The sequence below is a fragment of the Nostoc sp. KVJ20 genome, assembly GCF_001712795.1.
In the GTDB taxonomy this organism is placed as follows: domain Bacteria; phylum Cyanobacteriota; class Cyanobacteriia; order Cyanobacteriales; family Nostocaceae; genus Nostoc.
The window spans coordinates 1-57,671 of the sequence record NZ_KV757620.1 but is presented as its reverse complement, the minus strand read 5'-3'; the positions used below and the strand labels follow the sequence as shown (position 1 = coordinate 57,671).

Annotated in this window: 55 protein-coding genes; 33 read left to right on the top strand and 22 right to left on the bottom strand. The window is 41.4% G+C overall.

Annotated features, from left to right (window positions below):
• Positions 1-353 precede the first annotated feature (353 nt).
• The 5 genes from rsfS to A4S05_RS15590 all read left to right on the top strand — a co-directional run bounded on the left by rsfS (position 354) and on the right by A4S05_RS15590 (position 4,772).
• Positions 354-812: a ribosome silencing factor gene (gene rsfS / locus A4S05_RS15610; protein ID WP_069070740.1), complete on the top strand. Its 459-nt coding sequence runs from the start codon at positions 354-356 to the stop codon at positions 810-812.
• Complete coding sequence (locus tag A4S05_RS15605; RefSeq protein WP_069070739.1) at positions 809-1,309, top strand: CGLD27 family protein; 501 nt, start codon at positions 809-811, stop codon at positions 1,307-1,309. The genes rsfS and A4S05_RS15605 overlap by 4 nt, the downstream gene beginning before the upstream one ends.
• A gap of 88 nt (positions 1,310-1,397) precedes the next feature.
• The gene (locus A4S05_RS15600) at positions 1,398-2,351 is read left to right on the top strand and encodes an asparaginase (RefSeq protein ID WP_069070795.1); all 954 of its coding nucleotides are present in this window, start codon (positions 1,398-1,400) and stop codon (positions 2,349-2,351) included.
• A gap of 438 nt (positions 2,352-2,789) precedes the next feature.
• Entirely contained in the window at positions 2,790-3,272 is a 483-nt protein-coding gene (locus A4S05_RS15595) for a group I intron-associated PD-(D/E)XK endonuclease (protein WP_069070738.1), read from the top strand.
• A 42-nt stretch (positions 3,273-3,314) separates the two neighbouring features.
• Positions 3,315-4,772, top strand: a complete 1,458-nt coding sequence (locus A4S05_RS15590; RefSeq protein ID WP_069070737.1) for a YcjF family protein — start codon at positions 3,315-3,317, stop codon at positions 4,770-4,772.
• Between the two features lie 299 nt (positions 4,773-5,071).
• Here the strand turns inward: A4S05_RS15590 and A4S05_RS15585 are convergent, their stop codons facing one another.
• Positions 5,072-6,121 carry a sugar transferase gene (locus A4S05_RS15585; RefSeq protein WP_069070736.1) on the bottom strand — a complete coding sequence of 350 codons (1,050 nt, stop codon included), beginning with the start codon at positions 6,119-6,121 and terminating at the stop codon, positions 5,072-5,074.
• A 198-nt stretch (positions 6,122-6,319) separates the two neighbouring features.
• Here A4S05_RS15585 and A4S05_RS15580 point away from each other — a divergent pair, with 198 nt between their 5' ends.
• Positions 6,320-7,117 (top strand): 7-carboxy-7-deazaguanine synthase QueE, encoded by a 798-nt coding sequence (locus A4S05_RS15580; protein ID WP_069070735.1) that lies wholly within the window; start codon positions 6,320-6,322, stop codon positions 7,115-7,117.
• 315 nt (positions 7,118-7,432) lie between these two features.
• Here the strand turns inward: A4S05_RS15580 and lpxD are convergent, their stop codons facing one another.
• The 5 genes from lpxD to A4S05_RS15555 all read right to left on the bottom strand — a co-directional run bounded on the left by lpxD (position 7,433) and on the right by A4S05_RS15555 (position 11,798).
• Entirely contained in the window at positions 7,433-8,485 is a 1,053-nt protein-coding gene (gene lpxD / locus A4S05_RS15575) for a UDP-3-O-(3-hydroxymyristoyl)glucosamine N-acyltransferase (RefSeq protein ID WP_069070734.1), read from the bottom strand.
• A gap of 133 nt (positions 8,486-8,618) precedes the next feature.
• Complete coding sequence (locus A4S05_RS15570) at positions 8,619-9,692, bottom strand: hypothetical protein (RefSeq protein ID WP_069070733.1); 1,074 nt, start codon at positions 9,690-9,692, stop codon at positions 8,619-8,621.
• Between the two features lie 392 nt (positions 9,693-10,084).
• Positions 10,085-11,323 (bottom strand): BaiN/RdsA family NAD(P)/FAD-dependent oxidoreductase, encoded by a 1,239-nt coding sequence (locus A4S05_RS15565; protein WP_069070732.1) that lies wholly within the window; start codon positions 11,321-11,323, stop codon positions 10,085-10,087.
• A 49-nt stretch (positions 11,324-11,372) separates the two neighbouring features.
• Positions 11,373-11,537 carry a rubredoxin gene (gene rd, locus A4S05_RS15560; RefSeq protein WP_069070731.1) on the bottom strand — a complete coding sequence of 55 codons (165 nt, stop codon included), beginning with the start codon at positions 11,535-11,537 and terminating at the stop codon, positions 11,373-11,375.
• 66 nt (positions 11,538-11,603) lie between these two features.
• Positions 11,604-11,798, bottom strand: coding sequence for a hypothetical protein (locus A4S05_RS15555; protein ID WP_069070730.1), 195 nt, complete (start codon positions 11,796-11,798; stop codon positions 11,604-11,606).
• 422 nt (positions 11,799-12,220) lie between these two features.
• On the opposite strand from A4S05_RS15555, the gene A4S05_RS15550 reads away from it, so the two are divergent.
• Positions 12,221-12,775: an SRPBCC family protein gene (locus A4S05_RS15550; protein ID WP_069070729.1), complete on the top strand. Its 555-nt coding sequence runs from the start codon at positions 12,221-12,223 to the stop codon at positions 12,773-12,775.
• 245 nt (positions 12,776-13,020) lie between these two features.
• Here the strand turns inward: A4S05_RS15550 and clpB are convergent, their stop codons facing one another.
• Entirely contained in the window at positions 13,021-15,639 is a 2,619-nt protein-coding gene (gene clpB, locus A4S05_RS15545) for an ATP-dependent chaperone ClpB (protein ID WP_069070728.1), read from the bottom strand.
• A gap of 478 nt (positions 15,640-16,117) precedes the next feature.
• Here clpB and A4S05_RS15540 point away from each other — a divergent pair, with 478 nt between their 5' ends.
• Positions 16,118-16,369 (top strand): hypothetical protein, encoded by a 252-nt coding sequence (locus A4S05_RS15540; RefSeq protein ID WP_069070727.1) that lies wholly within the window; start codon positions 16,118-16,120, stop codon positions 16,367-16,369.
• A 28-nt stretch (positions 16,370-16,397) separates the two neighbouring features.
• On the opposite strand, the gene A4S05_RS15535 is transcribed toward A4S05_RS15540, so the two are convergent.
• A complete protein-coding gene (locus A4S05_RS15535; RefSeq protein ID WP_069070726.1) occupies positions 16,398-17,240 on the bottom strand; it encodes a GAF domain-containing protein in 843 nt (280 codons plus the stop codon).
• Positions 17,241-17,426: 186 nt separating this feature from the next.
• Between A4S05_RS15535 and A4S05_RS15530 the strand changes: the two genes are divergently transcribed.
• The 6 genes from A4S05_RS15530 (at position 17,427) to A4S05_RS15505 (ending at position 23,347) form a co-directional block, all read left to right on the top strand.
• Positions 17,427-17,804: a hypothetical protein gene (locus tag A4S05_RS15530; RefSeq protein ID WP_256090991.1), complete on the top strand. Its 378-nt coding sequence runs from the start codon at positions 17,427-17,429 to the stop codon at positions 17,802-17,804.
• A 45-nt stretch (positions 17,805-17,849) separates the two neighbouring features.
• Positions 17,850-18,104 carry a TIGR02450 family Trp-rich protein gene (locus A4S05_RS15525; RefSeq protein WP_069070724.1) on the top strand — a complete coding sequence of 85 codons (255 nt, stop codon included), beginning with the start codon at positions 17,850-17,852 and terminating at the stop codon, positions 18,102-18,104.
• A 693-nt stretch (positions 18,105-18,797) separates the two neighbouring features.
• Positions 18,798-19,664 carry a ferredoxin:protochlorophyllide reductase (ATP-dependent) iron-sulfur ATP-binding protein gene (gene bchL / locus A4S05_RS15520; protein ID WP_069070723.1) on the top strand — a complete coding sequence of 289 codons (867 nt, stop codon included), beginning with the start codon at positions 18,798-18,800 and terminating at the stop codon, positions 19,662-19,664.
• 32 nt (positions 19,665-19,696) lie between these two features.
• Positions 19,697-20,485 (top strand): DUF5331 domain-containing protein, encoded by a 789-nt coding sequence (locus A4S05_RS15515; protein ID WP_069070722.1) that lies wholly within the window; start codon positions 19,697-19,699, stop codon positions 20,483-20,485.
• 176 nt (positions 20,486-20,661) lie between these two features.
• Positions 20,662-22,065 carry a ferredoxin:protochlorophyllide reductase (ATP-dependent) subunit N gene (locus A4S05_RS15510; RefSeq protein ID WP_069070721.1) on the top strand — a complete coding sequence of 468 codons (1,404 nt, stop codon included), beginning with the start codon at positions 20,662-20,664 and terminating at the stop codon, positions 22,063-22,065.
• A gap of 166 nt (positions 22,066-22,231) precedes the next feature.
• Complete coding sequence (locus tag A4S05_RS15505) at positions 22,232-23,347, top strand: hypothetical protein (RefSeq protein ID WP_141699726.1); 1,116 nt, start codon at positions 22,232-22,234, stop codon at positions 23,345-23,347.
• Positions 23,348-23,432: 85 nt separating this feature from the next.
• On the opposite strand, the gene A4S05_RS15500 is transcribed toward A4S05_RS15505, so the two are convergent.
• A complete protein-coding gene (locus tag A4S05_RS15500; RefSeq protein ID WP_069070719.1) occupies positions 23,433-24,617 on the bottom strand; it encodes a hypothetical protein in 1,185 nt (394 codons plus the stop codon).
• Between the two features lie 238 nt (positions 24,618-24,855).
• Here A4S05_RS15500 and A4S05_RS15495 point away from each other — a divergent pair, with 238 nt between their 5' ends.
• The 4 genes from A4S05_RS15495 to A4S05_RS15480 all read left to right on the top strand — a co-directional run bounded on the left by A4S05_RS15495 (position 24,856) and on the right by A4S05_RS15480 (position 26,261).
• Complete coding sequence (locus tag A4S05_RS15495; RefSeq protein WP_069070718.1) at positions 24,856-25,107, top strand: hypothetical protein; 252 nt, start codon at positions 24,856-24,858, stop codon at positions 25,105-25,107.
• Positions 25,088-25,351: a Txe/YoeB family addiction module toxin gene (locus A4S05_RS15490; protein ID WP_069070717.1), complete on the top strand. Its 264-nt coding sequence runs from the start codon at positions 25,088-25,090 to the stop codon at positions 25,349-25,351. The genes A4S05_RS15495 and A4S05_RS15490 overlap by 20 nt, the downstream gene beginning before the upstream one ends.
• Before the next feature lie 110 nt (positions 25,352-25,461).
• A complete protein-coding gene (locus tag A4S05_RS15485; protein WP_069070716.1) occupies positions 25,462-25,824 on the top strand; it encodes a hypothetical protein in 363 nt (120 codons plus the stop codon).
• Positions 25,825-25,829: 5 nt separating this feature from the next.
• Positions 25,830-26,261 (top strand): HNH endonuclease, encoded by a 432-nt coding sequence (locus tag A4S05_RS15480; protein WP_069070715.1) that lies wholly within the window; start codon positions 25,830-25,832, stop codon positions 26,259-26,261.
• Between the two features lie 36 nt (positions 26,262-26,297).
• On the opposite strand, the gene A4S05_RS15475 is transcribed toward A4S05_RS15480, so the two are convergent.
• The 4 genes from A4S05_RS15475 to A4S05_RS15460 all read right to left on the bottom strand — a co-directional run bounded on the left by A4S05_RS15475 (position 26,298) and on the right by A4S05_RS15460 (position 30,489).
• A complete protein-coding gene (locus A4S05_RS15475) occupies positions 26,298-27,038 on the bottom strand; it encodes an amino acid ABC transporter ATP-binding protein (protein WP_069070714.1) in 741 nt (246 codons plus the stop codon).
• 83 nt (positions 27,039-27,121) lie between these two features.
• Positions 27,122-28,297: an amino acid ABC transporter permease gene (locus A4S05_RS15470; RefSeq protein ID WP_084227126.1), complete on the bottom strand. Its 1,176-nt coding sequence runs from the start codon at positions 28,295-28,297 to the stop codon at positions 27,122-27,124.
• A 141-nt stretch (positions 28,298-28,438) separates the two neighbouring features.
• On the bottom strand, positions 28,439-29,365 hold the full coding sequence (locus A4S05_RS15465) for an amino acid ABC transporter permease (protein ID WP_069070713.1): 927 nt from the start codon (positions 29,363-29,365) through the stop codon (positions 28,439-28,441).
• Positions 29,366-29,409: 44 nt separating this feature from the next.
• Positions 29,410-30,489 carry an amino acid ABC transporter substrate-binding protein gene (locus A4S05_RS15460; RefSeq protein ID WP_069070793.1) on the bottom strand — a complete coding sequence of 360 codons (1,080 nt, stop codon included), beginning with the start codon at positions 30,487-30,489 and terminating at the stop codon, positions 29,410-29,412.
• Between the two features lie 571 nt (positions 30,490-31,060).
• Between A4S05_RS15460 and A4S05_RS15455 the strand changes: the two genes are divergently transcribed.
• The gene (locus A4S05_RS15455; protein WP_069070712.1) at positions 31,061-31,618 is read left to right on the top strand and encodes a hypothetical protein; all 558 of its coding nucleotides are present in this window, start codon (positions 31,061-31,063) and stop codon (positions 31,616-31,618) included.
• Between the two features lie 77 nt (positions 31,619-31,695).
• A complete protein-coding gene (locus A4S05_RS15450; protein WP_069070711.1) occupies positions 31,696-32,340 on the top strand; it encodes a DUF3318 domain-containing protein in 645 nt (214 codons plus the stop codon).
• A 422-nt stretch (positions 32,341-32,762) separates the two neighbouring features.
• On the opposite strand, the gene A4S05_RS15445 is transcribed toward A4S05_RS15450, so the two are convergent.
• Positions 32,763-33,668, bottom strand: coding sequence for a CoB--CoM heterodisulfide reductase iron-sulfur subunit B family protein (locus tag A4S05_RS15445; RefSeq protein WP_069070710.1), 906 nt, complete (start codon positions 33,666-33,668; stop codon positions 32,763-32,765).
• Positions 33,669-34,086: 418 nt separating this feature from the next.
• Between A4S05_RS15445 and acpP the strand changes: the two genes are divergently transcribed.
• The 5 genes from acpP to A4S05_RS15420 all read left to right on the top strand — a co-directional run bounded on the left by acpP (position 34,087) and on the right by A4S05_RS15420 (position 39,526).
• The gene (acpP, locus tag A4S05_RS15440) at positions 34,087-34,341 is read left to right on the top strand and encodes an acyl carrier protein (protein ID WP_069070709.1); all 255 of its coding nucleotides are present in this window, start codon (positions 34,087-34,089) and stop codon (positions 34,339-34,341) included.
• Between the two features lie 265 nt (positions 34,342-34,606).
• Positions 34,607-35,857, top strand: coding sequence for a beta-ketoacyl-ACP synthase II (fabF, locus tag A4S05_RS15435; RefSeq protein WP_069070708.1), 1,251 nt, complete (start codon positions 34,607-34,609; stop codon positions 35,855-35,857).
• A gap of 355 nt (positions 35,858-36,212) precedes the next feature.
• Positions 36,213-38,240 carry a transketolase gene (tkt, locus tag A4S05_RS15430; RefSeq protein WP_069070707.1) on the top strand — a complete coding sequence of 676 codons (2,028 nt, stop codon included), beginning with the start codon at positions 36,213-36,215 and terminating at the stop codon, positions 38,238-38,240.
• A gap of 142 nt (positions 38,241-38,382) precedes the next feature.
• Entirely contained in the window at positions 38,383-38,676 is a 294-nt protein-coding gene (locus A4S05_RS15425) for a hypothetical protein (protein WP_069070706.1), read from the top strand.
• Between the two features lie 445 nt (positions 38,677-39,121).
• Positions 39,122-39,526: a hypothetical protein gene (locus A4S05_RS15420; protein WP_069070705.1), complete on the top strand. Its 405-nt coding sequence runs from the start codon at positions 39,122-39,124 to the stop codon at positions 39,524-39,526.
• A 487-nt stretch (positions 39,527-40,013) separates the two neighbouring features.
• On the opposite strand, the gene A4S05_RS15415 is transcribed toward A4S05_RS15420, so the two are convergent.
• The 3 genes from A4S05_RS15415 to A4S05_RS15405 all read right to left on the bottom strand — a co-directional run bounded on the left by A4S05_RS15415 (position 40,014) and on the right by A4S05_RS15405 (position 42,824).
• A complete protein-coding gene (locus A4S05_RS15415; RefSeq protein ID WP_069070704.1) occupies positions 40,014-40,205 on the bottom strand; it encodes a hypothetical protein in 192 nt (63 codons plus the stop codon).
• 218 nt (positions 40,206-40,423) lie between these two features.
• On the bottom strand, positions 40,424-42,160 hold the full coding sequence (locus A4S05_RS15410) for a hypothetical protein (protein ID WP_069070703.1): 1,737 nt from the start codon (positions 42,158-42,160) through the stop codon (positions 40,424-40,426).
• A 52-nt stretch (positions 42,161-42,212) separates the two neighbouring features.
• The gene (locus A4S05_RS15405; protein ID WP_069070702.1) at positions 42,213-42,824 is read right to left on the bottom strand and encodes a DUF3318 domain-containing protein; all 612 of its coding nucleotides are present in this window, start codon (positions 42,822-42,824) and stop codon (positions 42,213-42,215) included.
• Positions 42,825-43,054: 230 nt separating this feature from the next.
• Here A4S05_RS15405 and A4S05_RS38920 point away from each other — a divergent pair, with 230 nt between their 5' ends.
• Complete coding sequence (locus tag A4S05_RS38920) at positions 43,055-43,306, top strand: hypothetical protein (RefSeq protein ID WP_084227125.1); 252 nt, start codon at positions 43,055-43,057, stop codon at positions 43,304-43,306.
• Positions 43,307-43,382: 76 nt separating this feature from the next.
• Here the strand turns inward: A4S05_RS38920 and A4S05_RS15400 are convergent, their stop codons facing one another.
• From A4S05_RS15400 to A4S05_RS15385, 4 genes are all read right to left on the bottom strand, one after another.
• Positions 43,383-45,002 carry an iron uptake porin gene (locus A4S05_RS15400; protein WP_069070701.1) on the bottom strand — a complete coding sequence of 540 codons (1,620 nt, stop codon included), beginning with the start codon at positions 45,000-45,002 and terminating at the stop codon, positions 43,383-43,385.
• Between the two features lie 623 nt (positions 45,003-45,625).
• Entirely contained in the window at positions 45,626-46,294 is a 669-nt protein-coding gene (phoU, locus tag A4S05_RS15395; RefSeq protein WP_069070700.1) for a phosphate signaling complex protein PhoU, read from the bottom strand.
• Positions 46,295-46,322: 28 nt separating this feature from the next.
• Positions 46,323-47,648: a sensor histidine kinase gene (locus A4S05_RS15390; RefSeq protein WP_069070699.1), complete on the bottom strand. Its 1,326-nt coding sequence runs from the start codon at positions 47,646-47,648 to the stop codon at positions 46,323-46,325.
• Between the two features lie 53 nt (positions 47,649-47,701).
• Complete coding sequence (locus tag A4S05_RS15385; protein WP_069070698.1) at positions 47,702-48,454, bottom strand: winged helix-turn-helix domain-containing protein; 753 nt, start codon at positions 48,452-48,454, stop codon at positions 47,702-47,704.
• A gap of 538 nt (positions 48,455-48,992) precedes the next feature.
• Here A4S05_RS15385 and A4S05_RS15380 point away from each other — a divergent pair.
• From A4S05_RS15380 to A4S05_RS15355, 6 genes are all read left to right on the top strand, one after another.
• Positions 48,993-49,976, top strand: a complete 984-nt coding sequence (locus tag A4S05_RS15380; protein WP_069070697.1) for a coiled-coil domain-containing protein — start codon at positions 48,993-48,995, stop codon at positions 49,974-49,976.
• Between the two features lie 53 nt (positions 49,977-50,029).
• Positions 50,030-51,109, top strand: a complete 1,080-nt coding sequence (locus A4S05_RS15375) for a coiled-coil domain-containing protein (protein WP_069070696.1) — start codon at positions 50,030-50,032, stop codon at positions 51,107-51,109.
• A gap of 694 nt (positions 51,110-51,803) precedes the next feature.
• Positions 51,804-52,436 carry a bifunctional 4-hydroxy-2-oxoglutarate aldolase/2-dehydro-3-deoxy-phosphogluconate aldolase gene (locus A4S05_RS15370; RefSeq protein WP_069070695.1) on the top strand — a complete coding sequence of 211 codons (633 nt, stop codon included), beginning with the start codon at positions 51,804-51,806 and terminating at the stop codon, positions 52,434-52,436.
• 113 nt (positions 52,437-52,549) lie between these two features.
• The gene (locus A4S05_RS15365) at positions 52,550-53,065 is read left to right on the top strand and encodes a L,D-transpeptidase (RefSeq protein WP_069070694.1); all 516 of its coding nucleotides are present in this window, start codon (positions 52,550-52,552) and stop codon (positions 53,063-53,065) included.
• A gap of 506 nt (positions 53,066-53,571) precedes the next feature.
• Entirely contained in the window at positions 53,572-54,111 is a 540-nt protein-coding gene (locus A4S05_RS15360; protein ID WP_069070693.1) for a L,D-transpeptidase, read from the top strand.
• A gap of 170 nt (positions 54,112-54,281) precedes the next feature.
• The gene (locus tag A4S05_RS15355) at positions 54,282-54,845 is read left to right on the top strand and encodes a Uma2 family endonuclease (protein ID WP_069070692.1); all 564 of its coding nucleotides are present in this window, start codon (positions 54,282-54,284) and stop codon (positions 54,843-54,845) included.
• Between the two features lie 23 nt (positions 54,846-54,868).
• Here A4S05_RS15355 and A4S05_RS15350 read toward each other — a convergent pair whose 3' ends face one another.
• On the bottom strand, positions 54,869-56,467 hold the full coding sequence (locus A4S05_RS15350; RefSeq protein WP_069070691.1) for an Hsp70 family protein: 1,599 nt from the start codon (positions 56,465-56,467) through the stop codon (positions 54,869-54,871).
• 534 nt (positions 56,468-57,001) lie between these two features.
• On the opposite strand from A4S05_RS15350, the gene A4S05_RS15345 reads away from it, so the two are divergent.
• Positions 57,002-57,671 (top strand): hypothetical protein (locus A4S05_RS15345; protein ID WP_218107954.1); only part of this gene is annotated, 670 nt, incomplete at its 3' end.

Below are 57,671 nucleotides of genomic sequence, written 5' to 3'. Positions count from 1 at the left end.
TAGACCAGTTATGAGTATGCTGTGTTGTGTCGTAATTTTTAGCAGATAGTCTAAAAGCTAGATGTGGCCTTATCTGCGAATTACTAGCTTTCCATTACAGATTATGCTGTTTGATGAATCTGCGATTATTTTCGCTGGAAATTAGTTCTGGAAAGCTATTGGTTGATTTCTCGCTGCATAATAACCATCCGCAACTGCATCTAAACAGCCAATTATCAAACTAGCCCCATAGACACCTGTTTTTTTGTTAGTATTCAAAAAAACCTATTGACACATTTGGTCAGATCAATTGTTTGTTGTTTGTAAGTAAATGTAAACAATTGTTTCAAAAGGAAGAAAGCACCTGAGGTTTAATGACTGATTATTTCCAAGGAAATTTCCCATTGCAATCTGTCCCACTGACAAAGAGTGCGGTAATAAGCCACGGCCAAACCGAAGAGGCGAGTGAAAAATTAGCTGCAACGATCGCTGTTGCGGCATCAGACCGCAAAGCAGGTGAGATTTTATTGCTGAAAGTAGCAGAGGTGTCTTACCTGGCTGATTACTTTGTGATGATGACTGGCTATTCTAAAGTACAGGTCAGGGCGATCGCTCAAGCAATTGAAGGAAAAGTCGAAACTGAGTTGCAACGCCGTCCCTTAAGGACGGAAGGAAAAGTTGAGGGGAGTTGGGTACTACAAGACTATGGTGATGTGATCGTTCACATCATGATGCCCAAGGAACGGGAGTTTTATAATTTAGAAGCGTTCTGGATTCATGCAGAGCGTATTTCCCTTCCAGAATCTGATGAGGGTGAGGATAAACCAACATGATTAGGTCTTCGGTTTCTAATTGCCCAGTTCCTACAGACCAACAACCGCTTAATGAATACGAAGAGTTAAAAACTTCCTGGCTGTTTCGTGATACTACTCTAGATTGGCGCGAGTATATCACGAAACTTGTTTGGATTTGGGGTTTATCTTGGCTTTTCGCAGGGCCTATAGCTGCGGCAAGTTTTGCACCTCACAAGTATATTGCACATTTTATTCTCTGTGGTGCAGCAGGAGCGAGTGTCGGGTTAGTGCTTATACTGGTAAGGTTGTACTTAGGCTGGTTCTACGTGTGCGATCGCCTTTGTAGTCCCACAGTCTTTTATGAAGAGTCCGGCTGGTACGACGGCCAAACTTGGATAAAACCACAGGAAGTCCTCAACCGCGATCGCTTAATTGTTGCATACGAAATCAAACCCATTCTGCGGCGGTTACAATTTACCTTTGCTGGCTTGGCGGGAATGTACGTTATTGGTACTATAGTTTGGCATTTGTTTTAAAAAGTCATTGGTCATTAGTCATTAGCTAAGGACTAATGACCAATGACCAATGACTAAATTAATTAAAAAAGGTAATAAATATAAACCCATGACAATGGGAAAACGAACTCAAGCCACAGCACTGGAAGTCCGGTTGCTGCGGGAAGGTATTATTGAATCCAGGCATATAGTCCAAGCTGTTGTCTGCGACGAACGAGGACGGGTTTTAACCGTTGCTGGAAATTCTGAAACTGCTGCATTTATCCGTTCAGCCCTCAAACCATTTCAGGCACTCGCAGTCACCACCACAGGTACACTGGAACGCTATCAACTCAGCGATCGCGACTTAGCAATTATTACAAGTTCCCATAAAGGCAGAATAGATCAAGTCCGACAGGTATTTAATATTCTTTGGCGGGCTGATCTTGACCCGACTATACTCCAGTGTCCAATTCCTGAAGGTAAGCGGAGTCCTTTAGAATACAATTGCTCTGGAAAACACGCAGGAATGTTAGCTGTTTGTCAGCAACGCCGTTGGCCCTTGAATAACTATTTGGATCGCAAGCACCCAATACAGCAGTTGATTTTGGGCAAAGTAGCAGAATTGCTGCGAATGCCAGCGGAAGAGTTTATCAGCGCTCATGATGACTGCGGCGCACCAACTTATCTGATGCAACTAGGTCACATGGCCTCTTTGTATGCCCTGTTAGCTTCTAGTACTAACTTGGATATGGAGCGTATTGTCCGTGCGATGACTCATCACCCCGCTTTGGTAGCAGGAGATGGAGAATTTGATACGGAACTGATGCGCTTAACTCCAGGGGAACTAGTCAGTAAAGCTGGAGCCGAAGGAGTGCAGTGCATTGGTAGACTCGGTGAAGGCATGGGATTGGCAATTAAAGTTATGGATGGGGCAAAGCGGGCAAAACACGCCGTTGCTATTCACTTACTCCAACAAATGGGTTGGATTAGTCCCAGCGCCGCACAAAGCCTCTCAGAGAAGTTTGTCACCTTAGGAAAATACAAGCGTTTAGAAGTAATTGGAGAATTATCATTTTTGTAGTTGCCAAACTCTTGACTATAGGTTATTATAAATAAGTCGAGAGCAACGCGGGATAGAGCAGCCTGGTAGCTCGTCGGGCTCAACGGGCAAAGTTAACTAGACGCTTATTAGTTAAGTTTGCTATGGGCGGCACATAAAGAAACTTATGTGCGTTTATCTGTCAAACTCGGGGAAGCCAATAGCGCGGTAATCCCGAACCAAGCTCCAGAAATGGAGAAGGTGTAGAGACTGGAAGGCAGACACCCTAACGCTAACGGCGAGGGTGAAGGGACAGTCCAGACCACAAACCAGTATATCTGGGCAACGAAAGTTGTAGTTGGTAAGCATAACCCGAAGGTCAGTGGTTCAAATCCACTTCCCGCCACCAAATTAAAATAAAACCCTGGAATTTGAAAAGATTCCGGGGTTTTATTTTATTTAATTATTTTTATTTTGCAGATGGACACAAAGCTTAGAGGAGACATAGCTGAACAAGCTGCTGTTATTCATGCCTTAAAGCGTGGTTGGGGAGTTTTGAAACCTGTTGGTGATAGACTACCTTATGATTTAGTATTTGATGTTGAGGGAACTCTAGTTAAAATTCAAGTCAAATATGCTTGGTTTGATAAACCTTCTGGCAATTATGTTGTAGATAATCGCCGCACTAAAACCAATCGGCGACAAATGCTTCGAGAAGCGTATACTCTAGCAGACTTTAATTTTGCTTTAGTTTATATAGAAAATCTTGACCTGTTTTATATCTTCCCAATAGACATATTTATTGGCTACGGTAGCGAAATACACCTTGTTGAAGCTGAGAAAAGACAGCGTAAACCGCGTTCTGCACAATATAGGAATGCTTGGGAGCTAATTTCAGCAAAATCTCTAAGTCAAGAAAGTTGTGGCTGTTCGGCTGTTGAACTTGAAAAAGCAGGTTTTTGATCTATTCTGGAAGAAATAGCCATCAAAAAGGCGCGGAGAATCATGGTTGTGAAGTTGCAGCGACCAATTTTAGTGGGAGGATTGGGACTGTCCTTTTCCCTGTGGATGTTGGACAGTTGGCACGATTCTATAGTGCAGGTGAGTGAGTTTGGTTTGTTGAGTGCTTTAGCTGTAGGCGGCGGTTTGTGGTTATTCCAACAAAATCGCCCGAAAGACAGTTTAGAGCAGCTAAATGGTATGGTTGTGGATCGGGCGACTGTGGAAAGTGCGATCGCTAAGACTGAGACTGTAATTAACCAATTAGCACAAGAATCAGAAAACCATCCGGCATTACAAACACTCAGAGAACAAGTTGCCCAATTGTTGCTGGAATTAGATAGACAAAAAATTAAAGTGGCTGTGACTGGCGGGAAATCCGTAGGTAAAAGCACTTTAATTAAAGTGCTAAAGCAAAATCTAGAGACACAAAATTTGGTGTCTTTAGAAGAAACAGCACCTTTATTTAGAGAAGTCGGTGAAAATTCAGATGCGGCTATTTTGGCAGAAGTAGCAAAATCTGATTTTGTTCTGTTCCTGACAAACGGTGATTTGACAGACTCAGAATTTCAAACCTTACAGCAGCTAAAGGCAGCAAATCAATCCACAATCCTGGTTTTCAACAAACAAGATCAGTATTTAACTGATGAAAGCGCCAGCATCTTTAGTCAATTGAAACAACGGATGCAGGGAAATGTAGTTGCAACTGCGGCCTCTCCTATAGCCATCAAAGTCCGAAAGCATGAGGCTGATGGTTCTGTGCAAGAGTGGATGGAACAACCAGCAGCAGATATCCAGCAGTTGACGCAGCAGTTGGGTGAAGCTTTGGTACAGCAAGGACAACGCCTGGTTTGGGTGACAACCATGAGAAAAGCTGGGTTGTTGAAAGCTGAGGCGAAAAACTGGCTGAATGGAACCAGACGCGATCGCGCCACTCCAATTATTGAACAATATCAATGGATAGCTGCTGCTGCTGCCTTTGCTAACCCAGTCCCAGCCCTTGATATTCTGGCGACTGCGGCAATTAATGCTCAAATGGTAATGGATTTGGGTAATATCTATCAGCAGAAATTTTCCCTTGAACAAGCACAAACCGTAGCTGGAGCAATGGGAAGTTTAATGCTGAAACTGGGTTTAGTTGAACTTTCTACAAAGGCTATTAGTACTGTTCTGAAAAGTAATGCCGTTACCTTTGTTGCTGGTGGCGTAGTTCAGGGAGTCAGTGCAGCTTATTTGACCAGAGTCGCAGGGTTAAGTCTAGTTGAGTATTTCCAACACCAGGAAATAGCAATAGATTCTGGGACTGGTTTGAATTTGGAGAATTTACGGCAAACATTGCAAAAGGTGTTTCAGCAAAATCAGCAGATTGGTTTTTTGCAGGGGTTTGTTAAGCAAGGCGTAAAGCGTTTGTTGCCAGAGGTGCAGCAGGTTGAAGTAGTTGGTGTTCAGAAGGCGGTAGGATAAATTGATGCAGAAAATTACCATATTTTGGATTTTGGATTTTGGATTGGATGATTCAAAATTCAAAATCCAAACTTGGTTTCAATCACTCGATTTTAATTTGGGATCAAAAATAAACATCTTTATTTCAAGAAAGATATTTGTTTATCCATCTCCATCTGGTTAATCCAAAATTGGCTGACACTTAGCTGGTGCTGTAGATGAACCTAAAATTTACCCAAGCCTATGTTTAGGCTTGGGTGTATCTAACAATTATTGTGAGAATTGAAAGTTAGAAAAAAATTGTGAATAAGGGTAATTAGCTAAACAGCACCACTGTTTCTATTAAACAGAATAGCTATAGTTTTGAAAATTAGCTTTAAATCGTACACCAAACTCCAATTTTTTTGATACTGCAAATCCAGACGAATTACATCTTCAAAACTACGGACTGTAGAACGTCCATTTACCTGCCATTCGCCAGTCATACCAGGTTTAACATCTAAACGTTGCCACTCTGGTACTTCGTAGCGTTCGACTTCATCAGGTGTAGGTGGTCGAGTACCGACTAAACTCATTTGTCCTTTGAGGACGTTCCAAAATTGTGGCAGTTCATCAAGACTAGTTCGCCGTAAAAAACGCCCTACTTTGGTAATTCTGGGATCATTATCATTCTTGAAAAAAGCACCTTGCACTTGGTTTTTGACTTGGGATTTCTTCGCTTCCGCATCCACACACATGGAGCGGAATTTCCAAATCTGAAACCGCTTACCCATCCAGCCACAGCGGGTTTGACTAAAGAAAATTGGGCCGGGATCATTAATTTGAATAGCGATCGCAATCGGAATAAACAAAACTCCTGTAATTAATAAACCGACCACAGATCCCACAATGTCTAATAACCGTTTCATCCAAGATGCCACAGAAGGATGAGTAGTGGGTAACTGCTCTACTTTACGGGAAGTTGTCTTCCGATTATCTACTAAGTCTTCTTGTTTGATTAACGACCCATCACCCACAAGCTCTAGGGGAAAAACTTGATCCAATCCGGTGAGTTTTAAGACTGCCATTACCTGAGGTGTTACATTCCGCAGTGTTAATGTAATCCCTTTGGTCTGGGCGTATTTAAAATTACTGACCAGGGCCCCTAAACCACTGCTATCCATAAAAGTAGTTTGGTGAAAATCAATAATGATTTGCTTGGGATGTGAATTGGGCTGGATTAAGCCTTGGCAGGTTTGCTTAAACCCTAAAGCCTCCAGCACGCTCAACCGTGCGGGCACCTGCACTATAGCCGTGTCGTTTAGGGAATTAACTGGAAAATCGACCTCTGTCGGTTGGCTAGTCATGAAGCTTTGCACTTTCGTTGCCATGTATAATGTAATCTGCCAAACATTATTTTGTCCTACAAAATTACCTAACCTAATATTGGAATCAGTAGTAGTAAGGACTAATTGCTATTTACCGGGGCTGAGATTGGAGATCGCTAGCGACGATTCACAATAGAACAAGAAGCCAAAAAACATCCTTGCTGTTGTGCCGACGCAGCGCGATCGCGTTGCTCTCATCAAATGATTGCTAAAAATACGGTTACACCTACCGCACGCCTGGTTGAGGTCTTTTCTGCCATTCAAGGGGAAGGACTGAATGTAGGGACGCGTCAGATATTTATTCGTTTTGCTTTGTGTGATTTGCGCTGTCACTTTTGTGATAGTGCCCACACTTGGAATGCACCTGCAACTTGTCGGATAGAGCGATCGCCTGGATTGCGCGACTTTGAAATCCACTCTAACCCTGTCCCATTACCCATCTTAATCAAATGGGTGGAACAGCAAAATTTACCTTGTCTACACGATAGCATTAGCTTAACTGGAGGCGAACCACTTCTTCATGCCTCATTTCTAACGCAGTTTCTACCCCAAGTGCGAGCCATAACTGGTCTACCTGTATACTTAGAAACTGGCGGACATCGCCCAGAACAACTAGCAATGATTCTCCCCTACTTAGACTCTGTAGGTATGGATTTCAAATTGCCCAGTGTTAGCGGCGAAAGTCATTGGCAAGAACATAGTAAATTTCTCCAGTTATGTTATGACTCATATTTAAATGTTTTTGTCAAGATAATTGTGTCTCAAAACACAGATCCCGCCGAGTTAGAACGTTCAGCTTCCTTGGTGGCAGAGGTTAGTCCAGATATCTCAGTATTTTTACAACCTGTTACGCCTTTGGCAGTATCTGAACAATTTTCCCCAATACCTATGCTTGCGCCTTCGAGCGATCAAGTTTTGACGTGGCAAGCTTTGATGAAGGGCTTTGTCAGGCACGTGCGTGTAATACCCCAGACGCATAAAATGCTGAACCAACTGTAAAATTTGAGTTTGATGAAGATGTAATCAAGAAAAAAGTAAGATTTTATGAAATGGTTAGGGCGGCTTTGCAATTCGCAATTCGCAATTCGCACTCTTGCTAACGCCCCGCTTCGCTAACGCAATTACGTTTTGTGTTAGCGTTCGCGTAGCGTCTCGTGGAGAAGCGTTAGCGAGTCTGCGTTCGCTTTTAGCGTCTCGTAGAGAGCGTCCGGGGATTTAGCTTAGGCTTCAATTCGCACTGCCCTTCAAAGGCTAGGACTTAAACCCCCAAAGTTCCTTAAAAAGTCAGGGGTTTAAATCCATTACAGAAGTAGCTTAATCATTGCTATTTTTGAATTTACGTTGCAACTGTTTTAGCGATTGATACATATCTGGCAGGCGACCATAAACAGCAGATACCTTGAGATATAGTTTGTAAGGAAGGGCTGGAGTTCCGCAGACAATTTCTCCTGGTGCAACATCGTTGTGAATTCCAGTTTGAGCAGATGTCATCGACCCATCTCCCATCTTCACTTGATTGACTATTCCTGTTTGTCCAGCCAAAATAACGCGATTTCCGAGTTTAACGCCTCCCGCCATGCCAACTTGACCTGCGATCGCACAACCAGAACCGATTTGGCAACCATGACCTATTTGCACTAAGTTATCAATCACTGTATTGCGACCTACTCGTGTTTCTCCCACTGCTGGGCGGTCAATGCCAGTGTTACAGCCAACTTCTACACCATCTTCTAAGACTGTACAGCCTGATTGTTCCATTTTGAACCAACCAGTCCGGGTAGGAACAAAACCAAAGCCTTCTGCACCAATAACAGCACCACTGTGAATGACGCAATCTGCACCGATGCGGGTGCGTTCGTGGATGGTACAGTTGGCGTGTAAGGTGGTGCGATCGCCTATTTTGACATCTGGATAAATCACTACATTGGGATGAATGATTGCGCCATTGCCAATTTCTACCCCTTGTTGAATCACAGCATGGGGGCCAATATAAACATCACTACCAACTTTTGCGGTGGAGTGAATCACAGCTGTGGGATGAATTTCTGGGGTAGGGCGATATGGTTGGTAAAAAAGTGCGATCGCTTTGGCAAACAATAATCGCGGATCTGGGGTTGCTAGCCAAACAATACCTCTCTCTTGTGCAAGCGCCTGTAATTTTTCATCCTGGGGCAAAATTAAAGCACTAGCATTGGTATTACCGACAAAAGATTTAAATTTTGCACCTTCTACGTAACAGAGAGTACCGACGCTAGCTTCATCAATGGCTGCTACCCCTGTAATTTCTGGGTCTTGGTCTGGGTTGCTAGTCAGGCTATTATTGGTGGCCGCGTCACCAAATTGACGGAGGATTTCGCTGAATTTCATTGTTGGGTGTGTTCAAAATTGATCTATGATGGCAAAATAATTTTCCCTCTTTATGTTCCAATACAATAATTTTGTAGACGCGTAGCAGTAAGCTAATCAGATTTTTCCTAACTTCGCTTCAGGTTGGAATACTTTACCGACATTCTTCTTTTGATGGCTCTCGTTGTAAAGATGAGCCTATCAGTAGTGTCTTGAGGCGTTGATTATCTTCGGCTGCGATCGTTTCACCATAGTGATGAAGTTGAAAAAGCTGGCAATAACGGTTTTGTTTGGCGCAAATCAAGCAGCCATAGGCATGATTGCCATTAGTACCGCACAGCCGATGTCCCATCACTGGGCCTAGAGAAATACTTTGTTCACTAGCAACTGTGCTGAGAATTGAGCGCAGTTTTGACTCGAATTCCAATGACAAGTATTGCTTACGTCCTGGTTGTGTACGATCCCATTCTGGAACGATTAACTCTTGTTTTAACAGACTCGCTTCAATCTCCTCAGACATGACAAGCCCAGACAAAATAACGTGACGGGAAACATGAGGTAACAGTGTGCGTGCTAATTGCCACATTAAAGCTTCATCAAACCACTCTTCAACCAGTGGACGCAGATACCAACAACACGGAATGCCAAGTTTTACTAAATCTTGTAGCAACTGTACCCGACTCTGAATTGAGGCTTGCTCATAGCCTGGTTTCAAGGGTGGTAGACTGACAAACACAGTGACTCGAAGTGAATTAGGTCGCTCTAGAGTTGTTTTGAGGCGCTCTAGAAAAGATTGACCAGGATGGACTTTGGTGGTGATATAGACTATGTTGGCGGCTTTGCGGTCAATCAGTGCATCCAGAATTGAGAGTACACGTTCTCGATGGGCTGGAATAAAGGGATCAGAGTAGTCGCATAGTGAAATCGGAAAACCCTTTTGTCCTTCCTCTGTAGCAAAAATGCAGTTTAGCAAAATATCAAGCAAGTCAACCGGAGATGAGACATCCTGAAAGTTTTGTGGATAATGATGCCAGTCACGGTCTTGATGACAGACACAATAGGCACATTCAATTGGACAACGATTCTGGGCATTTGGCAGAAATGGATTGAGACTGAAGTATTTAACAGCACGCTCCTCATCAGGAACACCAAGTACTGGAAAACCATGCAGCATATACTGGCTAGCGTGTAACGTAATTTCAGACGCAGTATTTTTATCAGTGATCATATATTTTTCATGAAAAAAGTAATACACCCGGAAAAATTTGCCTTCTCTAGGGTGGCTGGTGTGAATGTGGAGTGGCAAGGTGGGAAATGCTAAATAATTAGTATGAATTTTTATAAGTAAATATAGCTAAGTAGCGATCGCTTCTTCGTAGATATTTTGTAAATGAATTGAGGTTAACACGCAGAAAAGTCTAAGCGCTGAAAGTCGGCGCTCAGGTTAGAGAGGTTAGAGAGACGCGATAAATCGCCGTCTCTACAAGGAATTTATCCATCAATTATTTATTGACAGACTACTAGTACAGCACGGCGGAAATAAACCATCCATTCCCAATCAACAAAACCCTTACGCTGTCTTCATTTTTAATTTTTAATTTTTAATTCCGCCTTGCGGTACTAGTCGCTAGTCGCCATTGCTATTCCTGCTAAATACCCGGTTGTCCAAGCACTTTGGAAGTTAAACCCGCCGGTAACGCCATCAATATCTAAGATTTCTCCGGCAAAATAAACACCAGGAACTAATCTACTTTCCATAGTCTTGAAGTTGACTTCTTTGAGGTTGACGCCGCCACAGGTAACAAATTCTTCTTTGAAGGCTCCTTTGCCGTTGATTAAGTATTGTCCCTGAGTAAGTTCTTGCACCAGTTGATTTAAGGTTTTACTAGATATTTCTGCCCAACGGTCTTCTGTAGTAATGCCTACACGGGCAATGATATATTGCCAGAGACGATGGGGTAACTCAACGCCGCGATGCAATGCGATCGCTTTCTTTCCCCATTTATCCTTAACTGCTAAAACTTTTTCTCGCACTTGTTCTTGTTGCAAATCAGGTAGCCAATTAATCAATAATGTGGCTTGATAGCGGCTTTCGTGCAGGACTCTTGCACCCCAAGCAGAAAGTTTCAAAACAGCGGGGCCACTCAAACCCCAGTGGGTAATTAGCAATGGCCCAGTTTGTTGTAATTTGGATTTTCCGCCGGCAGATAACCGCAATTGGGCAGGGTTAACGCTAACTCCAGCTAAATCCCGCAGCTTTTGATCGACAATGTTGAAGGTAAATAACGAGGGTACTGGCGGTTCAATTTGATGACCTAATTCTCGGACAATTTTATAACCCGCAAGGCTACTGCCGGTTGCCAAAAGTAAGCGATCGCATTTAATCGTCTCTCCCGACTTCAAAAGAATATCAAACCCCCCATCTGCTGAGGTTCGTTTCACTGAAGTTACGTGTGTACCGATACGGAGTTTTACCCCAGATTTCGCCACCGATTTAATCAGACATTCCACAATGGTTTCTGAAGTATTGGTGACAGGAAACATCCGGCCATCGGCTTCTTTTTTTAGATAGACTCCACTAGCAGCAAACCAAGCTACTGTTTCTTGAGGCCCAAACCGAGTCAAAGCACCCCGCAAAGCTTTTGCACCTCTGGGGTAATTTTGCACTAATTCCTCCGGATCAAAGCAAGCGTGAGTGACGTTGCAGCGTCCGCCGCCAGAAATTAGCACTTTCGCTAGAGGTTGGCGACTGGCTTCGAGTAAAGTAACTTCGGCTTCAGGATTAGCTTTAGCACAAGCGATCGCGCCAAAAAATCCCGCAGCCCCACCCCCAATAACTACAATTTGTAACGGTAGCAAGTTCTAAAATTTCTCAATAGCACGTACTTTACTAGGCTAGCCGTTATCTTCACTCTTCAACTAGTTCAAATTCCTCTTTTGTGGCACCGCAAACGGGGCATGACCAATCATCTGGTATATCTTCAAACATTGTTCCCGGTGCTATCTCACTATCTGGATCGCCTACTTCTGGGTCATATTCATAGCCGCAAACAGTACATAGATACTTTGCCATGTTCCTTTCCCCTAGTAAATTGTTGGCATTGCTTCAATATTAAATACTTTTGGCAGTCCTCTCTTGTTAAAAACGCCACCATGTCCTTTGGGCGTAACTGATAATCCCAATTGCGATCGCCCCAAGTAGTAATAGCCAAATTATTCCACCTGGAATAAAGGTGAGAATACCAAAGCCTCTCAGTACCCAGACGGCGACGCTAACGCCAAGAAGGATACCAAAAATCTGGATTAATCTACGATTTAAAGAAGATTGACTCACTTACTTTTCCTCTCAACTCAACAGACATTACATTTAATATTGATAATTAAGATATGAAGTTACGATGAAGTTGCAGTTTCATCAGAAATAATACGTAAAAATCGAGATATGCTATCCAAAAGTTGGGGTAAGGTACTTGATATTAGTTCGTCTTTGTGCAATTCTAGCTGTTAATAATGCAGTTTTTCATTTACAAGTATTACTTTGATAAAACTCACTTAAGTACTAATTGTGTTAATTGTGAGAAAGAATACAGTTTTTACAGTAAAGTGACTGAAATAATTAGCAAAAAATCACTGTTTCCGGAAAAAATAAGGATTAGACTGGAACTAAATTTAATGGGTTGGATTTAAATCAAGTTTTATGGCTTGTAATTTCAACTCCATTTTAGGTGGATGAGTTGAGGAGTAACTTAAATCATTATGTCTGCGTCTTATATATCAGACTCAATTATTGCAGGTTCAGATATGGCTTGGAATCAAGACAAGCAAAAGTTGCTGGTACAGGGTGAAATTTTTGTAGAAACGCGATCGCACAAGACATGTGGTGGTGCGGTGACTGCCTGGATGTATTTGCCGATGGTGCGATCGCATGTTTGGCAGCAATTAACTGATTACCCCCGCTGGGTACAATATTTTCCCGATATCACCCAGAGCGAGGTATTACATAAAGGTGAAGTGAAACGTCTGTATCAAGCAGCACAAAAAGCCTTCTTCTTTTTCACAGCTCAAGTGGAAATTTACCTCAACGTTGTAGAAGTGCTGGGGCAGCAAATTCAATTTCGCATGGAAAAAGGGACTTTTGAGGACTTTAACGCCAATTTAGAACTCAAAGATTGTGGTAATGGCACAATACTTGCTTACACTGTCCAAGCTACCCCTCTGATTCCAATTCCATCAATTTTCATTCAACAAGCAATGAATTTAGAATTGCCTGCAAATATGCGTAAAATGCGACAAGTTATTTGTAAGGGTTAATCAATTTTGGATTTTAGATTTTAGATTTTAGATTAACCTCACGGATGAATCGGCTTGATCTGAATATTGAGAGTTTTGGGGGCTTTCAGCATCGCAAAAGCATTTTGGATCGTACCTCAAGTTCACAGGAAGAGGAGTTTTTTGCAGAAGCTAAGTTCATTTTTCTAGAATAGTTCACTACAAAGACGCTTTCTCTCGTGGAGAAAGCGTCTTGCTAATGGGTAAATACCTGAAAATTGCTTCAATTAGCTAGTAAATACCTCGACAGGTAAGCGACTAAAAGAAAGACGCTCATTTTGGACATCTACAAAGATGGTGTCGCCGTCGTTGAATTCACCGCGCAAGATGGATTTAGCAATTTGAGTTTCCAACTCTCGCTGAATCGCCCGCTTCAGTGGACGCGCCCCATACACGGGGTCATATCCTACTTCTGCTAAAAAGTCAAGTGCAGTATCCGAGAGTTTGAGGGATATTTTGCGATCGCTCAATCTTTGGCGCAATCTCTCCACTTGCAGTAGCACAATTTGCCGCAATTCCTTCTTATCTAAACCGTGGAAGATGATGATTTCGTCAATCCGGTTCAGGAATTCTGGACGGAAACTATTTCGCATTGCTTCCATCACCCGACGGCGCATTTCGTCGTAATGGGCGTTATCCCCAGCGACATCAAGAATGTACTGTGAACCGATGTTGCTGGTCATGATGATAATAGCGTTCTTAAAGTCCACCTTGTGACCTTGGGCATCAGTGACGCGACCATCATCGAGAATTTGCAAGAATATATTGAAGACATCGGGGTGTGCTTTCTCAATTTCGTCGAAGAGAATCACTGAGTAAGGACGGCGGCGAATCGCTTCTGTAAGTTGTCCGCCTTCTTCATAACCCACATATCCTGGAGGCGCACCGATTAAGCGGGAGACGGCGTGTTTCTCCATGTACTCAGACATATCGATTCGCACCAGTGCATCTTCACTGTCGAACATAAACGCCGCTAGCGCTTTCGCCAACTCAGTTTTACCCACACCCGTAGGCCCAAGGAAAATAAAGCTAGCAATGGGACGATTAGGATCAGCCAGTCCAGCCCGCGATCGCTGAATTGCATCCGCTACAGCTGTGACTGCTTCTTCTTGTCCAATCACGCGGTGGTGCAGTTCATCTTCTAAATGCAGCAGTTTATCTTTCTCAGATTCCACCAACTTGCTGATGGGAATTCCTGTCCATTTAGAAATAATTTCGGCAATATCAGCTTCAGTGACTTCTTCCCGCAATAGTGATTTACCACTTTTTTGAGTGCTTGCCAATTCAGATTCTACTGTTTCCAATTGACGATGCAAACTGGTTAAATTGCCGTATTTTAACTCAGCAGCGCGGTTAAGGTCGTAGTCGCGTTCTGCTTGCTGAATCTCTAAGTTGACCCGTTCAATCTCTTTTTTAACAGACTGAATTTTGTCAATGATATCTTTTTCAGACTGCCATTGAGTATTCAGCGTTCTTTGTTCTTCTTTGAAATCAGCAATTTCTTTTTCGAGTCTTTCTAGACGTTCACGAGAGGCTGCATCGCTTTCTTTTTGCAGCGATAGCTTCTCCATTTCCAATTGCAGAATCTTGCGATCGATTTCGTCGAGTTCTTCTGGTTTGGAGGTTATCTCCATTTTCAGTCTAGCGGCGGCTTCGTCTACCAAATCAATGGCTTTATCAGGGAGGAAGCGATCGCTAATATAACGACTCGACAATACGGCGGCGGCAACTAAAGCACTATCAGAAATCTTCACCCCGTGGTGGTTTTCATAACGTTCTCTCAACCCGCGCAAAATCGAAATACTATCTTCTACACTTGGCTGATCGACATAAACTTGCTGGAAGCGTCTTTCTAGTGCAGCATCTTTTTCGATATGTTTGCGGTATTCATCCAGAGTTGTCGCCCCAATACAGCGCAATTCGCCCCGCGCCAACATCGGTTTTAATAAGTTACCCGCATCCATCGCGCCTTGGGTTGCACCAGCGCCGACAACGGTGTGAATTTCATCAATAAATAAAACAATATTGCCGCCAGATTCAGTAACTTCTTTTAATACCGCTTTCAGGCGTTCTTCAAATTCACCCCGGAATTTTGCCCCCGCAATCAAAGCACCCATATCTAAAGAAATCAGCTTGCGGTCTTTGAGGGATTGGGGTACATCGCCTGCGATAATGCGCTGTGCTAATCCTTCAGCGATCGCAGTTTTACCAACACCCGGTTCACCAATTAGCACAGGGTTATTTTTGGTGCGGCGAGAGAGAATTTGGACAGTGCGACGAATCTCATCATCCCGTCCAATCACTGGATCGAGTTGACCTTTACGTGCAGCTTCGGTGAGGTCACGCCCGTATTTTTCCAGTGCTTCGTATTTGCCTTCTGGATTTTGGTCGGTCACTTTTTGGCTCCCACGAATTTGTTTAATAATATTTTTTAGCTTGCCTTCGTCTAAACCGAATTCTTGGAATAAAGCTTTGCCAAAGCGGTCATCTTTAGCGTAAGCCAGCAATAAGTGTTCAATTGAAATATATTCGTCTTGAAACTCCTTGCGATACCCATCCGCTCGGTCTAAAAGCGTATCCAAGCTGCGTCCCAAGTAGACAGAACTGCTGCTACCAGATACTTTTGGTTGACGTTTAAAAAATTGTTCAGTGCGATCGCGCAGTTTTTGGAGGTTAACACCCGCTTTTGTGAGAATCCCTGTTGCTAGACCATCTTGTTCTAGCAGCGCTTTCATCAGGTGTTCACTTTCTATCTGCTGTTGTTGATATTGTTTAACAATATCCGGGGTATGGGCGATCGCTTCCCAGGCTTTTTCTGTAAATTGATTAGGATTAGTAGGTTGCATATAGGCAGGCTTTTAGAGAAACCACTCTAGGCGCACAAGGCACAGAGAGACAAATAGTCTCCCATAAAGACATTGTAAAAAAAGGTAAGCTCTTAGCTGGATCGGTCTTCACGTCTTTGTAGAGTAGTAGTATTACCGCCCTTGCTGGTTTTGCTACCGTCTTTTGGTTTGTCTACAAACAAATTTCCCAGGCTAAAGACACACTAAAGCGATCGCCCTGAGCATCCTAGCATCATAATCATCAGAAATTTAATTTAAATTAACTTATTGCTGATATTCAGTAAATTTCTGTTAACAGAGTGCTAGCACAATGAATATAATGAGTTTCTAGGGAGTCGCAGCTAGTTTTATTGATAAATTGAGTAAAATGAATGTATAATACTACGATCTGTCATGAAAAGATTCCTGTCAGAAAATGCATAAAAACTAAATATAAACCAGTAAAATTATCTATCGTTATTTAATAGTGGTGAAAAAGGTGAAAGATATTCATATAAGAAGTTTAACAGCCGAAGAACGCCAATCTCTGTTAATGAGAGAATCCAAAGATTATATGCGCGGGAAGAAAAGCCTAAGCCAATTTCAGGAAGCTGAACGTAAATATGGTACAGATTATGGTTCAGTTACCCTCGAATTAGCTAGTAAAGATAAGCTCATACCAAAGCTATGGCGTTTTTTGGCATCTCCTTGGCGGCAAAACAAAGATCAGGACTTAATTAAACTCAGATAGTATCTATCTATGTGCTGAAATTAGAGTTTTAATTAGTAATTGAATGTTGTACTTGGTAATTACGCGCTACTAGCATAACTCCAGCTAGGCGATTAGCAATTACAAATAGCAACTCTTGGGTGGCTTTAGAATCAAAAGTTGTCACATCTCTACTGTAGAGACACAAAACTCCTAAACTATCCGTACCTCCGATTATTGGTATAGTAATCAATGTTTCATAATCTAAAATACGGCCAGTTCTATCTTTGCTAAAAACGTATTGCGGATCATCCGCGTGCCACATATTATTGCTGCGTGATAAGTGTACAACCCGTCGCTTTTTGTCAATGAAAGTACAACCCGCACATCCCCGATTTGGATTAGAGTCTTTACCAATATAGAAACGTACTTTATTTCCATACTCATTTGGTGATTGTGATTGACACCAAGTAGTTAAAAAATCTGGATCACTAGGATCTGGTGCATAAATTGCGATACCACACCCATCTAGAAGTGGCATGATGTTGAGTGTTTTTTCGATAAATTGCTCTAAGAGCCGCTTGAGTGATTCATGAATATTTGGATTTACATCTAGCTTAGGTAGAAGTAATAGTAGAGATTCATCCAGTTCGTTAAGCTTGATTGCGATTTGATGCGCTTTATGATAATGTATTGTACTCAATGAAAGCGGCAACAGAGTAATTAATAGAACTAAAGCCAAAACCCATAGTTTGACAGGTATTGGCTCGTTAATTAAAGGCAATAGCTTTTCTGAAAACACTTTATCTGCTTGGTTGCCAATAACACCACTAAAAGCTGCAAGCGATAAAGACGCTAGAAAACTGATAACTATTTTTACCCAGTTGGGAATTTTTGGTAAATTAAACGCCATAGCTGCTGATTGGCATCTAAAGAGGTGGTCAGTAGACCTTTAATTACAGTATAAAGGCTATATAAACAACAACAGGTGTACTTTACAGAATCTCACTGAGATATATCTAACAGTTGTTGCACAGTCATCTGCATAAACCTTCCCTGTCCCCACACAGAGTTACCATAATTCCAGGTCGCCTAGTGGATGCTGAAAATGATTGACCCCTACGACTTTGAAGACGATGACTTTGACTTTGAGGATGAAGAGTTATTTAAAATAAAACCCATCAGCCAAATGACTGAAGGGGAAAAGCTACAGCGGTTTAAGCGCTTCTTCGACAGCAGCAGCCGTGCTATGTTGCAAGACTGTTTATTTCGCATCGTCAATTACGAAGATGGTACGGGTACGTTAGAAATTCTGTGCCCTAATGAAGTTGTAAGACAACGCCTTTCCAAGAAAAAGCGCAAAATTACCAACAACATCAACACCTGCTGGAGTCATATAAGATGGTTTTCGCTATGTGTTCAGCAAGATAGTGAGTTGCATTGCCAGAAGTTTACCCGTAACGGTGATTTGGCTTAGTTGGGGACTGGGGACTGGGGANNAATGACGAATGACGAATGACAAATGACTAAAAAACAAAAATTTCCTTACCTAGTTGGTTCTAAGTGGACAGCACAGCAAAAAGTTGATGGCTGGCGGCACTTCCAAGTAGTAAATCGTAAAAATCAGGCTAAGTGGGTTTATGCCGAAATGGTTTCTGCTTGTGATCCTAAAGTCCGTTTCTGGATAAATGCCAAATTATTACAAGATAACTCCCAATGGCAAGCTGGCTGGCAAACATTACAGGAAATCCACGGAATTGAAAATGAGGTGTCCTGATTTGCTTCGCTCCCAGTGTTGCCCATAAGTGGGCTGCTGCCATTGAAGGAGGCGGCAGCCGAAAGATTTAACAATCTTAGATAAGATCTGACAATTTAATAATTTTTTACAAAATCACACTAACTTACTCTCAAGCAGCAATTAAATGGTTGTGACTATCGACTAAAAACTGGCAATTTATCTGCGATACCTTTCCTGCGGAACGCTGTGCGTAGGTTGCTTCCACGTTCGCGTAGCGTCCCGCAGGGAAGTGGTACGGCGAGCTACGCTAACGCAAATTCCAATAGTATTTTCAGCATAGGGCTGCATATACCTCGCTTTACCCTTAACCCTGCGCCCCAATGCGCTGAAAACACGTTGTACAAACATCAGCTAATTCCATGAAAAGCATTCAAAAAAGCCTATTCTAGCTTTTTGTATTTTGTAACTATTTTTATAAAAATAAGTAATAAAAAGTTTTTTTTAGCTATTTTTAGAGCTATTAAAGTCTTTTAGGTTGATAAAAACCTAAATAGATACAATTAATTTTTAATTCATCATATTAGACCGTTTTACAGATTAGGAGCCACTTTCTTTTCTATGTAATTTGCCCAATAATGACATTCACAGACCTCACGCATCGCCATCTCAGGAAAGGTGAAGGCAAATGTTTGAGCCACAAGTTTGACAAGAAGCTATAAGAGGGAAACAACAGTGAAACTAGCAGTCTACGGAAAAGGTGGTATCGGCAAATCCACAACTAGCTGTAATATATCCGTCGCCCTAGCTAAACGTGGCAAGAAAGTGCTGCAAATTGGTTGCGACCCCAAACATGACAGTACCTTTACCCTGACTGGGTTTTTGATTCCGACAATTATCGACACCCTCCAAGAAAAGGATTATCACTACGAGGATGTCTGGCCGGAAGATGTGATTTATAAAGGCTACGGTGGTGTTGATTGCGTAGAAGCTGGTGGCCCACCTGCGGGTGCTGGATGTGGCGGCTATGTGGTCGGTGAAACCGTAAAATTACTTAAAGAACTCAACGCCTTTGATGAGTACGATGTAATTCTTTTTGACGTTCTGGGTGACGTAGTTTGCGGTGGTTTTGCAGCACCACTCAACTATGCAGATTACTGCCTGATTGTTACAGACAACGGCTTTGATGCTTTATTTGCGGCTAATCGGATTGCTGCTTCAGTCCGCGAAAAAGCCCGAACTCACCCACTGCGTTTAGCTGGGTTAATTGGCAATCGCACCTCCAAGCGCGACTTGATTGAAAAATATATAGAAGCTGTGCCCATGCCAGTTTTGGAAGTTTTGCCTTTGATTGAAGATATCCGTGTTTCCCGTGTGAAAGGAAAGACTTTATTTGAGATGGCAGAGCAAGATCCTTCCCTAGACTACGTTTGCGACTACTATCTCAACATCGCCGACCAAATTCTAGCGCGTCCTGAAGGTGTTGTACCGAATGACACACCAGATCGGGAGTTGTTCGCTTTGTTGTCCGATTTTTATCTAAATCCGGGTAAACCCCAGGTTCCTAATTCAGAAGAGGAACTAGACTTGATGATTGTATAAATCACCAAGTTCTCAGGATGGGGGACAATAACATGGCATTCTTTCATAGCTTTACAGATTCAATAAAGCAAAAGTGGTTGCAATTTTTCCAGAATAATCGAGACTGGATTACCCTGCACATGCAAGTGGAATCAGTGTACACCCCTGATGGCGGGAAGCGACCACCTTCTTACCTCATCCTGGGAGTTCTTAACGCCCTAGAACCGAAGCTAGCGCAGTTAATGTTGCCCTTTGCCAAACTTAATCCTGACGCCGATACCCTAATTGACGTGCTGGATTTGCATTTTGACCCAGATTTAGCTCTCGGTAATCGCTTCGTCGTCAACCCAGATGTCGAGAGATTCGTGGAAGCAGCAGCAGATGTCATTGACGAAAAGCCTGAAGATGAAACATTGACACATTCTCATACAAATGGCTTTGCGGCGGTGGCGGTAGTTCAAGAGTTCACAATGGTGGATTCTGAGGATGAAAGCTTTGGGATCAGCGAGTTGGAGGAAACCGAGGATGGCTTTGGCGATATTTCCTTGACCAACGGACACAACTCAAAAGATGAGTCTCTGCAAACCTCTAGTTTAGAAGCAGATGAGTTTGGGGAAATTGCCTTCGATTCAACAGCTGCGATAGAAGTAAAGCTGGATGAAGACGAGGAACTTGAAGATAGTTCACTAGATGAGAATGCGTTTAAAGACGTGTTATCAGATGTCTGGGGTGATGAAACAGCTTTGCAAAAGGCTGAAGAAAGTAACGATTTTTTGGGGGAAGAACTGCCAGCAGGCGTTTTTGATGAATCAGAAATTGCCCGCCTCTTCCCCAACGCTTAATTATTGCCGTTCTTCGCAATTTTAAGGTTTAGATTTGGGGTTTTGGATGAGGAATTAGGGAAATTGTCGTTAGACAGAGGATACTTTTATTGTCCCAGCCTTCAATCCAAAATTATCAATCTAAAATCTGAAATTGGTTGAACTGCCATTAAATATCAAGGGGAGAAAAAACCAAAATGACTGTCGCTCAACAACCAGAAGCTTTAAGCTTTGAATGTGAAACTGGAAATTACCATACCTTTTGCCCAATTAGCTGCGTGGCGTGGTTATACCAAAAAATTGAAGATAGCTTCTTTTTGGTGATTGGGACAAAAACTTGTGGCTACTTCCTGCAAAATGCGATGGGGGTAATGATTTTTGCTGAACCCCGCTATGCAATGGCAGAGTTGGAAGAGGGCGATATTTCGGCACAACTGAGTGATTATGAAGAGTTAAAGCGGTTGTGCTTGCAGATTAAACGCGATCGCAATCCTAGTGTAATTGTCTGGATTGGCACTTGCACCACCGAAATTATCAAAACAGATTTGGAAGGTTTGGCACCGAAGCTAGAATCCGAAATTGGCATTCCCATCGTTGTTGCGCGGGCAAATGGTCTAGATTACGCCTTCACCCAAGGAGAAGACACCGTATTAGCAGCAATGGCTAACCGTTGTCCTGATAAGTCTCCGGTGGCGGAAACAGAGAAAAGTGAACGGAATGCGATCGCTAAATTGCTCAACTTTGGTAAAAAGAAAGAAGATGTCGCCCAAGATGAATCTGAGTACGTAGATCATCCACCCTTAGTTCTCTTTGGCTCCCTTCCCGACCCCGTGGTTACTCAGTTAACCTTGGAACTGAAGAAACAAGGCATCAAAGTTTCCGGCTGGCTACCCGCGAAGCGCTTCACAGAATTGCCAGTACTGGAAGAAGGGTATTATGTCGCTGGTGTCAACCCCTTCCTCAGCCGCACAGCTACCACCTTAATGCGTCGCCGCAAGTGTAAACTCATTGGCGCACCCTTCCCCATTGGCCCTGACGGTACTCGCGCTTGGATTGAGAAAATCTGCTCGGTGTTCGGTATTACTCCCAAGGGTTTGGATGAACGGGAAGCACAAATTTGGGCAGGTTTGGAAGATTATGTGAAACTGATTCGCGGTAAATCTGTATTCTTCATGGGTGATAACTTGTTGGAAGTTTCCCAAGCCAGATTCTTAATCCGTTGTGGGATGACAGTTCACGAAATCGGCATTCCCTACATGGATAAGCGCTATCAAGCTGCTGAGTTGGCATTGCTGGAGAAAACTTGCCAGGAAATGAATTCACCTCTGCCAAGGATTGTAGAGAAGCCGGATAATTACAATCAACTTCAGCGGATTTATGAGTTGAAACCAGATTTGGTAATTACTGGTATGGCTCACGCTAATCCGTTGGAAGCACGCGGTATTAATACAAAGTGGTCTGTGGAGTTCACTTTTGCTCAAATTCACGGCTTTACGAATGCGCGTGACATGTTAGAGTTAGTGACTCGTCCACTACGTCGGAATAATAATTTGAAAGATTTAGGTTGGGATAAGTTGGTGAGAGAAGAAGCGAAGATTTAGATTTGGGTTTAGATTTAGCAACAGCATAATACTATGTTACGGGCGAACTTTTCGGGTTCGTCCTTTTTTTTACGAACCGCAGAGGAGAGGTGAAAGTTGTGCTAGATTTGTAGACTGAGATTAAGATTACTCTTTTTTTTCACGTTTTAAACTCACAATTTTAATTATGAATAATTCAAAGTTAAGATCACATCCTAATATTCACAAATGTTTAATTTCATCACCAGCTAGATTCAATGGTGACTATGAAAATGATGAATTACTTATTGCACCAGCACATCCAAGTATGAGAAATCAAGCTTTAAAAAATACACAGAGAGAGAATGAATATAATGAAAGTCAAATAAGTATATATTACTATGTTTGCACTTTTAATTTTCTACCTGAACCAGATCAACAAATAGTAATTCCTGATAATTCATATATTGGTGACAGTATATCTATTGCTCTCGCTGTTTATTATGGAAAAAGGTTTGATAATCATGGAATATTAGAAAGCTATGGAATTTTTTGGATGCCAAATTATGAACCAATATTTTCAATTTATAACTACTATTTTGGTATTAATAATCATTTCCCCAGAAAAGACCTTGAAATTCCACTTACATTTGATAAATGTGAAGCAATAATCAAGTTTATCTTAACTCGCAATGCTCAATATGAAAAACTACATAGATACTTCTTGGCCGCTGGCAAGTTTTATTTGAATTCACTTCAAATCATGGATCAGGATATAGAAAAAGCATATCTTGATTTAATTACTTGTGGAGAAATACTGTCAAATTTTTATGAATATACTGATAATGAATTATATGATGAAGAAACTAAACAAATATTTATTAGATTAGCGTGCGTAGCTCAAGAAAGTGATATTAAACACTTAAAAAGTGGATCATATAAAGTAAGGAAAAAGTTTAGTTTAACTCTCAAAAGTTTACTTAATAAGAAATTTTTTAGTAAAACAGAAAGTACTGATGAAAGTATGAAACTTAAAGAGGAATGTATTGAAATAAATATAAAAGCAGCTCATGACATAAGAAGTAAGTATCTTCATACAGGGCAAATTTTTAAACCATATATAGAACAAATGTATCAAAGTATAAATGAAGTTGGTATACCTGAACCTAATGTGGATGACAAAGATTTAAAAAAGGTTCTCAAGAGAATACCAACTTACATTGGTTTAGAAAGAATAATACGTTTTGCATTACTCAGATTTCTTCATACCAATGGCGTATATATTCATAAAGACCTTGATGATGATAGTGAATTAATAAATTGAAAATTTTAACATTATAAAATTACTTGTACAAACCTTTATCCAAGTTTAAATTTTAATTTTTTAAACTAAAACTAAATATTATATATTATTCATAATCAAAAATTGAATAATTGCATACTTCAACTTGTAAAGGTGTAGATGGAATAATATATAAAACTTCTAATTTTTCAGTTTGCATATCAGATAATGGAGTTAGTGTAAGCCAATCTTTGAAATTGATATTTAACTTAGACATTGCCTGAATTTCTGCCTGATATGCCTCAAAACAATAATATGCTTCTATCTGCGCTTCAATTTTTTCTAATTTTTGAGTTAATTTTGGTTCTACCTCCTGTTTAGATTTTTGATCTAGTAATGTTTTTAGTAATACTGCTACAGAGAATAAAGCTACTGGCGCTGCTGTTATTGGTGCTATTTGTGTAGTTAATGCTAATAATACTCCTGGTATTGGTATTATTGGCTCTATTGCTAATAGAGATGCTTCAAGAAAAAATGGTTCTACTTTTGGTCTTAAAGTAGTCCATCCTCCAATAACACCACTAATCACGTTATTTACAGCGAGATGTGTAGGAGGAACTAATATTGTATGATTTTTATAAAATTGCTCTTTTTCTTCTTGATTAAGATATTGGAATGTTGATAAAATAAACTTTTTTACACTTTGAGATAGAAACTCTGCACCTTCTTGTAAACAATGTAGTGCAGTATCAATTTCTTCTAATTCTAAATAGCAAAGTGCCCTAGCTACATAAGTTAAAAATAATGATTTTAGATACTCATCAGCAACTTCAATGTTTTCTTCTAATACAGTCTCAAAAGAACCAGCATAAATATGTTGAGCTTCTAAAAATCGGTTGATGGCTAAATTTGCCATATTGATACGATTTTCAAGCTTATTCATTGTAAAAGCATCACGCGCTAAATCAAGGGCTGCACGAAAGTTAGCATAAACGGAAAGGTCAAATTTAAGATTGAGTTTATTGACATCTTTTTGTACAATTTTAAGGCGCTGTTCAATTTCCCATAAGCGTTTAATTACAACGACAAATCCTATTACTGAAACACCCAGATTAAGAATACTTGCTGCTGAACCAAATTGAGACAGTATTGTTAATGGTTGAGTTAAATAAGGTACTGTTTCACGTAACATAGCAACTATCTGCTTTGTCCGAAAATCACGAATAACACCTCCAACACGTTCGTAGGCTTTAGTTTTTAAGCCTTCATTAATCCAGTCAGGAATTGAAAATGTTGCTGTAACCGTTTCCATAATTTTCTCTCATTTGCTAAAATTTCAACAGCGTGATGTCTGCTAGCTAGTCACTTCGATTCTGCACAGCAAATATCTGCGCTTCACTTAGTATTCCCAATTTGAGTTCTATTCTGTCTAATAACGATCGCTCTTTTTAACGAACCATCCACGCCAACAAAGAAAAGCGATCGCTCAAATATCATCTCAGTCAAACATAGTTACAATAAGGTAGTAAAGATAGGAGGAAATATGAATTATGCTTAGTGGAATTAAACAAAAAGCTATTGTAGGCAAAGATGGCAAGATTGAACTCTCAGCAACCGAACTACCAGAAGGAACAATCGTAGAAGTTATTGTGCTAGTTGAACCATCAACTGAAGAGGATGAAACTACTTATCTTTTGAAATCAGAGAATAACAAAAAACATCTGCTCAAAGCTTTGGAAAATGTAGAAAAAGGAAATCTAATTTATGTAGATTTAGATGAATATGAAAAAAATTACCTTTGAACCAGAAGCTTTTGAACAATTAGGTCAGTGGGCAACAGAAGACAAGAAAATTTTCAAAAAAATATTAGCACTGATTAGAGATATACAAAGAGATCCTTTTGCAGGGATAGGGAAGCCAGAACCATTAAAATATGAACTACAAGGTTACTGGTCAAGGCGAATCACAGATGAACATAGATTAGTTTACAAAGTGCAAGAAGATTTATTGATTATTTTGACTTGTAAATATCATTATGAGCAATAAAGGTTATTGAGGCTGGGATATTGTTTTAGTTAAAGCGATCGCTCTTTTTTAACGAGAAGATGCAGAGCGATCGCAGATACAATCAGAAGTAAAAGGCAAGCAGATAGAAAATGGCTGAAATTGTCACTCTTCAACTCCCTGAAACACTGGCACAAAAAGCAAAGGAAATCGCTGCTTTCACACATCGACGGCTTGAAGATGTATTACTAGAATGGATTGACCGCGCCATTACCGAACTACCTGTGGAGTCATTACCGGATGAGCAGGTTTTGGCTATGTGCGATATGCAGATGGAAACTCAGCAGCAAGAGGTTTTCAGTGACTTGCAAGCGCGTTACCGAGAGGGACAGCTTAATGATGCAGAAGTTCGTCTACTAGATGAACTAATGCAAGTCTACCGACGTGGCTTAATAAGTAAAGCAAGAGCCTTAAAAGTGGCTGTTGAACGTGGCTTGAAACCAGCCCTTAATTAACAGCAATGGCCCGATTTTACATTCCTGTAGAAATAGAACGTCGTGTTCGTACCGATGCTCGAAATCGCTGTGGCTATTGTTTGAGTCCTCAGCGTTTAGTGATGGCACGTTTGGAAATTGAACACATTATTCCCATATCTAAAGGTGGTAGTAATGATGAATCCAACTTGTGGCTAGCTTGTCCCCTATGTAATCGCTACAAAAGTGATAAAACTACAGGGGTTGATCCAGAAACGAACGAAACAGTAAGGCTATTTAACCCTCGTACTCAAGTCTGGTTTGAGCATTTTGGCTGGAGTGAAGATGGTTTACGTATTGTTGGCAAAACGCCGACTGGTAGAGCAACTGTTGCAGTTCTACATCTGAGTGATGATGCAGATGCACTTGAAGTTCGCAGTTATTGGGTACTTGCGGGTTGGCATCCTCCAGAAGATTGAAGAAACCGCAGAGAGGTGCAAAGTAGCGCAAAGGTTTTAGAGAATTTGCGACAAAAATTTGCGTGTTCTTTCTTCTTTGGGGTTGCTGAAAAATGCGTCTGGAGTGGCTGACTCGACGAGGGAACCGCTATCCATTAAAATAACTCGGTCGGCGACTTCACGAGCGAATCCAACTTCGTGGGTGACTACTACCATTGTCATCCCATCACGGGCTAGACCTCGCATTACATCCAAAACTTCGCGTACCATTTCTGGATCTAAGGCCGAGGTGGGTTCGTCAAACAGCATGATTTTGGGTTGCATGGCTAAAGCACGTGCGATCGCAACCCGTTGCTGTTGTCCACCAGATAACTGTCCGGGATACTTCTGCGCCTGTTCTAAAATTCCCACTCTTGCTAAGAGTTGCATTGCCAATTCTTCAGCTTTTGCCTTTGGCGATCGCCGTACCCAAATTGGTGCTAAAGAGATATTTTGCAGCACTGTCAAATGAGGAAATAAATTAAATTGCTGAAACACCATTCCCACTTCTTTGCGAATCGTTTCAATATTTCGCAAGTCATGGCTGAGGGTAATGCCGTCGATTTCAATTTTTCCCTGTTGATATTCTTCTAAAGCGTTAAATGTGCGAATAAAGGTAGATTTTCCTGAACCAGACGGCCCCATTAATACTACTACTTCTCCACGATTGACTGTCAAGCTCACACCCTGAAGAACGTGGAATTTTCCATACCACTTATGAACATTTTCAGCAACAATTATTTTTTGTATATCTGACATATTATTCAAAGCCCTAATAATGAATATTATTTTTATAACAACCAATAACCAATAATCAATGACTAATGACTAATGACCAATAACTAATTACTCAACTGTCTCTCTAAGCGCCGAGAAGCTAACGACATGGAATAACAAAATACCCAGTAAATAAATCCAATAAATAGATAAACTTCTGCATAACGTCCAAGAAATTGTGGTTGTGCCAATATGGAACGGGCAATACCTGTTAGTTCTACTAATCCCACCAAAGATAATAGTGAAGTGTCTTTAAATAAGCCAATAAACTGACCAACGATCGCAGGAATAACGGTACGTAAGGCTTGAGGTAAGACGATTAACAAAATTACTAAGGCTGTATTTAACCCTAGCGCTTTTGCAGCTTCGATTTGACCGCGAGGTACTGATTGGAGTCCACCACGCACGTTTTCTGCCATGTATGCAGCACTAAATAAAACCAATCCAGCAATTGCTCGCAATACTCGATCTAGACGCACATCTGCTGATAGAAACAAGGGAAGCATTACCTGAGCTAAGAACAAAATACCAATCAGTGGTAATCCTCTAATAATTTCAATGTACAGGATAGAAAACCAACGCACTACGGGTAAATTGCTTGTGCGCCCTAAAGCCAGTAAAACCCCAATGGGAAAGGAAAGCACAATACTAACTGCTGCCATCAGGAGGGTAAGTAGCAAACCATTCCACAAATTTGTAGATACTGGCTGCAATCCAAATCCACCGCCAATTAGCCAAAGAATTATGGGGAAAGATAATAACCATAATAGAGATAGCCAAGGAGTTACTATCTTAGTAAACTTTCCTCCAAGCCAAAAACCTACAAATAGTAAAACTGCAATTAACAATAACCAAAGGCGGGATGTAAAGTCTTGTGGTAAAACAACTAATAAAATGCCGATGATAAAAGCAAACAAAGCAATTCCACGTTTTGTTAATTGTTGCTTGCCAAAGAATACACCTACAGTTAGGGCGGCTAAAATCGAAGCGATCGCTACCACAATCCAAATTCGCCAATATAGCGTTTGCGGAAATCTACCAACTAAAAATAAAGGTAAATTAATCTGAATTACTGCCCATTGTGCTTGAGTGGTTGCCCATGTGAGAATTCCTCGCACTGCCCAAAATAGCAACACCAAACAGGTAACAGTTAACAAGCTGTTGTACCAAGTACTAAACAGGTTTTTATGCAACCACAACAATTTTGGATTTTGGATTTTGGATTTTGGATTACTTGTCATCTTAATTATTTATTCTCCCTGCATACCTCTGCTAGACCAATTAAAAAAAAATATTGCGACAGATTGAAAGCAAAAAGCAATTACCACTAAATCTTTCTCTACGAGATGTTACGGAAACAAAATCTAAAATCTAAAATTGTCTTATCTCTCTTTAATTTGTACACTGCGATTGAATAAATTCATCACTACAGAGATGGTTAAACTTAGGGTGAGATAGGTGAGCATAATCAGTAATATCACTTCTACAGCTTTCCCCGTTAGATTAAAGGTGGTGGAGGCGACAAAATAAATATCGGGGTAGCCGATCGCGATCGCTAAACTGGTATTTTTGGTCAAATTAAGATACTGACTCGTTAACGTTGGAATGATTACCCGCAAAGCTTGGGGAAAAATCACTAACCGCATTGCTAACCCTGGTTTTAATCCTAGCGATCGCGCTGCTTCCCATTGTCCCTTCGGTACTGATTGAATCCCACCTCGGACAATCTCAGCAATAAATGCACCTGTGTAAAAAGTTAATCCCAACAGCAAAGCTGAAAACTCTGGTGATAAGGTAAACCAAGGGAGTTCTAAGCCATTTTGACTAACACCAATAAAACCCCAAAGGGATATCTTATTTTCTGTTTTGGGAAAACTAAGAAAAACAGCAAAGTACCAAAACAGCAATTGCAGCAGTAAGGGTGTATTACGGAAAATTTCCACGTAAACCATCGTGATATTCCGCACTAGCCAGTTGTCAGAAAGTCGGGCAATTCCAGCACCTACCCCTACAATTGTTGTGAGAAAAATTCCTGCAACCGCCACACGCAAGGAGTTAATTAACCCCACCCACAAAGCATGACTGTAGGTGTCAGTGGGTTTATAGTTAATCAGCGCCTCGCCAATATCAAAAGATGCTTGTTGCTTAAGAAAATCAAATCCAAACTGAATACCTAATTGCTGCAAATTGCGCTGAAGATTGCCCCACAGGATTACTACTACAATTGCTGCTAAAAATACGGCAGCTAATTGCAAGGCAATCCTCCAAAAGCGGACATCACGCCATATAGACGGTTTTGAGTTTGTCATTTGTCATTTGGCATAAGTTATTCTCCTCATCTCCCTAATCTCTTCTACCGAAACGGCGGAGAATAAAGTAGTCCGCCTTTGCTCCAGAGTTGATTTTGACCGCGAACTAGATTAAGTTTTGTTTTGGGGCCGAGGTTGCGATCGTAAATCTCGGCGTAGTTACCAACGTGTTTAATTATTCTGGCTGCAAAGTCGTTTGTTAAGCCCAGTCCTTCGCCAAGGTTGCCCTCGGTTCCCAAAAAGCGTTTAATATCTGGGTCATTACTAGCAGCAAACTGACCCACATTCTGAGAATTAATGCCCAACTCTTCAGCTTTTACTAGGGAATAAACCACCCATTTAACAACATCACCCCACCGAGCATCCCCTTTGGCAACTGCTGGTGCAAGAGGTTCTGAAGAAATCACTTCATCGAGAATTACGTTATCTTCTGGTTTAGGTAGAGTTGTGCGCCTAGAAACCAATGCCGAACGATCAGCTGTAATGCCATCGCAACGCCCTTGAGCATAGGTAGCAAAGGTAACATTAACGTCTTCAAAAACAACGGGTTTGTAAGGAATGCCCCTTTTTCGCATTTGGTCTGCTAAATTTTGTTCGGTGGTTGTACCAGTTTGAACGCAGATTGCTTTATCCTTCAGGTCTGCCAGGGACTTAATGTTGCTATTTTGGCGAACCATTATGGCTTGTCCGTCGTAAAAAACCACAGGTGCAAATTCTAGACCTACAGAGGTATCGCGGCTAAGTGTCCAGGTAGTGTTGCGGCTGAGAATGTCTACTTCGCCAGTTTGCAAAGCTGTAAACCGCTCTTTGGAATTCAGGTTACGAAATTCTACTGCATCTGGTTTGTCAAATAAAGCTGCGGCGATCGCACGACAAATATCTACATCAATGCCACTGTATTTACCATCAGTTCCCACAAAGCTAAACCCTGGCACTTCACCACTGACACCGCAACTTAACTGACCACGGCTTTTAATGCTATCCCAACGATTTCTAGTTACTGGTGCTGCTGGACTACTGCCTGGAGTACCAGGTGTACTTGCTGTTTGTCCTGAATCTCCACCACAAGAGGCGATCGCGCATACTAAAGGTGCGATCACTAGAATTAAAGCTGATTTACGCATAAACTTCATAATTACTAGACCAAAAATAATGTATTGCTCACTACAATCATTCAGTGAAAACAATTTGTTGCTTGTAATATAAAACTTTATCAGTCTATGTGCTATTTTTATTCGCTTTTAAAAAGGTAAAAACCGTTTTTACTTATATTTTCAAAAGCCTCAGATGCTATATAGAAATTATTTAAAATTGACTTCTGCTTTCAATTTTGATTTAAATTCCTGCTACCATGCTTGTTCTAGCAGTATATTCATTAAAATCATAAGGAAATATTAAAATTTAAGTGAGTTAGTGCTATATTCTTCGCCACGTAAGATTTAAAAACAAGTCATTATCACTTTTTTAATAATGAGAAATAATCCTTAATGAAACATTATTCACAGCGTAGAATGATTATCTGTTTTTTCTATTTTCATGCCCAGTGCCCCATTCTCCATGCCCCATTCCCCATGCCCCATGCCCTAATTGCATATTTCTATGTGATTAGAAGTATCCACACCAACCCAAACAACTACCCTTAGCAGGTTAAACTAGGTCTGGTAACAACTGCTCCACGTTCCTTATGAGGCTTTTATGGGAGCTAACCTCGAACAGATTGCCAACTATTTAGACAACCTTGGTTGGGACTACCGTTTTGATGATGAAGAAGACCGAATTATAACAGGTGTGGAGGCTGATAACCTAGAAGATTTCCTAATAGTTGTCCAGCTGGATGAAGAGGGAAAATTTTTTCGCGTATTTGCCCCTCAAGTTCTGACAGGAATTCAAGACCATCCTCACAAGGGAGTGATCCTACAGACAATGCTTGCCATTTCCTGGGAAACCAAAATGTTGCAATGGGAGTATGACCCATCCGATGGCGAAATCCGTGCCATTATTGAGTTCCCTCTAGAAGACTCGATTTTGACAGAAAAACAATTTCACCGTTGTCTGAGTGGGTTAATTCAGATTGTGGATGGTATAGCAATACCTCGCCTGAAAGAAGTGATGGTGACAGGTCTTGATCCGGGGAATATAGAACTTGGGGAAAGACTGTTACTCAGTATCCAAGAAGAAGCTCCAGGATTGTTAGATTTGCTGGAAAAAGCAATGGAAGCGCGAAAAAAGCGAGGAAGTTTTCCTAACGAGTGAGACGGATCATCACTTAAATAGCTATACTCCAAAGTGATACCCTCACTATATACTGAAATTTTCTGGGGCTGGATATTATGACATCCTATGCAACCTCCTCTGCCAAAGCGGAAATGAGTGAACTCCGGCGGTTGAAAGGCTTATTACCGCCAGAATTACAGAGCTGGGTCACGGTTGAAGGCACAACTGAGGTCAATCCACCCCTGGTTCGTTGCGAAGAAATTGGTAAAGACCAGGTAGAAATCCAAATTGACTTGGTGAAATGGGATGCCCTCGCAATGGATCAGCGTAATCTGCTGTTCTGGCATGAAGTTGCTCGCGTTCAAAATGACACAATTCCCAAAGATGGTTGGGAAATGGCAGCACTAGCCATCGGGTTAGGTGGTGCTGTGGGCGAATTGTGGGTACAAGATGGATTGCTGCTGGTGTTAGCTTTGTCGCTTTGTGGCGTGTCAGGCTGGCGACTCTACCAAAAGAATAATGGGGAAAAGCAACTAAAAGAATTGCTCAATGCTGATGAGAAAGCGATCGCTTTGGCAACTCGTTTTGGTTATAGCCTCCCCAATGCTTACAAGAGTCTCGGTAGCGCCTTAAAAACCCTGATTGACAATACTCCTAGTAAGCGCCAACGATCGAGATACGAAGCAAGACTTTCTGCCCTCAAACGCAGTGCCAATAAGGCAAAAGCTAAATCAAAAACTACAGATGAAGGTGCACTCTAGAAACCAGAAATTGGGTTGGGTGGCAATACTTGTCGGGTTTTTGGGAAAAGGAAAGGGGAAAGAAAAAACCTTTAACCTTTAACCTTTAACCTTTTCCCAAACCCTATTCAGAGTTAAAAATGCACAAAGCGTGCAGTATTGGGTTGGGTGGTTATTGTCCACCCTACAAAATACCTAAATTACGGGACTTGAGGTATCTTCAACAAGTGAAATTTATCATCCATTACTAGAAAACAGGGTTCGATGCCCTGTTTTCTAGTTTCTATTTCTCTATGAAGATACACATCATAATACCCCCCTGTAGTCTCCCCAAGGCATCGGGGGGACGGCGATAGCCGGGGGGTGAATTATATGCAGCTTCACAAAGAAACGGTATAAGCAGGTGTTCGCTTAATTATTGATAGTCGTGAACATTGTTTCCCCTAAAATCCTAATTTTTCCAACACTGGCTTTGTGGAAACAATGTGGCGTTCTAAACCCAATTCTTTGGGACTAACCCCAAGTGCCAAAGCAATCAACTGCGGTAAATGCAACACTGGTAAACCTAGCTTTTGTTCAATTACCTTTTCTACCTCTGGCTGACGCGAATCTAAATTTAAGTGGCACAGAGGGCAAGGTGTAACTATACAATCAGCACCAGATGCTAAAGCGTCCTGAATATGCATCCCCGCCATCTTAAAAGATTGGGTAGTGGCATAACTAGAAAGCGGCCAACCACAACATTGTGTCCGACCTCGGTAATAAATTGGTGTTGCACCCACAGCCCGAAACATATTCTCCATCGCTTCCGGTTGGAACGGATCGTCATAAGGCATAGATTTTTGGGCGCGGAGGAGATAACAGCCATAAAAAGCCGCACATTTTAATCCAGTTAACTTTCGGGTGACACGTTTGGTAATTTCCTCTAAACCGTAATCTGTCACCAAAGCGTAGAGAAGATGTTTAACGTCAGTACTACCGCGATAAGGCGAACAACCTTCTTTATGCAACAAGCCATTAACCTGTTCAATGTAGACAGGGTTAGAAGTCTGACATTCTTTCAAGTGTTCGTTGACATGACCGATAACACCTTGACAAGTGCTGCAATGGGTAAGTAAGGGCAAATTTAATTCTTCTGCTAGGGCAATATTTCTAGCATTGACTGTATCTTCTAGCAGTTGGGAATCTTCTTTAAATGTGCCAGAACCGCAGCAAGCAGCTTTTTTAAGTTCAACCAGTTCAATACCTAGTGCTTGGGTAAGGGCTTGAGTTGACTGGTAAAGTTCCCGACAGGCCCCTTGGGCAACACAACCGGGGAAGTAAGCGTATTTGAGTGTCTGAGGTAGCATAGAAGTATGTTTGGGTTAGAGCGATCGCTCTAAACAATAACTGTTTTATCATTCCTTGTTAGCACCGAATTTCTAATGTTGGATGTTTAGCGACCCTTTAACCCTCTAGGTTCAAAGCCGCAGCATCTACATATTTTTATTTCTAGCAAGGCTGTAAATACTGGTAGAGACGTTGTAAAAAAAATTAGCAATAATTGGAAAACAAAAGCATTTACACGGTGTCGGCAATGGCGTAGCACCACCCACTGCCTAAGTGTTGCCAAAAAACTTGCCAATTCAAATTTTAAGAAGAAAGGTTTTCTAACAGAAAAATCCTTGGCAGTATCCGGGTGATCGCGCTTGACGATAAGATGTATATGCTAAAAACAATGTCTCCTCTAACGAGCAGATCGTAGCAAGTGGTTAAGGACTTTTATTTATGAGCCAAGCGGAACTTTTTGAAAAGGTCAAGAAAATCGTCGTCGAACAACTCAGTGTTGACCCCCCTGATAAAGTCACACCACAATCCAAGTTTATGGAAGACCTGGGAGCAGATTCCCTGGATACCGTTGAATTGGTGATGGCCTTAGAAGAAGAATTTGATATCGAAATTCCCGACGAAGCTGCCGAACAGATTACATCGGTTCAAGACGCAGTAGATTACATCAATAACAAAGTTACCGCATCAGCTTAATTGGAGATGGGGGATTGGGGATTGGGATTGGGAATGATTATTTCCCCGCACCTAGCCACCCGGAGGTGACGCTCCTAACGTAGCTAACGCCAGTCGCTCATGGTGCAGCCCTGCGGTATTGGGGTTTCCTCAACTATTCGCGTAGCGTCTCCGAACAGGAGAAACAAGTGGGGTGGAAGCCCCCAACACCACGCTGGCTGACGCTACTTACTCACTAACCCCGAATTTTTTGCCATGCAGCTTTTTCGCCATTTTTAACTGAATCATGACAGATCATACACGTAAACGCGTTGTTGTAACTGGTGTTGGCGCGATTACACCTATAGGTAACACAGCAACAGAATATTGGGATGGATTATTAAGTGGACGCAATGGCATTGACTACATCACATTTTTTGATGCGTCTCGCCATGATTGCCGGATTGCTGGTGAGGTGAAAAACTTCGATCCACATGATTACTTGGAGCGCAAAGAGGCCAAGCGGATGGATCGATTTTCCCAATTTGGGGTTGCGGCAGCAAAACAGGCTCTAGCTAACGCGGAGTTAGTGATCAATGACCTGAATGCAGAACAGGTCGGTGTCATGATCGGTTCTGGCGTTGGTGGCATTAAGGTATTAGAAGACCAGCAAACTATCTACCTCAACCGTGGCCCCGATCGCTGTAGTCCATTCATGATCCCGATGATGATCGCCAATATGGCGGCAGGATTAACGGCAATTCACACGGGTGCTAAAGGGCCAAACTCCTGTCCTGTAACTGCCTGCGCCGCTGGCTCTAATGCCATTGGAGATGCTTTTCGTCTCATTCAAGGGGGATATGCCCAGGCAATGATTTGCGGGGGTACGGAGGCAGCTGTCACACCATTGTCGGTAGCTGGGTTTGCCGCCTGCAAGGCACTCTCTTTTAGCAATGATGACCCAACTAAAGCTTGCCGTCCCTTTGACCGCGATCGCAACGGATTTGTTTTGGGTGAAGGTTCAGGAATTTTAATTCTAGAAGAACTGGAACACGCCCTCAGTCGCGGCGCTCACATTTATGCCGAAATGGTCGGCTATGGGATGACCTGTGATGCTTACCATATCACCTCCCCCGTACCTGGTGGATTCGGAGCTGCTAGAGCCATCGAACTAGCGCTCAAAGATGCTGGAATAGCTCCCGAACAAATCAGCTACATTAATGCCCACGGCACTAGCACCCCAGCTAATGATTCAACTGAAACCTCAGCAATCAAAAAAGCCTTGGGAGAATATGCCTATAAGGTAGCAATTAGCTCCACCAAATCGATGACAGGTCATTTATTGGGCGGTTCTGGAGGTATTGAAGCAGTGGCAACAGTACTGGCGATCGCTAATGACCAAATTCCACCGACAATTAATCTGGAAAATCCTGATCCAGAATGTGACTTAGATTACGTGCCTAACTTTAGCCGCGCTCAAAAAGTCGAGGTGGCAATATCCAATTCTTTTGGGTTTGGCGGTCATAATGTCACACTGGCCTTTAAGAAATACGTTTAAAAGAAGTCAGGAGGCAGAAAGCAGGAGGCAGGAGGCAGAAGGCAGAAGGCAGAATTCTGAATTCTGAATTCAGTAGTTTAATCCGACTCTGCTCGTTTGCCCAATTCCCAATGCCCCATGCCCAATGCCCAATGCCCCATGCCCAATGCCCAAAGTATCAGAAATAACATTCCGATATAATTTAAGCGTTCAGCATGACCCAATTATCAGCTTGATTTATCACCAGAAACTCAGGAGATCCCGCTTGTCCATCGACAAGCGGGAGTGGGATGATGAGGATACTGTGGGGAATCTAAAATAACCCCAGCAAGAGAAGCTACGAAGAGTGCTAACCCGTCGTTAAAAACAAGAGATTATGACTGTTGCAACCCAATCCCTCAAAGAATTGTCCCTCGAAGAACTTTGTATTAACTCGATCCGCTTCTTGGCTGTTGATGCCGTAGAAAAGGCCAAATCGGGACACCCAGGACTGCCAATGGGCGCGGCTCCGATGGCTTTTGTCCTTTGGGATCGCTTTTTGAAGTTTAATCCCAAAAATCCTAAATGGTTTAACCGCGATCGCTTTGTCTTGTCTGCCGGTCATGGCTCAATGTTGCAGTATGCCCTACTGTACCTGGCAGGCTACGATAGCGTCACCATCGAAGATATTAAACAATTCCGGCAGTGGGAATCCAAAACCCCCGGACACCCCGAAAACTTCATGACCCCAGGTGTGGAAGTCACAACTGGCCCCTTGGGTCAAGGAATTGCCAATGGAGTTGGTTTAGCGATCGCTGAAGCACACCTTGCCGCTAAATTTAACAAACCCGATACCAAGATTGTTGACCATTACACCTACGTAATTTTAGGTGACGGTTGCAACATGGAAGGGATTTCCGGTGAAGCTGCTTCTTTTGCAGGACACTTGGGATTAGGCAAACTCATCGCTCTGTACGACGATAACCACATTTCCATCGACGGTTCTACAGATGTGGCATTCACCGAAGATGTTTCCAAGCGCTTTGAAGCTTACGGTTGGCACGTCCTACATGTCCAAGATGGTAATACAGATTTAGCAGCGATCGCCAAAGCAATTGAAGAAGCTAAAGCTGTCACCGATAAACCATCAATGATTAAGGTGACAACCACCATCGGTTATGGTTCCCCCAATAAGGCAAACACTGCTGGCGTTCACGGTGCTGCTTTGGGTGGAGACGAAATAGCATTAACTCGGAAAAATTTGGGTTGGGAATACGAGCCTTTCGTAATTCCAGAAGAAGCCCTCAACCACACACGTAAAGCTGTTGAACGTGGCGCAGGTTACGAAGAAGAATGGAACAAAACATTTGCCGACTACAAAGCTAAGTATGCCCAAGAAGCGGCTGAATTTGAACGCTACATTAGCGGCAAACTACCCGATGGTTGGGACAAGGTACTACCCACCTACACCCCCGAAGACAAAGGACTACCCACCCGCAAACACTCAGAAACTTGCCTCAACAAATTAGCGGCAGTTTTACCTGAATTGATTGGTGGTTCAGCTGACTTAACCCACTCCAACTTGACTGAAATTAAGGGTAAAGGCGACTTCCAAAAGGGAGAATACCAAAACCCCAACATCCACTTTGGTGTGCGGGAACATGCTATGGGCGCAATCTGTAATGGTATAGCTCTGCACACTTCAGGATTAATTCCCTACGGTGCAACCTTCTTAATCTTCACAGATTATATGCGTGCTGCCATCCGCTTATCCGCCCTTTCTCAAGCTGGCGTGATTTGGGTGATGACTCACGATTCCATTGGGCAAGGTGAAGATGGTCCTACACACCAACCCATTGAAACTCTCGCTTCCTTGCGAGCTATTCCTAATTTAACCGTGTTCCGTCCCGCAGATGGTAACGAAACCTCTGGTGCTTATAAAATAGCGATCGAGAAAGCGAAGGAAAATGCCCCGTCTCTGTTGGCGTTCACCCGTCAAAACGTCCCCAACTTGGCAGGTACATCCATTGAGGGCGTAGCCAAGGGTGGATACACCGTGGTGGATAGCGAAGGTACACCTGATCTCATCCTGATTGCCACTGGTTCAGAATTGAGCCTCGCCGTCGGCGCAGCCGAAAAACTCAAGGCTGAAGGCAAGAAAGTCCGTGTTGTCTCGCTACCTTCATGGGAACTTTTTGAAGCACAGGATGCGGCTTATAAAGAGTCGGTTCTGCCGAAAGCTGTCACCAAGCGTTTGTCTGTGGAAGCTGGTAGCAGTTTCGGTTGGCACAAATATGTGGGTACTGAAGGCGATTGCGTTAGTATTGATCGCTTTGGTGCTTCGGCTCCAGGTGGTGTTTGTCTAGAGAAGTTTGGCTTTAGCGTTGATAATGTGTTAGCTAAGGCTAAACAATTGTTGGGTTAATAGTAACAGAATATTCTCAAAATATTGTGGGGTGGGCATCTTGCCCGCCTTTTTTTTACGCACAGGAGCGCTGAGGGAGATTTGAGGGTTTGGGAGATTCACTATAATTGAAAATAAATAAGTAAAGAACTGGGAGGAAGTTATGCAGGAAGTTTCAAACCAAAAAGATGCGTTGGTCGCTCGAATATTACCAATCGTAGAAAAATTGTTTCGAGATAATAATGTATATCAATTAAAATTAGAAAAACAAGAAATGATAGAAATGTTAGTAGATATGTTTGGGCAGTTTTCACCGAAAGAAATAAGAGCTATTACGGAGCATGAAATAACACGTAGAATTAGAAAAATATTGACTTTAGAAGCAGTTTCAGGCACTTTAAATGATTTAACACCTGAGCAAATAGCAATTTTTGATGCAGCAGTGGAAGGTAGATAAAGAGTGACTTATCTACTAGATTCAAATATTGTTAGTTATATTTTAAAATAAACTTTAATGATTTAATGATTGCAAACACCATAGTTTAATTATTTTGGCAACTATCTTTAGATAGATAGGGTAAACCCTACGCGATTTCTCATTAGAAATCCTTTGCTAGTAATGAAAAAATGCAACTTTTATATCTAAAAATAGATATTTCATATTTAATTGATTTTGTCAATATGTAATCTCTTGCATTACACAATAAATCAGCAAGACCTTCTGTAGACTGAATCTAAATTCATGCTTTCAGTAGATGCAGTTATGACTTTGCAAATGCAATGATATATATGTACTCGAACAAGAGATAGTTGCTGTTGTTCAGATGAAAAATTCAGATTTTATCAGACTCCAGTAACTTTGGTTTTTAACCGATTGTTTGATGTTTTGAGAAGGTAACACAATGAATAACATCCTAAAACGCACACTTCTACCCAGCCTCATGGCTGCAAGTTTAGCTGGTGTCACCCTAGTTCCCGCGAAACCGGCTGCTGCTGATGACCAAGTACTAAGAGATGCAGGTATTGGGGCTGTTACCAATGTAGTCACCGGAGCAGTTAGGGGAAATGGTAGTGTATTAAACAATGCTGTTAAAGGTGGTGTCACTGGTGCAGCTGTCAATGGTGCAAATGGTCTGAGAAACACTCGCAATCGCCGTAACCGGAATGTTGTTCAAGATGTCGGAGTCGGTGCAGGCGCTAGCGCAGTAACTGGTGTAATTACTGGCGATAGGAAAGATACATTAGGCAATGCTGTTGATGGTGCAGCCGTAGGTGCAGCAATCCATCTATTAACCAATGGCAAATAATCAGTAAATTCATCAGCCGAAATATTTTCCAACAGTTAACGAAATTATCCCTCCCTAATTCCTCTCCTTCCTAAAAGGAGCAAACCCAGCCTCTCTTCCCTAGTAGGGAAGGGAGGCTGGTGAGTTAAATTTATCAAACAGAATTCAGGAGTCAGAATTCAGCAATGTTTTCTGTATAACTGGTGGATAGCGTAGCGTAAAGCCTTCTCTTTCAGAGACGCTAACGCGAACAGCATGGCTTCGCTTAGAGCGAGTATTTTCGAGTCGCGTCTGAATAACCGGGTTTAATACCCCCACCAAATCGTAGATTTGGTGGTGTAACAATTCCTGCGCCGGTCTGAATCCCCGACTGATTAGATTCTGAATCCTGTTAGCGGATAGCTAAGGTTTAGCCCATTCTGACTTCTGAATTCTGAATTCTTCTTTTCTTCAATTGAGATATATACCACCGTCAAGATTCAGATCACCTTAGACTTAATAGTAAACTTTAGCCCTTCAGTGCCTTTCTAAAGTTTCGACGATAGGATTGATTTGTAATAAACAAAGCTGGCCATAACAAAGATAAACCAATGCGATTGGTCAAAGTTGGATTAAAATTTGTTCGCCCAAACCCATTCCAAAACTTCCAAACGCCGCCTCCGTAAACCACTACCAAGGCGAAAATAATCAAGTTACCCATTATTCCTATCAACTCCGTTAGTAACTGACAGAATTTAAGTTAAGTTTTACCACACAAGGTAATCACTTTATAACCCAACACTGAGAAGCTATCACTAAACTCCTCACTCTCGGACATCTAAGTTAGTTAAACACACATTCTCTTATTCCAGTGTAGATTAGCCTCACGCATTGCAGCCAGTTATTGCGCTGGCAAGCTAGTCAAACGATGTAAAAGCTTCATTTTTGGGGTGTTTTGGCGACACATTTTGCTTCTATAACAATTAAGCCCTTAGTTTCTAAGACAGAACAACGCTGTAAAATGCCTAAGAGAGCAGGATTAGTTCCTTGCTGTAGCTTTAATGAAATATCTTTTGCTATCGATTGCCACTGGATAAACCAAGGATTTATGGTGATATATTCAGGTGTAAATGCTGATTCATCCAGTACAAAAAAGTCTACCCCATATTTCTGAATAAAGTTTTGTACTTCTGCTAAATTATCGCTGTATTGAGCGCGAATCAGATCAGTAGCTCGTTCGGTAATCTGGTTATCATAACCCACATGATAAGGAGCAGAGTATTCCCAGCCGATCAAGATAGACCTTTTAGAAAACGTAGGCACATTATCTATATTTTCTGATAAAGAGGCAATGAGAATGTCTTTAGGTTGTTTCTGAAAAAACTCATAAATTAGTGGGTTTTTTTCTACCCGGTAGAGGCTAGTCGGGAAATTTTTCAACAAGCATGGATAAAAGAAAAGTAAAATTCCTAATAAACTTGTAAATCCTAACACTAATATCTGTCGCCCAGATGAATACTCTCGATGCTGCTTTGCCCATTGAAAAACTGCATCTAAAATCGCCACTATTACTATACCTGTGGCAATAATCACTATAAATTTTAGGGTATACCTTGTGTATCGGGCTGGAGAATAGAGTTTATAAAGTAGTAAATGAGCAAGCCCAAACATTACCACAGATGCCAAAGCAATGTGAGGTAAAACTTTAACCTTATCAGTAACTAGCTTAGTTAACGGAAAACGTTGAGGATAGTGGAGGATAATAGGTAAAAATAATCCAATTATGTTTAATGGATGTTCCAAAACATTTGGAATTAGGCCACTGTGCTGATTCAGCAACCAAAACCAAATTAGATCATCACTGAAAAAAGAGATTCTTCCTGTTTCTGCAAGTCCTGGTAATTCTCTGGCTGCTACTCCTGCAATACTTGGCCCAAATTTAGAGTAACTTAAGGCGTAAGGCAACATAAATATTAGACAAGTTACCAATCCAGTAACGGAAAATAGGTAATCACGGCGATTATTAGACAGCTGAGGTAGCTTTTCTTTCCAATGCCAAAGCCTTAATATTAAAATTCCGGCGATGATTAACAAAAACGGTGGATAAAACAATCCTACTAATGCGATCGCGCCCAAACATGGTAGTAGAGATTGCCTTAATAAATAGTATAAAAATGCTATAAAAAATACAAAAATAAATGATCTAGGCGACGCAGAAACTAAATCGTCCCTCATGGAGAGGTTTTGAGCCAGTAACAATGTACTGATAAAACCTGCCGTGGGCACTGGAAATATTTGCATACATAATGGAAACCAATAACAGATAGTAAGTATTTTCAATAAAACTGGCAATAATTTACTAAATAAGAGTGGCTCAATACCCAGCATTGCTACTATCTTATAAAGATGAGAAAATCCCACTGGGGTTACTGATTCAAAATAGTCGGCGATTAAGTCATTTGGTAGTATGTCTGGCTCTAAAAATCGCTGCATCCAAAAAACATATACTCGCGCATCATCTTGCACTGCATATTTGTTGCTGAACGCTTGCTGTAGTTCTAATAAACTATAAAATATGGCAAAGATTAGGCTTAAACCAAACCAAAATCTCATCTGAAACTTAGATGTATTGGCATCAGTCGCCGTCAAAAAATTATGCAAGCTTGTTATCTGCATTTATATAAAGCCTTTTCAGTTTAAAGGTGCTACAAATGAGCAGCACTGACGTTTATTTTTCCTTGTTATAACTTTCTGGCATACCCACTGGTGATAAACCTGCGATCGCTCGTAAGTTTTGGCAACGAATCAACTCAGTAAAATTTAAGCTGGAACGCCCTTCAATTTTGGCTACCGCTTCAATGGCAGATAATAGGTGCTGCGCTGCTTCTGCTTCTGAATAACCGCGCCGCTGTGCTATTTTAATTGCTGCTGCATCGGCATTTAACTCTGACTCTGGAGATTTATTAGTGCGCCAGATCCGCAAAGCTGCGATCGCACTTAATCCCCCAGCGACACCTACACCCACCACATCTGACTGCGCTGCTTCCAAGAATCCGCCTAACAGCCCGGCCAGCACCACACCTTGATAAATATCGGGTTTAAACCACTTCACCCCCGTCAACCAGCTAACCATCTGCAACAACAGCAAATCTCGTTGTGGCTTTGTCAAGCGACGCCACAAATCGAAATTAATATATATTGGTCGCGCTTGATTCCAGGGTTGGGGAAAAGAGGCATCAATCACTTTTGCCTGCTCCGGCTTACTAACAAGTTTTGTCGTCATCCGACCAGAAGCAGGCATCACATCTAACAAACGGCGAATTTCAACATTTGGCTCCATAAATTTAATTATTAGTCATAATGTGCATAGTAACTAGGTGTGTAAAAAATAAACTTTTCGTGTTAGCCTTTGATTTGTGAGATGCTTTCGCAGTCTTGAATAGATTTAGATCAACCTAAAAATATTGATTAAGCAGTTTGATAGTGTGGCGGGATTTTATCGTATTCGTTTGCCGCCAAATTCAAAACCTCAAAGTTTTGGATCATCATTGAGACTACAATTTTAACGACATGGACGCTTTTGTTCCTATCCCGCCTGAATGGACGAATAAAGCAACACACGCTTATGAGTTTTGCTGTCCTAACTGCCACTCCAGTAGCCTGGAAGCTGAAAAAGTTTGGCTAAACCGGCGATCGCCTGTACTTACAGAAGACCGTCGTCGCAAATGGCAAGAGTTTTATTACTGTCACTGTGGTTCTGTGTGGTGGGCTTGGAGTAGCGATCGCCCCCCAAAAGATATTACGACGGTTCCCATAGATTGAAAAATCCAAACAAAACCCCACCTCAAGGTGGGGTTTTGTTTATCTAATTTTGAGCGTTATTTCCGATTCCCCGATTTTAGAAGGAGAAAGTAGTACGCAGAGTACCTACATAGATGGTATCATTAGCATCGTTGTGATCAGGGTTGAAGATCACCAACAAGCCAGGGGTAACGGCAATATTATCGGTTAAAGGCAAGCGATAAAGAGCTTCTGCATGATAAGAAGTGCTCGCATCTTCAACCCCAAAATTACTCTCAGTCACTTTGGGTGATTGGCCAAAAATCAAACCAAGCAAGCTACCTTCTCTACCAAGGTCTTTAACACCAAGGGTAGCAGCCCAGTAGAACACATCTGTACTCTGTCCTGCTTGAACACCATTTTTAGCTTCTATATCGCTGAAGCCTGCCCAACCGCCAATAGTGAACTTAGAACTGGGTTTAAAGTTAGCTTGTACACCGTAATGGTTGGATTCAGTCCGAGCATCAAATGCATTATTAGCTAGGATACTGCCAGTATCACCAAACAGGTCTGGAGCATCATCTATACCACCATCTTGATAACTGCGAGCGTAGGTCAGACCAATATTGAAAGCTTTGTTTGGTTGGAAAGTTAATTGACCGAAGATGGTGCTATCACCATTGAACAACCCGTTATTAATAGCAGGATCGTTAGCATTGGCGGCTAAATAAGCACCACTCAAGCTAATAGCACCTTTAGGATTGAATGTAACAGTCAAACCACTACCACCAGCACCTTGGCGATAGATGGGGCTGAAACGTCCATAGCGAGAGATAGCGCCCCTACCAGAACTAGCAAAGTCAGGGTTGAAGTTATTAACGTTTTCGTATAACTCCGCGCCAGTAGCATCAACTTTTACACGTATTGCTTCACCAAAGTTAAAAGCGTAGTTAACTTTATCGATTTCAACACTGTTGCCAGTATCTTCTTCAAAACCCAAGCGGGTCATGAAAGTACCAGTTTGTCCACTATTATTGACGATATTCCCAGAATTCAACCGGATTTGCAGTTGGTCTGTACCAGTAAAACTGCTGTACAAGTTCAAACGAACACGGTTAGCGAAAGTGGTGTTGCTTTCTAAATCAGGGTTATTGCCAGAGTCAGCGTCTTGATCGGCCGCTGTGTCACCAAAAGCCTGAGTTACATTAAAGATTGCTTCCCCAACTAGTTTGGTGGTTGTAGAAAACTGGTTGGCTTCCAACTCAGAAGTGCGGGCTTCTAGAGCATCCACACGACCGCGCAGGGTTGCTAGTTCAGCAGAAAATTCTTCTTGTAAGCGCTGTAAGGTAGCTAGGTCTTGTTTGCTGACCAAATCGGCGGTAGCTGTAGCAATCAACTCGTTAACCCGGTCTAAACAGGCATTCAAACCTGCGGCAAATTCATAACGGGTCAAAGCACGGTTACCACGATAGGTACTGTTGGGATAACCTGCAATACAGCCGTAACGCTCAACCAAGGATTGTAAAGCTTGGAATGCCCAATCTGTGGGCTGTACATCCGAAAATTGCGAAACTGATGTTACCTGGCTCATGTTGTTAGACTCTTGAGCTTCAGATAACTGGGCAACATTTGTTAACTGCTCGTTGACTTCAGCTGCTAAGGCACTATTCGCTGCGAAAAATGTGGCAGCTACAATAACCGGACTAACCTTGAAAAGATTCCAGAATCGTTTTGTCATATTTTTCCTTTCACTCACACCTACACAAACCCAGTGATTATAAAATGCTTATAACACTTTATTTTCGGGGATTTTACACACAATCACAGTGATGATTATACCTTTATCCTGTGATTATTACAAGTAAGTTAATTAGCATATTGCCGAACTATGTTTTTTAATTAATTTATTTGGTAAGCGCAAAATAATGCGGCGTTTGTGACCGAAAACAGATAGACACGGAATTTTTTATTTGTTTATCCGTTACCTTAATTGTGCAAGTTTAAGAATAGGTAAGCTTTTAGTAAAATATATAGTTAACTTATTTTTAACAAGACAGAATTCAATTCTGAATTCTGTGCGACTGTTGGATAGCGTACTGGTAGCGAGTCCACCAGCATTTGAATAAACGGGTCTAAGTCCCACAATAAATCTAAGATTGAGTGGTCAACAAGAGAATGGCAGGTCTGAATCCTTGACTCAAAGATTGCTGAATCCTGAATTCTTTTTCAATTGGTATTTTCTGAAGACTAAGTAAATAGGCGCAAATAATTAGAAAATACAGCAGTTTGCGATGCGCTTATTTTGGCTGGATTTAGATCCCTGACTGATTTAACAAGTCGGGGATCTGAGCAGCACATCAATTAAGAGCGTTGACCGGTGACAATATATGCTACCCTCTGACCGATATTAGTGGCATGATCTGCCATGCGTTCCAAACAACGAATTGCCAGTGCTAATAGTACAATTGGCTCGACCACACCAGGCACATCTCGTTGTTGAGCTAAAGTCTGATAAACGCGATCGTAAGCATCGTCTACAGTATCATCTAGGTGCTTTAAACGGCGTCCGCTTGCTTCATCTAAATCTCCCAAAGCCTTCAAGCTAGTTGCTAGCATGGCCTGCGCGTGAAGGGACATAACCTCAATGTCGGGCATTGACGTATGAGGCTCATAAGGAAAAATTTTAATCGCAATCTCAGCTAAATCCTCAGCATAATCGCCAATGCGCTCTAAGTCTCGCACCAACTGCATAAAGGCACTTAAGCAGCGCAAATCTGGGGCTGTAGGCGCTTGTAGCGTCATAATCGCCGTACAGTCTGATTCGATTTGACGATAAAAGCGATCAATCTTTTTATCTAATCGAGGAAGTTCTTCAGCTGCTGTTAAGTTACGAGCAAATAACGCTTGGTGGCTGAGGCGAAATGATTGTTCTACCAAAGCACCCATACGTAATACATCCCGTTCTAAGCGCCTAATGGCGCGTGCGAGTTGTGGTCTTTGAGGATTGGGACTATAATCGACGGCTTTCACACTTGTTGTCTCAAAGGTGAAGATATTATTAACTATAGTCTTGGCTTAAGGAGTTTGCCATAACTTCAGGAAATTGGAGTTGCATCCATGCACCGCCAGTTTCGGGATGGTTCATCGCTTTGATTGAACCACCGTGGGCAATTAGAATTTGCTCAACGATCGCTAATCCTAACCCATTGCCAACGATCGCTCCTATGGAGTTACTATCTTGTGGGGAATGGGTTCGCGCTTTATCTCCTCGATAAAATCGCTCAAAAACGTGGGGTAAATCGGCTTCAGAAAACCCAACTCCAGAATCAATAAGATTTATTTCCAAGATTGGGGAAGCAGCATCGCCCTCATTATTATTCGTTGATTGGATTTTCGCTTCGACGTGAATGCTTGTACCAGGAAGACTGTACTTAATGCTGTTGTCTAGCAAGTTGAGAAAAACTTGGTAAATACGGGCTTGGTCTGCCTTAATCCAAAGATTTTCTGGGCCAGAATAAGAAAAAGACAGATGTTGGCGCCCTGCCAAAGGTTCTAGTGTTTCCCAAACAGATGCAATGAGCGATCGCAATTCTACAACTTTGGTTTGTAATTGCATCGTTGGGTTTGCTTCCATTTGAGTGAGGTCTAGCCAGCTTTGCACTAAGTTAATTAGCCGATCAACTTCTTGCATCAAGCGGTTAACCCAACGATTTAAAGGTGGTTCCAAGCGGGTTTGTAAAGTTTCCGCAACCAAGCGAATCGAAGTCAGTGGCGTTCTAAGTTCGTGGGCTAGATCAGAAAAAGAGCGATCGCGTACTTGATTTATATCCAATAGGGGTTGACGATTTTCTAAAAATACTCCCACTTGTCCATTGGGTAAAGGCAAGCTAGATGCCCGCAAAGCCAAAGATTTTCTTGCTGCCATCTCTGCCGCATCATCACAAGATGGGTGAAATATCCATTCTCCCGTCTGTGGTTTTTGCCAATCACGAGTTTGCTCAATTAAATGGTCAAGTTCATAAGACCTTACCAACTCTAGTAACAAGCGCACCTGTTCTGGTTGCCACCTTTGCAAATACAAAATTTCCTGCGCCTGTTGATTGCACCACAGCAGTTGATTTTCCTCATCCACCTGCAAATATCCCACTGGCGCAAAATCTAGCAGGTCTTGGTAAGTTTGCAACGACTGCTGCAAATCTTGCCGCTGCTGCTTCACCATTGCTATTTCCTGCCGCAACCCAGGAATCAGCAGCAGTCCCATCTTATAAGAATGGGGGGTTAACGGTCGGATTAAGCGCCCCAGGTAGCGGTTAAGTTGAACTTGTTGCCAAATCCAAAACCCAATGCCTACCGCTAAACCCAGAAAAAATCCCAATAAAAGCATTTGAGTTGTTAGTTTTTTGGTGACTATTAAAAACTAACAACTATCCAAACTAATTATCCAAACCTATAGCCAAAACCTCTTACAGTCACAATATATTCGGGATGACTGGGATCTTGCTCTAATTTTTCGCGCAACCAGCGAATATGAACGTCTACAGTTTTACTATCGCCGACGAAATCTGGGCCCCAAACCTGATCGAGCAATTGTTCCCGTGACCATACCCGTCGGGCGTAACTCATAAACAGTTCTAGCAGGCGGAACTCTTTGGGGGAAAGACTTACCTCTTGACCACGAACCAGCACCCGGCATTCTTGGGGATTCAAAGTGACATCCTTGAATTTTAATACTGGTAGTTGTGGTAAATTACTTAAACGTTGGCGGCGGAGTAAAGCCCGACAACGAGCCACTAACTCGCGCATACTAAATGGTTTAGTCAGGTAGTCGTCTGCTCCCACCTCTAATCCCAGAACTCGGTCAGTTTCACTACCCTTAGCACTGAGCATTAAAATAGGTACTGGGTTGCCTTGATGACGCAGCAAACGGCAAATATCTAGCCCATTGATTTGCGGCAGCATCAAATCAAGAATGACCAGATCAAAGGGAGGTTCCCCAGAATTGGTTTCAAAACTTTTGAGATACTCTATAGCTGACCGCCCATCGGGAGCAGTTATCACCCCATAACCTTCTTCTTCCAGAGCTACAGCTAGCATTTCCTGGATTAATTCTTCATCTTCTACTACTAGAATACGGCTGGTTTGCCCAATGTCCGTTCTAGCAGAATATTTGGTCGATTCAGTGGTATACATTGATATCACAAAAGTCTGGGACTGTGCTTGTATCAATTAGGATGATGAGTCTATTATCTCGCCTAACTGTAACCGCGCTTCTACTAGGGTTAATTCTTTTAGATTTTCTTTACAAAGAGTAACATACACCACAACGGACTCATAAAGTATCAAACAGTGTGGCTGCAAGCTTGTAATAGTTTTTTAATTAGGGACTTTGCATTTTCAAATTCCTAAATAGCCTCGATTCTGTCCTAAAAATAGGGAAAGCATTTTCTGACGGAATTGCACGAATGGTTGTCTTGACAAGAGCAGATTAAGTTAGGTATATTTATTTTAGTACAAAAGTACTATGACTTGAAGGAAAAATATACCTAAAAAACATAAGGATATATATGTGGAAAATTCGTACACCATCTCAGTATCCTATGTTGATCATTTCAGTATTTCCACCGCGTTAAAAATGTTGATTTAAAAGCTACCCTGATGTCTGCATAGGGTAGTCCTTGGTATGGCTTGCTACCCAATAAATCATTTGCCTATTGAAGGGAGTTGGAAGATGACTACAGTTGGAGTCAAGGACAGCAAACAACAACTAATGCAAGCATTTCAACAAATTATTATCCAAAGAAAAAAGCTGGAATCTAAAATAGCAACCAAACAAGAGGAAGCAGAAAAGGCAAAAAGTCAAGAAATACTGCAAGCGGCTTCTGCATATACCGTTGATAGTATTGTCAAAGGTTTGGCTGATTTACAATTGGAATTTGGCAGTATTCTCAATGCATTATCTGAAAAACTAGCTCAGGAAAATTCCAAGTTAGATGAATTGAACCGAGCTATAGAAATTGAAACTCAACGCCTACAAGAGCTTCAACAAATCAGAGTTGTAGCAGATACTCTAGACGTTTTAAGCCAAGAACACCAAGAAAAATTAAAAATCCTTGAACAAGATACTATCAGCAAAAGAGAAGCACTAGAAAAAGAAATTACAATCAGGCGGAAAGAATGGCAAAAAGAGCAGTCAGAGTATGAGGAAAAGCTCCAAGAATATAACAATTTATTAGCCAAAGATCGCCAGCAAGAACAAGAAGAATCTCAGTATAAGTTAGAAACTACTCGTAAACTAAATACAGACAGCTACGAAGCAATAAAGCGCCAACAACAAAGAGAAATACAAGAAAATTCTCAAAAGAAAGATAAAGATTGGGCAGAACGAGAAAAGATATTTGCTGAACGGCAACCACTCTTTGCAGACTATGAACAAAAGGTAAGTACATTTCCTAATGAACTAGAAGAAGCCGTTAAGAAAGCTAGAGAAGAAGCAATTAAAGAAACAAGCCAAAAAGCTAAAATTGAGGCTGATTTATTTGAGAAGGAATGGGAATCTAACAAACAGAGTTATGAACAGAAAATTCAATCTCTGGAAGAAACAATTAAGAAACAGTCTGAGCAAATAGAAGGCATTTCTGCTCAATTGCAAACTGCACTAAAACAAGCACAAGACTTAGCTATGAGGGCTTTTGGTAGTTCTAATCCTAAATAGTTTTGAGTCTGTAGCATCTTAACCATTTTTAATTCCTGAAGAGGAGGTTTGTTGTGGTGGTAAAAAAACCGACTGATAAGAATACTAAAGTAGAAATTCTTCAGGCGTATGAGGAGTTAGCTAAAGAGAAAGCAGCGCTGAAATCAGAACTCGATCAAGTTGCCAAAGAAAACCAATCTGGAACTAAAGAACAGCCTAAATTAGAGCAAAAAACACCTATGAATCAGCTTTCTAGTGTCCAACAAAAGATGAACAATACAATTGAAAGCTTGGCGAAGATTCAATTAGGTTTTGGCAGTGCTGCTAATGAATTATCAGAACAGCTAACCACAAAAGCCTCTAAATTGGAAGAAATCAGACGAACTTTAGAAGAAGAAATCCAACAACTAACACAGTTGCACAATTTAGAAGTTTCTGATGATATCTTGGATACTCTTATCCAAGCCTATGAAGATAATACTAAAGCTTATCAGGAAGAATATAGCCAGCGTTCTGAAGTATTATTTCAAGAAATATTAGAGCAAAGGAATACTTGGGGAAAAGAACAAGAGGAACAGCAACGGGCGATAAAAGAACGGAATGAAAACTTGCATAAAACTCGACAACGTGATGCGTCAGAGTATAAGTATAATTTAGAACTCCAGCGGCAACGAGAAAGTGACGAATACGAACAAGGGCAGAAAGCACTATATAAGCAACTGGAAGAATTATTACAAGAAACGGAAAAACAGTGGGCTGAAAGGGAGAAAGCAATTTCTGAGAGAGAGAAACAATTTGAAGAGTTAAAAGCCAAGGTAGAGGCTTTTCCGAAAGATAAAGAAGCAGCTATAAAAAAAGCTACAGAAGAAGGCAAAGGCATCGCCCACTACCAAGCTAAAGTAAAATCTGATTTATATTCTAAAGAAGTGGAAGGGCAAAAGCGTTTTTATGAACAAAGACTACAATCTCTAGAACAAACTATTACTAATCAAGAGACGCGGATTCAAAATCTTTCTAAACAACTTGAATCGGCTCTCAAACAAGTTCAGGATTTGGCAGTTAAAGCTATTGAAGGTACTTCAAATGTTAATTCATATCAGGCAATCAAAGAAATAGCTTTGGAACAGGCAAAGACTCAAGCAAAAAATAAATAAGCTGATTTATTTTTGATGTTTCTTGTAGAGACTTAAATTAAGTCTCTACAAGAAACTATAAAGCTTTTTATTCGGTTTTCTTTGGTTTTTTGATGTCTGGGGGAGGTTGTAATTTCTTCTTCTTTGTTGCGCTAGCTTGTGTTTGCTTGAATGCTTTATTGGAATTTTGTTCTTGACTAGACATAATACTAAATTTTAAAATTTACTACAGTATTATCTACACCACGGGTATTGTTGATTACAGAAATATATCACATAAAATTTATGTTTAACTAAAAAAGTGGTTCTATCCCTCCCACTCTTCAAAGGGATGGAATTCCCGCCGATTTTCGTTTAATACAAACACCTAAAATTTTTGCAGTGTAAAGTTTTTTAACATTGCAAGTTATATGCGATCGCTAAATCGCAGTTCTAGCTAGCGAGCAAACAAAACTTATTGACAATAATGGCAATAAGCTCAGTATATTTGGGTTTAAACGCTTTGATCGCCCCCCATAAATGATAAAAAGCGTGAAGTGCTTATCAAAACTGAGTTTTGGCTGTTTTATCAAAATTCAGGGGTTGACTCGATAGCTGAGAAAGTTTTAAGGGGGTTGGGGATTGGGTACTAGGATTGAAAATTAGGTATTTACTAGAGTGAAAATTATTCTCTAGTTCCCAGTTCCTAGTCCCTAGCTCATAGTCTCCAGTAAAAATGCCTAATCAAGTTTGGTTATCACAATTGCAAAAACACCGAGCGATCGCAGTCATCCGCGCCCCTAAAATCGAATTGGGACGGCAAATGGCAATGGCTGTAGCATCTGGGGGAATGCAGCTAATTGAGATTACCTGGAATAGCGATCGCGCTGGGGAATTGATCAGTCAATTACGTTCGGAATTACCAGCCTGTATCATTGGCACTGGTACGCTATTCAATGTGCAGCAGTTACAAGAAGCGATCGCATCTGGGGCGCAATTCCTCTTCACACCCCACGTTGATCCAGCAATGATTCAAGCAGCAGTAGAAAAAAATGTGCCTATTATACCAGGAGCTATGACTCCTACAGAGATTGTTACTGCCTGGAGTCAGGGTGCTAGTTGTGTAAAAGTGTTTCCTGTGCAAGCATTAGGAGGGGCTGAGTATATCAAAAGTTTGCAAGGGCCGCTGAGTCAGATTCCCTTAATTCCTACTGGCGGCATCACACTCGAAAATGCTAAAGAATTTTTACAAGCCGGAGCGATCGCTGTAGGTTTGAGCGGTGAATTATTTCCTCAAAAGCTTGTCACAGAGAGAAATTGGGAAGCGATCGCATCTGGAGCAAAAAAACTAATGCGACAGTTAAGTTAACTTAGAATCAAATCATCAAAACTTAACGTCTATTAAAGTAATAGATAGGGAAATAAAAGTGAAAGCTGATAAGTTTCTCAAGACTTCATGATTTGAGTGTGAGTGTATCTAAAATGAAAAAACTGATTTATTCTGACTGGGTGCGTCGCTTACAAATACTCCTCACTGGTACAGCATTGTCCTTAAGTGTTTTTACTACTACTGGAACTAGTGAAGTTTGGGCGAATTCCAAAAATCAAGTGATTGCACAAAAAATCCAGACATTGCAACAATCGGATCGGCGCTGGATTCAAATTAATCTTTCAAAGCAACGATTAATAGCTTGGCAAGGTGACAAAGTTGTTTATGGAAGTGCTATTTCCTCTGGTAAAAAATCCACTCCTACTCTTGTTGGTACTTTTAATATTCAATCCAAGTTCAAAACTACGCGGATGCGGGGAAGGGGTTACGATGTTGCCAACGTTCCTCATGCGATGTTTTATCAAGGTAATTACGGTATTCACGGAGCTTATTGGCATAAGAGATTTGGAACTCCAGTAAGCCACGGGTGTGTAAATCTTGCACCTAAACATGCTAAATGGCTATTTGAGTGGGCATCAGTAGGGACACCAGTAGTTATCCATAAATAGTAAGTGAAGCAGCCAGAAGGCAATTTAAGCAAAACTAGAAATAACAACAAATCAAGATAATTTAAGTGATTCCCAGCAAGATTTTATGCTGGGAATCTTCGGAGTCGGAATTACTGAAGTTGAAATAAAATATAGAAGAGGGTATTCAAGAATTTACCCAAAAAATAAGCGTAAATCCTGACAATTCTTGTGTGAAATTACAAATGCAAATATGAATTTGGGGAAAGTTTGCATTTAGGTATTGGTCATTGGTCATTGGTTATTAGTCATTAGTCATTAGTCATTAGTTAGGACTCATCATTTATCAAGGACAAATGACAAAGGACAAGTGACAAGTGACTAATGACCAAATTGGACGCAGATTAGCTTGGGAATTGTCTTAAGAAGCATTAGCGGATGAATTGCGTAAATCCTCCACAGAAAGGAGTAATAACTCTGGAAATTTGTAGTTTTCCAGACAATTACTTCACTTCATAATTTTTGCGTAGTTTAGAAGGTGAGGCATAATGCAATCTTGGATTCGCAGTGGTAAGATTCGTTCCTCAGGGAATTTTTGTACAGGCGTGGCGCTGATGGTGGCAACTCTATTTTCTTGGTCATCACCTTTAGCAGGTACACCCAACTTGACTACAGCAACAGCTGCGCCAGTGAATGAAAACAGCATCACTGCATCTAATATCAGGCAAACATCCCAACCTCGCTGGATTGAAATTGACTTGTCAGAGCAACGCTTACGTGCATGGGAAGGTAATAAACTTGTTTATTCATACCGCATTTCTGGAGGTAAGCGATCGACTCCCACACCCATAGGTAAATTTCGGATTAATTCTAAGTATCGCACTCACCGGATGCGAGGCAGGGGCTATAATATTCCTGACGTTCCTTACACAATGTATTTCTACAGAGGCTACGCCATCCACGGCGCTTACTGGCATAATCGTTTTGGGACTCCCGTCAGCCACGGTTGTGTAAATTTACCTGTTCAGCAAGCTCGCAATCTTTACAACTGGGCTAGGAATGGAACTTTAGTAGTGGTGCGGAAATAATTCGTAATTCGTAATTCGTAATTAAGAGTTTTAATAACGAATTATCGTGAAGATGAATTAATCATTGTGGCAATTCTTACCTGTCCATATATCCAGGTAAGAATTGCCAAGTGTGACGCACTCTACATCACTGCTAGACTAAAAACACATCTTCGAGGGATTTAGGAGCCATGAGCTACTCAACTACTCAACTACTTACCCTAGAGGAGTTTCTGAAGCTCCCAGAAACAAAGCCCGCGAGTGAATATATTAACGGTAAGATTATCCAAAAGCCAATGCCGAAAGGGAAGCATAGTCGATTGCAGCTAAGACTCTGCAATAGCATTAACGAAGTAGCAGAAAGCCAAAAAATTGCTTATGCATTCCCAGAGTTGCGCTGTAGCTTTGGTATCCGCTCAATTGTGCCTGATGTAGCGGTTTTTAAATGGTCACGAATTCCATTTGATGCTGATGGGGAAGTTCCCAACGATTTTTTGCTGTGGCCAGATTGGACAATTGAAATCCTCTCCCCAGAACAGAGTTCAAACCGAGTAATTGGCAACATCCTTTATTGCTTACAGCATGGTTGCCGACTAGGGTGGTTAATTGATCCAACAGATCGCTCAATTTTGGTTTTCCGTCCGGGCCAACAACCAGAGTTAATCCAGGGAGAAGATTTTTTGCCTGTATTACCAGAAATTGAACTTGCACTAACCGTCAATCAAGTTTTTGGATGGTTAAAGATGGATAGCTAAAAATAACTTGTTGTACATTATATCTAGCTCAACTGTGCCACAAGTTGATTCTCCAAAAGTGTGTCATTTGTTAACAAGTCTTCAACGGTGATTCGCAAAAAGCGTTGCTCATCAACTTGAAAGAGGATTTTGATGCGATCGCTTCCAGGATATCCGGCTGGTGTCAATTGGGCAATTGTCCTCGCGCCTTCTTGATCGTTGAGGGGTTTGACGCTGGTTTCATTACTGTCCAGACGGCGAGTAATTAAGCGATCGCCATCAAAATAAACTTCGGTGTTACCTGTATCTGCTCCCAATTCTCCCATAATTAACTCAATACTGGGTTGATTTTCTACAGAAGCGCCTAAGACTAATTCCACTGGCTGACTCATTGGGTATGCCTGTCCAGCTTTAATTAAAGAATGCCATTTGTGACGCTGGTTGCGGCGATCCCAGTAGCGGATACCATAACTATGGTAGAGAAAGTCTTTGATTTGTATCCCTTGGGCTAACTGTAATGCACCTTGAGCGATCGCTTCAAAGGGACGTTCGCAACGGATTTTTTCTGGCTCAAAATACTGTTTAATCCATGTCTGCACTGCCGGCAATTGCACTGTGCCACCAACTAACAAAACTGCATTAATATCTGGAAGTTCTATCCCTTGCCGTTTTGCTTGCTGCAACAGTGTCGTCATTGATTCATCGAGTAACTCAAAAAATGCGTGTTCTTTGAGGATATTTTCAAAAGTATCGCGGTTTAGTTCCAGTTCATAGCTTTCAAATGTCTCATCATCAAAATAAACTTCACTGGCTTGGTTTTGAGTTGATAGCTGAATTTTTACCCGTTCTGCCAATCTTGTTGTCAACGGACTTACCGCCAACTCTTGAGTTTTGGCAAAGTAATCTACTAACCAGTTATCAATATCAGTACCGCCCAGATTTTGCCCAGCTTTCGCCAGTACACGGGCAGTTTTGACTTTTTGTTTTGAATCTTCAGCTAAGGACTTATTGCCCCACTTGAGGATAAATCCCAACGGCTTAGTGGTTGCTTGCACACCTTTATCCAACCGGACAAGGGACAAATCTAAAGTACCACCGCCAAAATCAATCACCAAGAGAATTTCTTGATTCGCCAAGCCATAACCCAAGGCGGCTGCTGTGGGTTCATCCAGCATTCGCACTTGTTCGACGGGAAGGGCTTGACAAACTTTTCCCAACCAGTGGCGATAAGCTTCAAAACTGTCTACGGGTACGGTTAACACGAGAGAATCTAAGCCACCTTCCAAGGGTGCTAGTTGTTCAATTACTTGAGTGAGGAACCATTGCCCGACTTGTTCAAAGGTGACAATTTGCCCATCTAATTCGGGTAAAAAACCTTGGATATCTGCACCAATACCGCGTTTGAAGCTGCGGAAAAATCGCGTTTCGCCTTTGAGGTCAAGACCGCGATCGCGTACTTGTTGCCCGACTAAGACTTTATTTTGGGTTGCGTCTTCAACATAAACCAAGCTGGGAATCAGTGGCGGATTGAGACTTTGTTTAATTGATAAACCTGGTAGAGTCAGGGTTTCTGGCTGCTGGGTGACAGGGTTCCAACGAGCAATGACTGTGTTGCTAGTACCAAAATCGATTGCGATCGCCATATTTTATATTTATTCTCTCGCATGAAGATGCCAAAGCTGCTTTATCTGTGATTATTCTCTATAAGCTACCAAGAAAGCAAATGCGCCCATAGGCATACTTCTTTGCATCCCAACCCAGATATCGATTCAGTCTGTTGCAGCTAAGTGTTAGCACAGTTAGAACCAAATACAACGATGTAGAAGCAGTTATTACCTTTGATTTAGCCCTACCTATAGATCCAAAAAATCCAGTAATTCAAGTCATTCTAGATAACGAAGGAAAAATAAAAGAAATCAAACCTTCAATATTCTCATAAGGGGTATATGTAGTATGGCTGTTGCCCGTTATGCAACAGCGACTTCTCTAATATCTCAATTGTTTGCTTAAATAAAGCAGTACAAAACATATTTTAACGAGCAGATACAGTGTTTTTACATAGGTATTAAAATATTATATTTTCTTTGTAAAAAACTATTAGCCAATTGTCTTTTCCAAAATGTCGCGGATATAACTGAGATGTATTTGAATTTTGCTGTAATTCTCGATAAATCAAAATGAATCTTGAAAAAGTTGCATCTTCCACTCCGGAAATAGGGGTACATAATTATTCAAATGTAATGATTCCATCTGAGGATGCGGGATTATCTCTGATGTCCTTAGTGTCTAGTTCAAAAGCAGGAACTGGATCAGCTTTACCAGGATATTTGTTAGAGGCTGTAGACTTAGCTCATGAACAGTTCAGCCAATTTATTGCTAGTCCTGACCTTGATTACAACATGAATCTGGTTTTTGATAATAACTGGGATCGACAAGCATTTCAAAAGGTAGTTCAAGATGTCAAGCAAAGCGGTTTCAGGAATCTTGTTGAAATTGATGTGCTGACAGGAATACAGTTGAATGGCGCAAATGCTAGTTTTGCTCAAGAAACAAATACTATTTATTTTTCTGAAGATTTCTTATTAAATAACGCCAGTAATACTGAAGGAATTAATGCTGTTTTTCATGAAGAGTTCGGTCATTGGCTCGACTCCAAAATTAATACTTTTGATGCATTAGGGGATGAGGGGGAACTGTTCCAAAAGATAGTGCACAATGAGTCTTTGAATGCGGATAATCTGTTTCTGTTGAAGACTGAGAATGATCATTCAACTATTGTTATAGATGGCAAGAGTTTATCAATTGAAATGTCTAACTCCGATTTTGATGGAGATGGTAAGTCAGATA

Coding starts and splice junctions, on each gene's coding strand:
- rsfS (WP_069070740.1), top strand. CDS start 354: ATGACTGATTATTTCCAAGGAAATTTCCCATTGCAATCTGTCCCACTG.
- A4S05_RS15605 (WP_069070739.1), top strand. CDS start 809: ATGATTAGGTCTTCGGTTTCTAATTGCCCAGTTCCTACAGACCAACAA.
- A4S05_RS15600 (WP_069070795.1), top strand. CDS start 1,398: ATGACAATGGGAAAACGAACTCAAGCCACAGCACTGGAAGTCCGGTTG.
- A4S05_RS15595 (WP_069070738.1), top strand. CDS start 2,790: ATGGACACAAAGCTTAGAGGAGACATAGCTGAACAAGCTGCTGTTATT.
- A4S05_RS15590 (WP_069070737.1), top strand. CDS start 3,315: ATGGTTGTGAAGTTGCAGCGACCAATTTTAGTGGGAGGATTGGGACTG.
- A4S05_RS15585 (WP_069070736.1), bottom strand. CDS start 6,121: ATGGCAACGAAAGTGCAAAGCTTCATGACTAGCCAACCGACAGAGGTC.
- A4S05_RS15580 (WP_069070735.1), top strand. CDS start 6,320: ATGATTGCTAAAAATACGGTTACACCTACCGCACGCCTGGTTGAGGTC.
- lpxD (WP_069070734.1), bottom strand. CDS start 8,485: ATGAAATTCAGCGAAATCCTCCGTCAATTTGGTGACGCGGCCACCAAT.
- A4S05_RS15570 (WP_069070733.1), bottom strand. CDS start 9,692: ATGATCACTGATAAAAATACTGCGTCTGAAATTACGTTACACGCTAGC.
- rd (WP_069070731.1), bottom strand. CDS start 11,537: ATGGCAAAGTATCTATGTACTGTTTGCGGCTATGAATATGACCCAGAA.
- A4S05_RS15550 (WP_069070729.1), top strand. CDS start 12,221: ATGTCTGCGTCTTATATATCAGACTCAATTATTGCAGGTTCAGATATG.
- clpB (WP_069070728.1), bottom strand. CDS start 15,639: ATGCAACCTACTAATCCTAATCAATTTACAGAAAAAGCCTGGGAAGCG.
- A4S05_RS15535 (WP_069070726.1), bottom strand. CDS start 17,240: ATGGCGTTTAATTTACCAAAAATTCCCAACTGGGTAAAAATAGTTATC.
- A4S05_RS15530 (WP_256090991.1), top strand. CDS start 17,427: ATGCTGAAAATGATTGACCCCTACGACTTTGAAGACGATGACTTTGAC.
- A4S05_RS15525 (WP_069070724.1), top strand. CDS start 17,850: ATGACTAAAAAACAAAAATTTCCTTACCTAGTTGGTTCTAAGTGGACA.
- A4S05_RS15515 (WP_069070722.1), top strand. CDS start 19,697: ATGGCATTCTTTCATAGCTTTACAGATTCAATAAAGCAAAAGTGGTTG.
- A4S05_RS15510 (WP_069070721.1), top strand. CDS start 20,662: ATGACTGTCGCTCAACAACCAGAAGCTTTAAGCTTTGAATGTGAAACT.
- A4S05_RS15505 (WP_141699726.1), top strand. CDS start 22,232: ATGAATAATTCAAAGTTAAGATCACATCCTAATATTCACAAATGTTTA.
- A4S05_RS15500 (WP_069070719.1), bottom strand. CDS start 24,617: ATGGAAACGGTTACAGCAACATTTTCAATTCCTGACTGGATTAATGAA.
- A4S05_RS15495 (WP_069070718.1), top strand. CDS start 24,856: ATGCTTAGTGGAATTAAACAAAAAGCTATTGTAGGCAAAGATGGCAAG.
- A4S05_RS15490 (WP_069070717.1), top strand. CDS start 25,088: ATGAAAAAAATTACCTTTGAACCAGAAGCTTTTGAACAATTAGGTCAG.
- A4S05_RS15485 (WP_069070716.1), top strand. CDS start 25,462: ATGGCTGAAATTGTCACTCTTCAACTCCCTGAAACACTGGCACAAAAA.
- A4S05_RS15480 (WP_069070715.1), top strand. CDS start 25,830: ATGGCCCGATTTTACATTCCTGTAGAAATAGAACGTCGTGTTCGTACC.
- A4S05_RS15475 (WP_069070714.1), bottom strand. CDS start 27,038: ATGTCAGATATACAAAAAATAATTGTTGCTGAAAATGTTCATAAGTGG.
- A4S05_RS15470 (WP_084227126.1), bottom strand. CDS start 28,297: ATGACAAGTAATCCAAAATCCAAAATCCAAAATCCAAAATTGTTGTGG.
- A4S05_RS15465 (WP_069070713.1), bottom strand. CDS start 29,365: ATGACAAACTCAAAACCGTCTATATGGCGTGATGTCCGCTTTTGGAGG.
- A4S05_RS15460 (WP_069070793.1), bottom strand. CDS start 30,489: ATGCGTAAATCAGCTTTAATTCTAGTGATCGCACCTTTAGTATGCGCG.
- A4S05_RS15455 (WP_069070712.1), top strand. CDS start 31,061: ATGGGAGCTAACCTCGAACAGATTGCCAACTATTTAGACAACCTTGGT.
- A4S05_RS15450 (WP_069070711.1), top strand. CDS start 31,696: ATGACATCCTATGCAACCTCCTCTGCCAAAGCGGAAATGAGTGAACTC.
- A4S05_RS15445 (WP_069070710.1), bottom strand. CDS start 33,668: ATGCTACCTCAGACACTCAAATACGCTTACTTCCCCGGTTGTGTTGCC.
- acpP (WP_069070709.1), top strand. CDS start 34,087: ATGAGCCAAGCGGAACTTTTTGAAAAGGTCAAGAAAATCGTCGTCGAA.
- fabF (WP_069070708.1), top strand. CDS start 34,607: ATGACAGATCATACACGTAAACGCGTTGTTGTAACTGGTGTTGGCGCG.
- tkt (WP_069070707.1), top strand. CDS start 36,213: ATGACTGTTGCAACCCAATCCCTCAAAGAATTGTCCCTCGAAGAACTT.
- A4S05_RS15425 (WP_069070706.1), top strand. CDS start 38,383: ATGCAGGAAGTTTCAAACCAAAAAGATGCGTTGGTCGCTCGAATATTA.
- A4S05_RS15420 (WP_069070705.1), top strand. CDS start 39,122: ATGAATAACATCCTAAAACGCACACTTCTACCCAGCCTCATGGCTGCA.
- A4S05_RS15415 (WP_069070704.1), bottom strand. CDS start 40,205: ATGGGTAACTTGATTATTTTCGCCTTGGTAGTGGTTTACGGAGGCGGC.
- A4S05_RS15410 (WP_069070703.1), bottom strand. CDS start 42,160: ATGCAGATAACAAGCTTGCATAATTTTTTGACGGCGACTGATGCCAAT.
- A4S05_RS15405 (WP_069070702.1), bottom strand. CDS start 42,824: ATGGAGCCAAATGTTGAAATTCGCCGTTTGTTAGATGTGATGCCTGCT.
- A4S05_RS38920 (WP_084227125.1), top strand. CDS start 43,055: ATGGACGCTTTTGTTCCTATCCCGCCTGAATGGACGAATAAAGCAACA.
- A4S05_RS15400 (WP_069070701.1), bottom strand. CDS start 45,002: ATGACAAAACGATTCTGGAATCTTTTCAAGGTTAGTCCGGTTATTGTA.
- A4S05_RS15390 (WP_069070699.1), bottom strand. CDS start 47,648: ATGCTTTTATTGGGATTTTTTCTGGGTTTAGCGGTAGGCATTGGGTTT.
- A4S05_RS15385 (WP_069070698.1), bottom strand. CDS start 48,454: ATGTATACCACTGAATCGACCAAATATTCTGCTAGAACGGACATTGGG.
- A4S05_RS15380 (WP_069070697.1), top strand. CDS start 48,993: ATGACTACAGTTGGAGTCAAGGACAGCAAACAACAACTAATGCAAGCA.
- A4S05_RS15370 (WP_069070695.1), top strand. CDS start 51,804: ATGCCTAATCAAGTTTGGTTATCACAATTGCAAAAACACCGAGCGATC.
- A4S05_RS15365 (WP_069070694.1), top strand. CDS start 52,550: ATGAAAAAACTGATTTATTCTGACTGGGTGCGTCGCTTACAAATACTC.
- A4S05_RS15360 (WP_069070693.1), top strand. CDS start 53,572: ATGCAATCTTGGATTCGCAGTGGTAAGATTCGTTCCTCAGGGAATTTT.
- A4S05_RS15355 (WP_069070692.1), top strand. CDS start 54,282: ATGAGCTACTCAACTACTCAACTACTTACCCTAGAGGAGTTTCTGAAG.
- A4S05_RS15350 (WP_069070691.1), bottom strand. CDS start 56,467: ATGGCGATCGCAATCGATTTTGGTACTAGCAACACAGTCATTGCTCGT.